This window comes from Pseudarthrobacter polychromogenes (assembly GCF_014644495.1).
Taxonomy (GTDB): Bacteria; Actinomycetota; Actinomycetes; order Actinomycetales; family Micrococcaceae; genus Arthrobacter; species Arthrobacter polychromogenes.
Genome location: NZ_BMKU01000004.1, coordinates 331,584 through 378,947, shown reverse-complemented (window position 1 = coordinate 378,947; position 47,364 = coordinate 331,584). Strand labels below are relative to the sequence as shown.

At 66.4% G+C, this 47,364-nt stretch carries 45 protein-coding genes and 3 tRNA genes (1 of these 48 cut by a window edge); 16 read left to right on the top strand and 32 right to left on the bottom strand.

The window, feature by feature from the left end; translation table 11 throughout:
• Positions 1 to 72: 72 nt before the first annotated feature.
• The 5 genes from IEX43_RS09325 to IEX43_RS09305 all read right to left on the bottom strand — a co-directional run bounded on the left by IEX43_RS09325 (position 73) and on the right by IEX43_RS09305 (position 4,732).
• Positions 73 to 1,125 carry a LacI family DNA-binding transcriptional regulator gene (locus IEX43_RS09325; RefSeq protein WP_188810385.1) on the bottom strand — a complete coding sequence of 351 codons (1,053 nt, stop codon included), beginning with the start codon at positions 1,123 to 1,125 and terminating at the stop codon, positions 73 to 75.
• Between the two features lie 140 nt (positions 1,126 to 1,265).
• Positions 1,266 to 1,514 (bottom strand): hypothetical protein, encoded by a 249-nt coding sequence (locus IEX43_RS09320; RefSeq protein ID WP_174179442.1) that lies wholly within the window; start codon positions 1,512 to 1,514, stop codon positions 1,266 to 1,268.
• Positions 1,511 to 2,407, bottom strand: coding sequence for a carbohydrate ABC transporter permease (locus IEX43_RS09315; protein WP_104188119.1), 897 nt, complete (start codon positions 2,405 to 2,407; stop codon positions 1,511 to 1,513). Before IEX43_RS09315 ends, IEX43_RS09320 begins: the two co-directional genes overlap by 4 nt.
• Positions 2,404 to 3,441: a carbohydrate ABC transporter permease gene (locus IEX43_RS09310; protein WP_188810383.1), complete on the bottom strand. Its 1,038-nt coding sequence runs from the start codon at positions 3,439 to 3,441 to the stop codon at positions 2,404 to 2,406. The genes IEX43_RS09315 and IEX43_RS09310 overlap by 4 nt, the downstream gene beginning before the upstream one ends.
• 7 nt (positions 3,442 to 3,448) lie before the next feature.
• Positions 3,449 to 4,732 carry an ABC transporter substrate-binding protein gene (locus tag IEX43_RS09305; RefSeq protein ID WP_188731964.1) on the bottom strand — a complete coding sequence of 428 codons (1,284 nt, stop codon included), beginning with the start codon at positions 4,730 to 4,732 and terminating at the stop codon, positions 3,449 to 3,451.
• Positions 4,733 to 4,845: 113 nt separating this feature from the next.
• Here IEX43_RS09305 and IEX43_RS09300 point away from each other — a divergent pair, with 113 nt between their 5' ends.
• Positions 4,846 to 6,675, top strand: coding sequence for a glycoside hydrolase family 13 protein (locus IEX43_RS09300; RefSeq protein ID WP_188810443.1), 1,830 nt, complete (start codon positions 4,846 to 4,848; stop codon positions 6,673 to 6,675).
• 7 nt (positions 6,676 to 6,682) lie between these two features.
• Here the strand turns inward: IEX43_RS09300 and IEX43_RS09295 are convergent, their stop codons facing one another.
• The 10 genes from IEX43_RS09295 to IEX43_RS09250 all read right to left on the bottom strand — a co-directional run bounded on the left by IEX43_RS09295 (position 6,683) and on the right by IEX43_RS09250 (position 13,616).
• Positions 6,683 to 7,294, bottom strand: a complete 612-nt coding sequence (locus tag IEX43_RS09295; RefSeq protein ID WP_188810381.1) for a hypothetical protein — start codon at positions 7,292 to 7,294, stop codon at positions 6,683 to 6,685.
• Positions 7,291 to 7,899 carry a DUF6286 domain-containing protein gene (locus IEX43_RS09290; RefSeq protein ID WP_188810379.1) on the bottom strand — a complete coding sequence of 203 codons (609 nt, stop codon included), beginning with the start codon at positions 7,897 to 7,899 and terminating at the stop codon, positions 7,291 to 7,293. Before IEX43_RS09290 ends, IEX43_RS09295 begins: the two co-directional genes overlap by 4 nt.
• Positions 7,896 to 8,276 (bottom strand): hypothetical protein, encoded by a 381-nt coding sequence (locus IEX43_RS09285; protein ID WP_188810377.1) that lies wholly within the window; start codon positions 8,274 to 8,276, stop codon positions 7,896 to 7,898. Before IEX43_RS09285 ends, IEX43_RS09290 begins: the two co-directional genes overlap by 4 nt.
• Positions 8,273 to 8,464, bottom strand: coding sequence for a hypothetical protein (locus tag IEX43_RS09280; protein ID WP_066273523.1), 192 nt, complete (start codon positions 8,462 to 8,464; stop codon positions 8,273 to 8,275). The genes IEX43_RS09285 and IEX43_RS09280 overlap by 4 nt, the downstream gene beginning before the upstream one ends.
• Positions 8,461 to 8,934 (bottom strand): Asp23/Gls24 family envelope stress response protein, encoded by a 474-nt coding sequence (locus IEX43_RS09275; protein ID WP_188810375.1) that lies wholly within the window; start codon positions 8,932 to 8,934, stop codon positions 8,461 to 8,463. Before IEX43_RS09275 ends, IEX43_RS09280 begins: the two co-directional genes overlap by 4 nt.
• A 124-nt stretch (positions 8,935 to 9,058) precedes the next feature.
• On the bottom strand, positions 9,059 to 10,654 hold the full coding sequence (locus IEX43_RS09270) for a glycoside hydrolase family 68 protein (RefSeq protein WP_188731976.1): 1,596 nt from the start codon (positions 10,652 to 10,654) through the stop codon (positions 9,059 to 9,061).
• Between the two features lie 462 nt (positions 10,655 to 11,116).
• On the bottom strand, positions 11,117 to 12,979 hold the full coding sequence (locus IEX43_RS09265; protein WP_188810373.1) for a BCCT family transporter: 1,863 nt from the start codon (positions 12,977 to 12,979) through the stop codon (positions 11,117 to 11,119).
• Between the two features lie 275 nt (positions 12,980 to 13,254).
• Positions 13,255 to 13,330, bottom strand: a tRNA-Phe gene (locus tag IEX43_RS09260).
• Between the two features lie 48 nt (positions 13,331 to 13,378).
• Positions 13,379 to 13,452: transfer RNA gene (locus IEX43_RS09255), tRNA-Asp, on the bottom strand.
• Positions 13,453 to 13,543: 91 nt separating this feature from the next.
• A tRNA-Glu gene (locus tag IEX43_RS09250) sits at positions 13,544 to 13,616 on the bottom strand.
• Between the two features lie 165 nt (positions 13,617 to 13,781).
• Here IEX43_RS09250 and IEX43_RS09245 point away from each other — a divergent pair.
• The 4 genes from IEX43_RS09245 (at position 13,782) to IEX43_RS09230 (ending at position 17,264) form a co-directional block, all read left to right on the top strand.
• On the top strand, positions 13,782 to 14,825 hold the full coding sequence (locus IEX43_RS09245) for a PHP domain-containing protein (protein ID WP_188810371.1): 1,044 nt from the start codon (positions 13,782 to 13,784) through the stop codon (positions 14,823 to 14,825).
• Positions 14,826 to 14,911: 86 nt separating this feature from the next.
• A complete protein-coding gene (locus IEX43_RS09240) occupies positions 14,912 to 15,895 on the top strand; it encodes a DMT family transporter (RefSeq protein ID WP_188810368.1) in 984 nt (327 codons plus the stop codon).
• Positions 15,896 to 15,904: 9 nt separating this feature from the next.
• Positions 15,905 to 16,333 (top strand): metallopeptidase family protein, encoded by a 429-nt coding sequence (locus tag IEX43_RS09235; RefSeq protein WP_188810366.1) that lies wholly within the window; start codon positions 15,905 to 15,907, stop codon positions 16,331 to 16,333.
• A gap of 10 nt (positions 16,334 to 16,343) precedes the next feature.
• The gene (locus tag IEX43_RS09230) at positions 16,344 to 17,264 is read left to right on the top strand and encodes a cation diffusion facilitator family transporter (protein ID WP_188810364.1); all 921 of its coding nucleotides are present in this window, start codon (positions 16,344 to 16,346) and stop codon (positions 17,262 to 17,264) included.
• Between the two features lie 33 nt (positions 17,265 to 17,297).
• Here the strand turns inward: IEX43_RS09230 and IEX43_RS09225 are convergent, their stop codons facing one another.
• From IEX43_RS09225 to IEX43_RS09205, 5 genes are all read right to left on the bottom strand, one after another.
• On the bottom strand, positions 17,298 to 18,137 hold the full coding sequence (locus IEX43_RS09225) for an ABC transporter permease (RefSeq protein ID WP_229666387.1): 840 nt from the start codon (positions 18,135 to 18,137) through the stop codon (positions 17,298 to 17,300).
• A gap of 28 nt (positions 18,138 to 18,165) precedes the next feature.
• Positions 18,166 to 19,176: an ABC transporter ATP-binding protein gene (locus IEX43_RS09220; RefSeq protein WP_188810362.1), complete on the bottom strand. Its 1,011-nt coding sequence runs from the start codon at positions 19,174 to 19,176 to the stop codon at positions 18,166 to 18,168.
• Positions 19,173 to 20,411, bottom strand: coding sequence for a LolA-like protein (locus IEX43_RS09215; RefSeq protein ID WP_229666378.1), 1,239 nt, complete (start codon positions 20,409 to 20,411; stop codon positions 19,173 to 19,175). The genes IEX43_RS09220 and IEX43_RS09215 overlap by 4 nt, the downstream gene beginning before the upstream one ends.
• Before the next feature lie 120 nt (positions 20,412 to 20,531).
• Entirely contained in the window at positions 20,532 to 23,309 is a 2,778-nt protein-coding gene (locus tag IEX43_RS09210) for a PEP/pyruvate-binding domain-containing protein (RefSeq protein WP_188810360.1), read from the bottom strand.
• Between the two features lie 27 nt (positions 23,310 to 23,336).
• Entirely contained in the window at positions 23,337 to 24,368 is a 1,032-nt protein-coding gene (locus IEX43_RS09205) for a universal stress protein (RefSeq protein WP_188810358.1), read from the bottom strand.
• 423 nt (positions 24,369 to 24,791) lie between these two features.
• On the opposite strand from IEX43_RS09205, the gene IEX43_RS09200 reads away from it, so the two are divergent.
• Positions 24,792 to 25,433 (top strand): FAD-dependent monooxygenase, encoded by a 642-nt coding sequence (locus tag IEX43_RS09200; RefSeq protein WP_188810439.1) that lies wholly within the window; start codon positions 24,792 to 24,794, stop codon positions 25,431 to 25,433.
• Positions 25,434 to 25,476: 43 nt separating this feature from the next.
• Here the strand turns inward: IEX43_RS09200 and IEX43_RS09195 are convergent, their stop codons facing one another.
• Positions 25,477 to 26,124, bottom strand: coding sequence for a copper resistance CopC family protein (locus IEX43_RS09195; RefSeq protein ID WP_188810356.1), 648 nt, complete (start codon positions 26,122 to 26,124; stop codon positions 25,477 to 25,479).
• A 112-nt stretch (positions 26,125 to 26,236) separates the two neighbouring features.
• On the opposite strand from IEX43_RS09195, the gene IEX43_RS09190 reads away from it, so the two are divergent.
• Positions 26,237 to 27,676 carry an NCS2 family permease gene (locus IEX43_RS09190; protein ID WP_188810354.1) on the top strand — a complete coding sequence of 480 codons (1,440 nt, stop codon included), beginning with the start codon at positions 26,237 to 26,239 and terminating at the stop codon, positions 27,674 to 27,676.
• Between the two features lie 51 nt (positions 27,677 to 27,727).
• On the opposite strand, the gene IEX43_RS09185 is transcribed toward IEX43_RS09190, so the two are convergent.
• The gene (locus IEX43_RS09185) at positions 27,728 to 29,032 is read right to left on the bottom strand and encodes a cation:proton antiporter (RefSeq protein WP_188810352.1); all 1,305 of its coding nucleotides are present in this window, start codon (positions 29,030 to 29,032) and stop codon (positions 27,728 to 27,730) included.
• A 180-nt stretch (positions 29,033 to 29,212) separates the two neighbouring features.
• On the opposite strand from IEX43_RS09185, the gene hutG reads away from it, so the two are divergent.
• Positions 29,213 to 30,217, top strand: coding sequence for a formimidoylglutamase (hutG, locus tag IEX43_RS09180; protein ID WP_188810350.1), 1,005 nt, complete (start codon positions 29,213 to 29,215; stop codon positions 30,215 to 30,217).
• 51 nt (positions 30,218 to 30,268) lie between these two features.
• Here hutG and IEX43_RS09175 read toward each other — a convergent pair whose 3' ends face one another.
• The 3 genes from IEX43_RS09175 to IEX43_RS09165 form a co-directional block, all read right to left on the bottom strand.
• Positions 30,269 to 30,937, bottom strand: a complete 669-nt coding sequence (locus IEX43_RS09175) for a response regulator (protein WP_188732005.1) — start codon at positions 30,935 to 30,937, stop codon at positions 30,269 to 30,271.
• Positions 30,934 to 32,511 (bottom strand): sensor histidine kinase, encoded by a 1,578-nt coding sequence (locus IEX43_RS09170; RefSeq protein ID WP_188810437.1) that lies wholly within the window; start codon positions 32,509 to 32,511, stop codon positions 30,934 to 30,936. Before IEX43_RS09170 ends, IEX43_RS09175 begins: the two co-directional genes overlap by 4 nt.
• Before the next feature lie 141 nt (positions 32,512 to 32,652).
• Positions 32,653 to 32,916, bottom strand: a complete 264-nt coding sequence (locus tag IEX43_RS09165) for a hypothetical protein (RefSeq protein WP_188810348.1) — start codon at positions 32,914 to 32,916, stop codon at positions 32,653 to 32,655.
• Between the two features lie 207 nt (positions 32,917 to 33,123).
• On the opposite strand from IEX43_RS09165, the gene IEX43_RS09160 reads away from it, so the two are divergent.
• Genes IEX43_RS09160 through IEX43_RS09145 form a run of 4 tightly spaced genes read left to right on the top strand, consistent with a single transcriptional unit; the run spans position 33,124 to position 36,714 of the window.
• Positions 33,124 to 34,134, top strand: a complete 1,011-nt coding sequence (locus IEX43_RS09160) for a Bug family tripartite tricarboxylate transporter substrate binding protein (RefSeq protein WP_188732009.1) — start codon at positions 33,124 to 33,126, stop codon at positions 34,132 to 34,134.
• Positions 34,131 to 34,643, top strand: coding sequence for a tripartite tricarboxylate transporter TctB family protein (locus IEX43_RS09155; protein ID WP_188732010.1), 513 nt, complete (start codon positions 34,131 to 34,133; stop codon positions 34,641 to 34,643). The genes IEX43_RS09160 and IEX43_RS09155 overlap by 4 nt, the downstream gene beginning before the upstream one ends.
• Positions 34,643 to 36,325 carry a tripartite tricarboxylate transporter permease gene (locus IEX43_RS09150; protein WP_188810346.1) on the top strand — a complete coding sequence of 561 codons (1,683 nt, stop codon included), beginning with the start codon at positions 34,643 to 34,645 and terminating at the stop codon, positions 36,323 to 36,325. Before IEX43_RS09155 ends, IEX43_RS09150 begins: the two co-directional genes overlap by 1 nt.
• Complete coding sequence (locus tag IEX43_RS09145; RefSeq protein ID WP_188810344.1) at positions 36,322 to 36,714, top strand: universal stress protein; 393 nt, start codon at positions 36,322 to 36,324, stop codon at positions 36,712 to 36,714. The genes IEX43_RS09150 and IEX43_RS09145 overlap by 4 nt, the downstream gene beginning before the upstream one ends.
• Here IEX43_RS09145 and IEX43_RS09140 read toward each other — a convergent pair.
• Positions 36,711 to 37,574, bottom strand: a complete 864-nt coding sequence (locus IEX43_RS09140; protein WP_188810342.1) for a fumarylacetoacetate hydrolase family protein — start codon at positions 37,572 to 37,574, stop codon at positions 36,711 to 36,713. The genes IEX43_RS09145 and IEX43_RS09140 overlap by 4 nt on opposite strands.
• A gap of 212 nt (positions 37,575 to 37,786) precedes the next feature.
• On the opposite strand from IEX43_RS09140, the gene IEX43_RS09135 reads away from it, so the two are divergent.
• A complete protein-coding gene (locus IEX43_RS09135; RefSeq protein WP_188810340.1) occupies positions 37,787 to 38,047 on the top strand; it encodes a hypothetical protein in 261 nt (86 codons plus the stop codon).
• A gap of 96 nt (positions 38,048 to 38,143) precedes the next feature.
• Here IEX43_RS09135 and IEX43_RS09130 read toward each other — a convergent pair whose 3' ends face one another.
• The 4 genes from IEX43_RS09130 to IEX43_RS09115 form a co-directional block, all read right to left on the bottom strand.
• Positions 38,144 to 38,380 (bottom strand): hypothetical protein, encoded by a 237-nt coding sequence (locus IEX43_RS09130; protein WP_104188045.1) that lies wholly within the window; start codon positions 38,378 to 38,380, stop codon positions 38,144 to 38,146.
• A 162-nt stretch (positions 38,381 to 38,542) separates the two neighbouring features.
• A complete protein-coding gene (gene hutH / locus IEX43_RS09125) occupies positions 38,543 to 40,135 on the bottom strand; it encodes a histidine ammonia-lyase (RefSeq protein ID WP_188810338.1) in 1,593 nt (530 codons plus the stop codon).
• Positions 40,136 to 40,230: 95 nt separating this feature from the next.
• Entirely contained in the window at positions 40,231 to 41,940 is a 1,710-nt protein-coding gene (gene hutU / locus IEX43_RS09120; RefSeq protein WP_188810336.1) for a urocanate hydratase, read from the bottom strand.
• A gap of 120 nt (positions 41,941 to 42,060) precedes the next feature.
• Positions 42,061 to 42,849 (bottom strand): IclR family transcriptional regulator, encoded by a 789-nt coding sequence (locus tag IEX43_RS09115; RefSeq protein ID WP_188810435.1) that lies wholly within the window; start codon positions 42,847 to 42,849, stop codon positions 42,061 to 42,063.
• Between the two features lie 307 nt (positions 42,850 to 43,156).
• Between IEX43_RS09115 and IEX43_RS09110 the strand changes: the two genes are divergently transcribed.
• The 3 genes from IEX43_RS09110 (at position 43,157) to IEX43_RS09100 (ending at position 45,407) form a co-directional block, all read left to right on the top strand.
• Complete coding sequence (locus tag IEX43_RS09110; RefSeq protein ID WP_188810334.1) at positions 43,157 to 44,641, top strand: DUF1538 domain-containing protein; 1,485 nt, start codon at positions 43,157 to 43,159, stop codon at positions 44,639 to 44,641.
• Positions 44,638 to 44,784: a hypothetical protein gene (locus tag IEX43_RS20240; protein ID WP_229666377.1), complete on the top strand. Its 147-nt coding sequence runs from the start codon at positions 44,638 to 44,640 to the stop codon at positions 44,782 to 44,784. Before IEX43_RS09110 ends, IEX43_RS20240 begins: the two co-directional genes overlap by 4 nt.
• Positions 44,785 to 45,017: 233 nt before the next feature.
• Positions 45,018 to 45,407, top strand: coding sequence for a CBS domain-containing protein (locus IEX43_RS09100; protein WP_188810332.1), 390 nt, complete (start codon positions 45,018 to 45,020; stop codon positions 45,405 to 45,407).
• Positions 45,408 to 45,494: 87 nt separating this feature from the next.
• On the opposite strand, the gene IEX43_RS09095 is transcribed toward IEX43_RS09100, so the two are convergent.
• Complete coding sequence (locus tag IEX43_RS09095) at positions 45,495 to 46,466, bottom strand: NAD(P)-dependent alcohol dehydrogenase (protein ID WP_188810330.1); 972 nt, start codon at positions 46,464 to 46,466, stop codon at positions 45,495 to 45,497.
• A gap of 168 nt (positions 46,467 to 46,634) precedes the next feature.
• Positions 46,635 to 47,364, bottom strand: the 3' portion of a protein-coding gene (locus IEX43_RS09090; protein ID WP_188810328.1) for an SDR family oxidoreductase. It continues 134 nt past the right edge of the window; the window shows 730 of its 864 coding nt (coding positions 135–864); the start codon falls outside the window, past its right edge; it ends in the stop codon at positions 46,635 to 46,637.

The following is a 47,364-nucleotide window of genomic DNA, read 5'->3' as shown; positions in this document are numbered from 1 at the left end:
GGTCCTCACCTTTGGCTCAACGACTCCAGCGAGTCATCACATTCACCGAACCAACGTCCCTGGGCAGTACAGCTAGGACTGTGGCGGCGCCGTCGTCCTTCTGACAATCAGTTCGTGGGGCGCGACGGCGGACTGGACCGATCCAACCTGCCCGTCCAGTTCATCAAGGAGCATCTTGGTAGCCAGCTCGGCCTGCTCGTCGGGCCGCTGGCCCACCGTTGTCAGGCCCACGGCCTCAGCGAAATCATGGTTGTCGATTCCCACGACGGACAGGTCTTCCGGCACCCGGACCCCGAGGCGGGAAGCTTCGAAGATCACGCCCATGGCCATCTCATCCGAGGCACAGAAGATGGCGGTGGGTTTGGTCCCCGGTTTGGACCAGAGCCGGCGGAAAGCGGCCTGGCCGCTGCGGACCGTGAAGTCGCCCCATTCATCCCATTCAGGCCGGGTGGGAAGCCCGGCCGCCGTCATCACGTCCTTGAACGCCAGGATGCGGACGCGGGGGACGTCGAAGTTCAGGTCCGTCTCGTCGTCGCCGTGCAGCAGTGCAATATCCCGGTGGCCCAGGTCGATCAGGTGGCGGACGGCGGTGGAGGCTGCCGCGTAGTCGTCTATCCCGATGTAGGCGCATTCCTCGACGTGGCCGCCCACCACCACCAGGGGTATGTCGATTTTCTGCAGATGCTCGAGTTCCTCATGGGTCAGCGCCATACACAGGACCAGCAGCGCATCGATCTGTTTGTAGACCATGGTCTTGCTGAAGAGCCGTTCCCGGTTGCTGCCGTGCCCGCCCAGGTTGAACAGGGACAGGTTGTAGTTGCGGGCGTGCAGCTCCCGGTCCGCGCCTTCGATGGCCTTGGAAAAGAACCACCGGCTTACAAAAGGCGCCAGCACCCCGATGGTCTTGGTCCGGCCTGTGGCAAGGCCCGAGGCCGAGCTGGAGGCCACATAGCCCAGGTCTCCAGCCACTTCGAGGATCTTTTGCCGCGTTGCCGGTGACACCCGGGGCAGTCCCCGTACCGCCCGGGACACGGTGGCGGTGGACACGCCCGCGGCTGCCGCCACGTCTTCAATGCTGACCCCGCTGTGGCCGCCCCGTTGAGACCTTTCACTTGTGCGTGCCACGGTGTCCCCTCATATACTCCCTGCAGGCATGCGCCCTGCTTCTGTGCGATGCCCCCTGCAATGGTATTTCGGGCGCCGGCTTGCATCGCAGTGTTACCTGCCGACCGGAGGTAACACTCCCGGCCGTACTGCCGGGAGTGCTACCTCCGGTCGGGCAGGCGGCGCCGGAGCCGCACCATGCCGTACAGCGCCAGCAGCGTTGCCAGCAGGCCCAATGCCCAGCCGAGTGCAGGTTGGGCCGTCACCTCCATCCAGAGGGTGACCACGAACAGGACCAGGGCCCAGAAGCCGAGGAACCCAATAATGATGTCAAAATCCTCGCCGGACCTGGCCCGACGGCGGTCGCTTCCCGCCCCCGTGGGGCGGGAGCGGGAAGCGTCACCCGTCACTTGACCGCACCCGCCGTAAGGCCGGCCACGATCTTGCGCTGGAAGACGAGCACCAGGATCACCAGCGGAATGGTGACAATAGTGCCCGCGGCCATGATGGCCGTGTAGGGGATCTGGTTCGGCTGGGCACCGGCGAAGCTGGCGATGGCAACCGTGACCGGCTGCGTGGCGTCATTCGACAGCTGGCTGGCGATCAGGAACTCGTTCCATGAGGAAATGAACGCCAGGATCGCCGTGGTGAAGATCGCCGGAGCTGCCAGGGGCATGATCACTTTCCGGAAGGCCTGGCCCTGCGTGCAGCCGTCAACACGGGCTGATTCCTCCAGCTCCCACGGCATTTCGCGGAAGAAGGACGTCAGTGTGTAGACGGTCAGCGGCAGGACGAAGGAGATGTTCGGGATGATCAGCGCCTGGTACGTTCCCATCCAGCCGATGTTGGTGAACAGCTGGAACAGCGGGGTGATCAGGGCAACGCCGGGGAACATGGAGGCGCCCAGGATGAAGCCCAGCACCAGGAACTTGAACCGGAAGTTCAAACGGGCCAGGGCGTACGCAGCAAAGACGCCGATCAGCAGCGAGATGGCCGTGACCGTCACGCCGATGAAGACGCTGTTGATCAGTGCCTGGCCAAACCTGTTGCCGAACGAGGTGTCGAAGGCAGTGGCGAAGTTGTCCAGGGTCACGTGGGTGGGCAGCAGCGAGGTGTCGTAGGTGAAGCCCACCTCGCGGAACGCCGTCACCACCATCCAGTAAGCCGGTGCAAGGCACCAGATCAGGATGACGACGGCGCTGATGTAGGTGCGTGCCTGCGCCCATTTCTCCCGGTTCTGGGCGGCCTTGCGGCCCTTGTCCTGCCGTGCCCGCAGTTCCGTGGAGGCAGTTGTGGTTGTCATTTCTTCCCCTTACCGGTGGCTCCGCTTTGCTCCACGACGTTCGCACCAAGGAACCGCACGAAGATGAATGCGACCAGGAAGATGATGATGAACGTAATGGTGGACAAGGCGGCCGCTGAGTTGAACCCTTGCCTGATCTGGTTGATCACCAGGATGGACAGCGTGGTGGTGTTGTTGGCACCGCCGGTGAGGATGTACGGAAGGTCGAACATGCGCAGGGCGTCCAGGGTACGGAACAGGATTGCCACCATCAGCGCCGGCTTCACCAGCGGAAGCGTGATGAGCCGGAAGCGCTGCCAGGCAGTAGCACCATCCACCTTGGCAGCCTCGTAAACGTCCGCCGGAATCATCTGCAGGCCCGCAAGGATCAGCAGCGCCATGAACGGCGTGGTCTTCCAGGTGTCCGCGATGATCACGGCCCACTTGGCCGGCCACTCGCTGCCGGTCCACAGGATGGAGGCGTTGAACAGCTTGTTGGCGATGCCCTCGAAGGCGAAGATGAAGAGCCACAGCTGGGCGGTGACGGCGGTGGGGATGGCCCACGGAACCAGCACTGCTGCACGGACGAGTCCGCGGCCCTTGAAGGTCCGTGCCATGATCATGGCCATCCAGAAGCCAAGGATTGTTTCAAAGGTGACGGTGATGACCGTGAAAAGGAAGGTTGTTCCGGTGGCTGACCAGAACTGGCCGCCCAGCGTGCCGGGCGGGCACGCGACGGTGCCGCCGCCGGGGGCAGCACACTGCTGGCCAAGCCAGTTCACGTAGTTCTGGATGCCGGCGGGACCGCCGGCGGTGAAGAGCCCGGTTGCCGGATCAAGCCCGGCGTCCTTCTGGAACGACATGACGATGGCGCTGATGATCGGGTAAACGATCACAATGCCCAGCGCAATGACGGTCGGTGCAAGAAGCCATGTAGCCCACTTGCCCTGGCTGAGGATCTTGTTGTCTTCCCCTACACCCTTGGGTCCGTGGTGGACCGGGGTCCCGCCCGACGCCGGCCCTTTTACCGGCGTCGGGCCTAATTCGGTTGCCATGATGGAGCTACGATCCTGCGCCGGCGGACTCGATGGACTTCTGCATATCGGCCAGGGCCTGTTCAGCAGACTTCTCACCCTTCAGTGCAGCGTAGGAGTTCTCCTGGATGGCCTGGGTGACCGCCGGGTAGAACGGGCTGACGGGGCGCGGCACAGCGTTCTCGATGGAGGTCTTCAGGACCGGCAGGTACGGAAGCTTGGCAACGAGTTCCTGGTCTTCGTAGAGGTCACCAAGGACAGGAGCCAGCGAACCCTGGGTGGCGAAGAACTTCTGCTGCTCTTCCTCGATGAGGAACTTGACGAAGTCAAGGGCCGTGGCCTTGTTCTTGGAGTAGACGCTGATGGCGGCATTGTGTCCGCCGAGTGAAGACGCACCCGGGCCATCCTTGCCCGGAAGTGCGGCCATGCCCAGAACATCCTTCACCTGGGAGGAGCCTTCAGTGGTGGCCAGGTTGTAGACGTAAGGCCAGTTGCGCAGGAAGAGCAGCTTGCCCTCCTGGAACGCACGGCGGCTTTCCTCTTCCTGGTAGGTGATGGCCTCAGCCGGGATGTTCCCGTTCTTGAAGGCGTCAACCAGGTTGTTTAGGCCTTCCTCGGCCTCAGGGGTGGTCAGGTTGGGCTTGCCGTCCTCGCCGAGCACGGAGCCGCCCGCCGAGTTGATGGCCTCAGAAGCGTTAACCGTCAGGCCTTCATACTGCTTGAACTGGCCGGCGTAGCAGCCGATGTTGTTTTCCTTGGCGATGGAGCACATGCCCATCATCTCGTCCCAGGTCTTGGGAGCTTCAGGAACAAGGTCCTTGCGGTAGTAGAGGATGCCGCCGTCGGATGAAACGGGCGCGGTGTACAGCTTGTCCTGGTAGGAGCCTGCCTCGATGGTGGGCTCAAGCATGCCGTCCGTCTCGATGGCCATGTTGCCTTCGAGCGGCTGCAGCCATCCGCGGGCAGCGAATTCGGCAGTCCAGACAACGTCAACACTGACAACGTCGTAGTTTTCGTTCTTGGCCTGGAAGTTCTGGACCAGGTCATCGTGCTGCTGGTCCGCCTGGTCAGTCTGCTCCTTGAACGTCACCTGCTCATCCGGGTGCGCAGCATTCCACTTGTCCAGGAGGGGACGGACCACGTTGCTGTTGTCCTTGCCCTGGACATATGTGATGGGGCCGCGGCCCTCGAGGTTGGCTTCCGCGTCGCTGCCGCCTCCCGTGGTTCCGCCACCTCCCCCGCCGCAGGCGGTGAGGGTCAGAGCCAGGACGCCGGCGGTGGCAGCCGGAAGTAGGAATCTAGGGGTTTTCATTAGCTTGAAGCTCCTCGCTGAGTGACAAGTAAGTCGACAGTGCGGTTGTTTGGTGAGGTTGTTGTGGTGACCATCACACTAGTAAGGTTGCTGTCGGCAATGCAAGCGTTTACATCAAAAAGTTATCTGAGAGGAACCTAACGTCCAAGCCGAGCGTTCCTGCCTCTGACCAAACCGGGGAATGGTGGGCCGGCGCCGTCGTCTACCAGATCTATCCCCGATCCTTTGCCGACGGCAATGGCGACGGCATGGGGGACCTGCGCGGGGTCCTGGACCGCTTGCCCTACCTGGAACGGCTGGGCGTGGATGCCATCTGGCTTTCCCCGTTCTACAAGTCCCCCCAGGCCGACGGCGGCTACGACGTGGCTGATTACCGGCAGGTGGATCCCCTTTTTGGTTCACTAAAGGACTTCGACGCCATGTTGCTGGAAGCTCACCGGCGCGGACTGAAGGTCATCGTGGACCTTGTCCCCAACCACACCTCGGACGAGCACGCCTGGTTCCGGGCAGCACTCAGCACCCCGCCCGGGTCCCCCGAACGGGACCGTTACATGTTCCGCCCGGGAAAGGACGAGGTGCCGGGTTCCGGTGACGGCAACCGGCCACCCAACAACTGGAAGTCAATTTTCGGCGGAGCCGCTTGGACCCGGCTCACCGAGGCGGACGGTTCCGCAGGAGAGTGGTACCTGCATCTCTTCGACACCAAGCAGCCGGACCTGAACTGGGAGAACCAGGAGGTACGGGAGGAAATGCGCTCTGTCCTCCGCTTCTGGCTGGACCGCGGTGTTGACGGTTTCCGTGTGGACGTAGCCCACGGGATGGTCAAGGAGGAGGGCCTTCCGGACTGGGAAGGGGTGGCCGCCATGGTGGAAGGCACCTCTGAGGTCCGACGGGAACCGGCACCTCCCGGCGATGCCCCAGGCGCCCACACTGATGCCGAGGAACCCCACCGCGCGGTATCCCCGGTGTATCCGCCCTCGCCCTTCTTCGACCAGGACGGCGTGCACGACATCTACCGGGACTGGCACCGCGTCCTGTCCGAGTACGGCAGCGACCGGATGATGGTGGCCGAGGCCTGGGTTGAACCGGCCGAACGGCTGGCGCTCTACGTCCGGCCGGATGAGATGCAGCAGGCCTTCAACTTCGATTTCCTGATGGCCGGCTGGGACGCCGAGCGCATGGCAGAGGCGATCGACGCATCGCTCAAGGCGGCCCAAGCCGTGGGTGCCCCCTGCACCTGGGTGCTGAGCAACCACGACACCGTCCGCCATTCCACCCGCTTCGGGCTCACGGACCCCACCACGTTCCCCAAGGGCATCGCCGGGGACGATGAGCAGCCGGACACGGCCCTGGGGCTTGCCCGCGCCCGCGCGGCGACCATGGTTGAGCTGGCGCTGCCCGGCTCCGCCTACCTGTACCAGGGCGAGGAACTGGGACTCCCCGAGCACACCACGCTTCCGGACGAGGCGCGGCAGGACCCCACGTTCTTCCGTACCCAGGGCGCAGAAACCGGACGTGACGGCTGCCGGGTACCGCTTCCGTGGGCTGCGGACAAGCCCGGTTACGGCTTCGCGGATTCATTCCCGGGCGAACCGGCGTCCCCCTGGCTTCCCCAGCCTGCCGAATTTGGGCCACTTGCCGCCAACCAGCAGGATGCCGAGGAAGGGTCCACCCTGGAGCTGTACCGCGCAGCACTCGCCTTCCGGACCGCCCGGCGCCTCGGCACCGGCTCCCTGGCCTGGGCCGAGGTCCACGCACCGGAAAGCGGCCTGCTGGCCTTCCACAACCGTGATGTCCTGATCCTCGCCAACATGGGTTTCGCGTCCGCGCCCATCCCCGACGGCTGGGCCGTGGCGCTCTCCAGCGGACCGGAGCCTGCCGCGGAGTGGGAGCTGCTGCAGGAGGTTCCCGTGGACTGCGCCGTGTACCTGACCCGGAACTAGAAGACGGTCAGCGGACGCGCTCTGCCCTGCGGAAGCGCGTCCGCGCTCCGGCTCCGATATGGATCAGCACGGGAATGTTCTTTCCCACCGCCTGTTCCAGGGCTGATACCAGCACCGACACCTCGTCGGCGAGCAAGTGCGGCGCCACGCCCTGCCGCGGAAGGAGCCGGACCTTCAGCGCGGGCATGCCTTTGACGTCGTAGGTGGTCACCGTGGCGCCGGCGAGGTCGGGACGGTGCGCGAGCGCATGCTTCAGCGCCTGCTCCGCCACTCCCCCGCCGATCCGCACGTCACCCGGGACCTCACCGGGATCATACTCGACGGCCAGCACATCGGCCCGCCCTTTGCCCTGCTGGGCAACCCAGGCCACCATGAGGCCAATCAGCACCAGCAGGGCCAGCGCCACCAGGATCCACAGCCAGCTCTCGGGCCGCCCCGGAAACCGGGTGGCATTGAACGCCGCGTTGATTCCGCTCCATGCGTCCGCGGACCAGGCCCGCCACCAGGAGGCCACGGCGGGAACGGCGGCCAGCAACATCAGCAGGCAGCCAACTCCAAGCAGCAGAAGTCCCAGTGCCGCGACCAGGATCCGGTTGAGGAGGGTGGGGGTACTGTTCATGCGCCGATCACTCCGGATGTCGCCACGTTCACGCGCACCTCGGGCGAGGGATCCAACGCCATGGCGTCCACTTCGCTGCGGACTGCCGCGAGGACAGAATCCTGGTTTACAGGCACACCCGAGGTGGGACGGACATTCACCACTACCTGCCGCCGGGAGACCACCACCATGACCTGTTCCGGCGTGACGTTCGCAGCAAGCCGGGCGCGCCGGGCCAGCGAGGAAGCGATGACTTCATCGTCCACCACAACGGCCGGGCCCGCGGCATCCCGGCCAGCACCCATACGGTGGCGGGCGCGGCGTCCAGGCAGAACCCCATTGAGGAGGAACACCAGGCCGGCCATTGCCAGTACCGCGCCGATGGCGCCCAGCAACAACGGAGGGATTCCCGCGGGCAGCGCAACCAGGCGCTCCGCGGCCACCTGCGGTTCAATCAGCCAGGCCGGTTGCCCTACTGCGTGGACGCCCGCTTCGAGGAGCCCATAGGCTGCCAGCACAATGACCAGGACTGCCGCTGCGGTGGCCACCGCAGCACGCGTTGACCGGGTTTCACGGCGCAGGATCCGGTCCATATCCGGGCTTTGGCCTTCACCATCGCGGCTCATTGCACCCGCCCCCCTTCACTGATCTTTGCCCCCGTAATCCTGATGTCCACCCGGCTCAGCCCGGAACCGCTGAGCTCCGCCACCGCCGCCAGGATGCCGGCCTTTGCCCTCACGGTCCGGTCCCACATGGAACCACCGGTCTTGTCAACGCGCGAGGGATCCTGGACCACCGCACTCAGCGGCGGCATGCTGATAGGTGCGACGAGGGACAGCGCCAGCAGGCCGTCGTCGTCCGTCCAGTCAGCGCGCACGTCGTCCGGCTCCACCCCGAGGAATTGGGCTGCTGCGGCCTTGGCGAGGCTTGTCAGGGCCTGGGTACTGATGCGGTTGTGGCCGCTCAGCTGTTGGCCCCGGACCGCCGGGGCTGTGGAGCTCATGAGGACGAGCGCCGGCCGATGATGGCGTCCAGGACCCCGCGAAGGTCCAGTTTCCCTTCGGCGGCCCTGCCCAGGAGTGCCCCGATGGCCATAAAGAGGAGGGAAACCAGGAAGCCCCATAACCCGAACTGCAGGGACATGAAGGCGACGAAGGCGCCCATTGCTGCGCCGGCCACGGTGAGGTTCACAGCAGCGCCTCCCTTCCGGCCGTGCCGGAAACGTCAGTCGGTCCGGAAACGGCGGGTTTGACCGGAGGCGGAATGTAGACGTCGGTGACTTCCACGTTGACCTCGATCACCTGCAGCCCCACGAGCTCCTCGACCGCCCGGTAGACGGCGGCACGCACGGCGTTGGCCAACGAGTGGAGCGGTGTCCCGTAACTCGCAACCAGGCTGATGTCCACGGCAACCTGGGTTTCACCGACTTCGGCCCGCACACCGGCGGCATGGTCGGAACTGCCGACGGCGTCGCGGATGGCACCGAGCGCGCGTGACGGGACAGAGCCCAGGGAATAGACACCGGGAACGGAGCGGGCTGCTATGCCCGCCACCTTGGCGACGGCTGTCTCGGAAATAACGGTTCGGCCGGGGCCGGGTACGGGAACCGGCGCGGCACGCTGTTGTAGCCCCTGGCTGGGTTGTGGGTTCTGGTATTCCATCAGGCACTCCCCCTTCTGTTGATCCCCACCCTATCCCCGGCGGTGCCTTAACGGCAGCAGGCAGGGGCGCCCTGATCCGGACGTCCCTGCCTGTACCTAAACTGCATTTAGGGAGCAGTCGGTTTTACTTGTAGTGGCCCTCGCCGCCAACGCGGAGGTTGGTGGGCAGGTAGCCGAATGGGCCAAGGCCGTCCTGACCGAAGCTGCGGTCCACCTGCGAGATGCCGTCCCGGAAGTTGATCTTCACGGTGGGTGACAGCGAGCCGCCGCGTACGCCGTTCACGTTGTCGATGAACGACTGCACCAGCCCGCCGGGCTGCACGTAGTGGGAGTACGCCTGGAACTGGCGGCCGTTCTGGTTCGGAGTGGGTGCCTCCGGGGACTCCGACGGCAGGTTCAGGTCCGTGGGCGAGCCCAGGGCCAGGCCGCTGTTGTTCATCGGCTGGTAGTCCGAGCGGACGCCGTCGCCGACGAAGCCGTAGACGCCGTCCGGGCCGCGCATGCCTGCGGCGTAGGTGAACTGGTGGCTGATGGTGAACAGGTAGTACTTGTTCTTGCCGCCCTCATTCTGGATGAAGATCTGCGGACGCTCGGTCTGGTCGTTCACGCAGTTGGCGGAGAGGATCGGCGGCAGGAAGGACCACTTGGTCAGGTCCTTGTTGTCCGCCACTGCCAGGCCGACGTTCGCTGTCTGGTAGTAGGCTCCGCTGCTGTTGACCTCGTCAACGGACTCGGCATTGGCATCGCCGGGGCGGTACCCGAGGTCTTCGGGCTTGCACTCGTACTCGCCGCGCGTGCCGCCGGTGTTGCCTTCGAAGACCATGAAGGTCTTGCCGGGGTGGGCCGGGTCGGCAAAGGTGTAGGGGTCGCGGAAGGCGAAGCCCGGGTTCTGTTCCTTGGTCTGGTACATCTCTCCATCAGGCTCAAGCAGGTTGGTGTGCTTGAACCCGTCGAAGGTGACGCCATTCTCGTCCGCATGGATCTTGCCCAGGGCCTTGGCGATGGACGCATCCGGGGCGATGCCGCCGCCGCCTGCGTTCCGTTCGGCGATGTCGTAGAACGTGGTGGCCGTGTAGAACACGTTCACCTGGTTGCCCTGCATCAGGCGGGTGGAGCCGGACCATTCGGTGTTGCCGATGGAGGCGCCGTCGGCGAAGACGTGGCCGCCGTAGTTCCACTTGTCCTTGGCCGGATCCGCGTTGGTCTTGCGGAAGAAGTAGCCGATGCGCGCGTTCCAGTGGCGCTGGTCGAAGCCGTAGCCGGCGTGCCGGTCTGCCACGAGCGAGAAGATGACGTCCCAGCCCTTGTAGCTGATCTGGTTCGCGTTTTCGTCGGTGAGGGACCAGGTGTCCCAGACCCACACGTCCTCGTTCATGGTGGGGAAATCCTCCGGGATTTCCGGCATGGTGACGTCCGGGCTCATGGAGTTCTCACCGGGGGCAACAGTGGGGTCGCTCTGCGCCATGATCTGCTTGGCGTCGGCGCGGGTCCACTTGGAGGTGAAGTCCGACGCCGGGTCGAAAGCTTCCTGCGTGTGTTCCGTGGGGAGGGGGAATCCGGGGGTGGGGGCCGGCATCTGCTCGGCGGCCGGCGGATCTGCCGGCTCGTTGGCCTGCGCCGAGGGAACGGCCAGGAAGGCCGAGGCAGCCACGGCGGTGGCCAGTGCTGCGGCGGCGGGGCGCCACCGCAGCATCCGGGGTGATTGGGGGTGCTTGTGCATTGTTGCTCTTCTCGCGGAGTTATGACTGTTCGTGGAAGACGGGCGGATGCCCATGCCCTTCGAACTCCGGCGGCCCCCGGCGACACGGCAGGCGTCATCGGGGACGCCGTTGTATCAAGGGGGAACGGGGTTGGGTGGTCCCCGTAGAAGAGGCCCGGATGGTGGTGCTTTCCTGGCCGTGTTTCCACCGTAGACAGGCTCCAAGGGAGAGATCAAACCAGGTTTCATCGCCCGATTCCGGGCAATGGCCACTTTTGCGCAAGCGCTTACACCTAACCCCTAACGCGCGCGTGCCACAACCTTCAGCCAAGATCAAATGTTGCCTTTTGGCCGCGCAAAGGTGAGAAATGCCACCCCTTGGCCGGGACCGTTTTGTGGTCCGGGCACGGAAAAGGGAGGCACCTGCCCGGGCTGGGCAGGTGCCTCCCTCAGAAGCCGAAAACCGCGCGTCGGGCGGCCGGACTACGCCTTGGGTGTTCGCGCAGCCGTGGCGTCTGCAGCCTCGCCCGCGGCCAGGCGTTCGGTCAGATGGGCCTCCACGGCTTCGCTGACCTGGTCCTGGACCTGATCCGCCAAGTGCTCCTGGTAGTGCTCCTGGACGGAGTCGTGGATCTGTTCCGCGACGTGCTCCTGGTAGTGCTCCTGGACCGAGTCATGCATGGAGTCCTGGACCTGCTCCGTGACATGGGCGGCCATCTGGTCGCGGGCCAGCTTACGTTGTGCGCGCATCAGGGTCTCATGCTCCCGATGAAAGGCCTTGGCCGTGGAGATACACATCAGGATGATGACCACGCTGAAGGGCACCGCGGTGAGGATGGCCGCGGTTTGGATCGCCTGCAGTCCATTGGCCAGGAGCAGGGCGATGGCAACAGCGGCGGCGGCCAGTGCCCAGAAGATGCGCAGCCAGTTCCTGGGTTCCACGTCTCCGCCGGTGGAGATCATACCCATGACCAGGGCACCGGAGTCTGCCGACGTGATGAAGAAGATGGCTATCAGGAGAATCGCGCCGGCGGTGAGGACAACCCCGCCGGGCAGGCTGCCGAGCAGGTTGAACAGGGCGCCCTCGGTATCCACGGTGCCGTCGTCGCCGATGAGCCCGCCGCTGCCGAACAGCTCGCGGTGGATGGCAGCGCCGCCCAGGACGGAGAACCACAGGAAGCCCATGGCGGTGGGTACCAGGAGCACGCCGGCGACGAACTGCCGGACGGTGCGGCCCTTGGAAATACGGGCGATGAAGATACCGACGAACGGCGCCCAGGAGATCCACCAGCCCCAGTAGAAGGTGGTCCAGGCGGCCTGCCATGCCTCTCCCTCTGCGCCTGAAAATGCCAGCGTGTTGAAGGTAAGGCCTACAACGTTCTGGAGGTAGTGCCCGATCGACTGCACGAACTCACGCAGCAGGAACAGCGTGGGCCCGGTAAACAGCACCACCAGCATCAGCAGCGCGGCCAGGACCAGGTTGGTGTTGGAGAGCCACTTCATGCCCTTGCCCACACCGGACACCACCGAGATGATGGTCAGCGTGATGATGCAGAGGATCAACCCGATCTGCGTCATGGTGGTGGCCTGGATGATGTTGGCCTGTTCAAGGCCTGCGGAGATCTGCAGGACGCCAAGGCCCAGGGAGGTGGCAACACCGAACAGCGTGCCTACCAAGGCCACGACGTCGATCAGGTTGCCCCACCCGCCGGAAACGCGCTTGCGCCCCAGGAGCGGCTCAAGCGTCCAGCGGATAGAGATGGGGCGGTTCCTGCGGTGGACTGCGTAGGCAATCGATACGCCCACCACAACGTAGATGGCCCAGGCATGGAGGCCCCAGTGGAGGTAGGTCTGCGTCATCGCCTGCTGGGCGAGCACCAGGGGGGATCCTTCAACACCGGGCCGGGGTGCGGCAAAATGGTTCAGCGGCTCTGCCACACCGAAGAAGACAAGTCCGATGCCCATGCCGGCCGCGAAGAGCAGGGCGAACCAGGACATGACGGAGAACTCCGGCTCATCCTCGTCCTTGCCCAGTTTGATGTCGCCATAGTGGCTAAGGCCAATCCAGAGGGAAAACGCCACGAAGAGCGCAACGGCGGCAACGTAATACCAGCCGAACCAGTTGATGACGTTGCCTTGGATGGTGGTGAAGATCTCTGTGGCAGCAGCAGGGAAAATCGTCGCGAAGAGGACAAAAACAATGATGGTTCCGGCTGCGGGCCAGAAGACCCATCTGGCGAGTTGCTGACCGCCGGTTCCGGGCGGCCGATCCGCCGCTTTCTTATGGGCGGGCGGTGTTTCCCCCGGTGGTTGGCTGATGGTCCTGGTGCCAGGTGTGGCGGACATTCCCAGTTTCTCCTTATGCGCTGTGCGCGCTCAGACTGCGTTGTGCAGGTTCGTCTCGTGTACGTTCGTCTGTTCGTGTGTGTTCTCTTATGCCGCTGCCGCGTGTCCACGGCTGTGCAGCCAGCAATTTTACGGAACCCGAAAAGCGGCGGGGCGGGAAATTGGCCGGCCCCGGGGGTATTGATGCCGGATCGAGACGTGCTCCATGCGGGCCCATTAACTGTAGGCCCAGGAAATAAGAAAAGCACCAGTTCCGAAGAACTGATGCTTCCCAGTGGTGGCTCCGACCGGCGTCGATCCGGTGACCTTTCGATTTTCAGTCGAACGCTCTACCAACTGAGCTACAGAGCCTAGGTGACTAGTCACCATGACGGCCGGAATCTCTTCCAACAATCAGAGCGACCCTGACGGGACTTGAACCCGCGACCTCCGCCGTGACAGGGCGGCGCGCTAACCAACTGCGCTACAGGGCCTTGCGTTTCTTGCTTCCGCAGTATCTCTACCGCTTTTTTCAAGGCTTCCAGCCTACCAGACATTTTCTGCCTGTTTGACCAGTTCCTTGCGTACCCCCAACGGGATTCGAACCCGTGCCGCCGCCGTGAAAGGGCGGTGTCCTAGGCCGCTAGACGATGGGGGCCAGAACCCGTTCGGAACAAAATAAAAGGCGTCAAGCGGGGCTTTCCGTCTTTGTCCTTTGCGTTTCTCCGAACTGGACTCTAAAACTATAGGGCCTAGGCAGGAATTATCCAAAATCGGCCAAAAACACCGCCACGGAGCGGGCGGGACGGGTGAAGATGGACGGATGGATGCCGTAGCAGCACTCAATGAGATCGCCTTCTGGCTGGAGCGCGGACGCGCTGCCACTTTCAAGGTCCAGGCATTCCGCAAGGCAGCGGCGGCCATCAGCCCGCTGCCGCCGGAGGAAGTGGCCGCCCGTGCCGAAAACGGCCGGCTGAAATCCATGAAGGGCATCGGTGACCGGACCTACCAGGTGATCCGCCAGTCGGTGGAAGGCCAGGTTCCCGAGTACCTGGCGGATCTCCGGGAGAAGGGGGCCAAGCCGCTGGCGTCCGGAGGGGCCGAGCTCCGGGAGATGCTGCGGGGAGACCTGCACAGCCACAGTGACTGGTCCGACGGCGGCTCCCCCATTGAGCTGATGGTGGCTGCCGCCGGGGTACTGGGAAGGGAATACCTCGCACTGACAGACCACTCCCCCAACCTCACCATTGCGAACGGGCTTTCCGCCGAACGCCTGCTCCGGCAGCTGGACGTGGTGGAGTCGATCAATGCCGGCCCCGTTCCAGGTGACGGCGGCCAGCCGGGCAGGCCGGTCCGGCTGCTGGCAGGCATCGAGGTGGACATCCTGGAATCGGGGGAACTGGACCAGGACCCGGAACTGCTTGACCGCCTGGACATTGTGGTTGCCAGCGTCCATTCAAAGCTGCGCGCGGACAGCAGGACCATGACCCGCCGCATGCTCGGCGGCATCCAAGACCCGCACACCAACGTCCTGGGCCACTGCACCGGGCGCCTGGTGGAGGGCTCCCGCGGCACGAGGCCGCCGTCGGACTTCGATGCCAAGGAGGTGTTCGCCGCCTGCGCCGAACACAACGTGGCGGTGGAGATCAATTCCCGGCCGGAACGCCAGGACCCGCCCGATGCGCTGATCCAGCTCGCCCTCGACGCCGGCTGCCTGTTCTCGATCGACAGCGACGCCCATGCACCCGGCCAGCTCGACTTCCTGCAGTACGGCGCCGAGCGCGCGGAGAAGAACGGCGTTCCCGCCGACCGGATCATCACCACCTGGCCCCTGGAACGCCTGCTGGAATGGGCGGCGCTGCAATAGCCCCCAGGCCGACTTTGGCAGGAAGTTGCGCAGACGTGGCCGATTTCCGCCAGTCAGCTGCCCCTGCGCCCGGATAGATTTGCTGCATGCCTTCAACCAGCCCCGCCAACCGGACTGCCCCCGCACCTCCCCGCACCGCCGCACCCCCGGTCAGGGCCCTCGGCGTGGCAGCGATGGTGGTCACCGTGGTCCTCTGGGCGTCCGCCTTCGTGGGGATCCGGGCGATCGGCCCCCACTTCTCCCCAGGCTCCCTGACGCTCGGCAGGCTGGCGATTGCCGCCGTCGTGCTCTCCCTGCTGGTCCTGCCGCAGCTGCTGAGGACCCGGCTCCTGCCGAGGGGCCGGGAATGGTGGCCGATCCTGGCCTACGGGGTGATGTGGTTCGGCGGGTACAACGTGGCGCTGAACGCCGCCGAGCACGTGCTTGATGCGGGCACCAGCGCCCTGCTGATCAACGTGAACCCCATCCTGGTGGCCATCATGGCCGGCATCTTCCTCAAGGAGGGCTTCCCGCGGTGGCTCATCATCGGAAGCCTGGTTGCGTTCGCCGGTGTGGCGCTGATCGCCTTCGGATCAGCCCAGCCTTCCGCGCCCGGGGAAGGGGCGACGACGGACGTGGCAGGCGTGCTCCTGTGCCTCCTTGCCGCCGTGCTCGCCGCCGTCAGCGTCATCATCCAGAAGCCTGTGCTGCGGAAATTTCCGGCCGCGCAGGCCACCTGGTTCGGGATCCTGGTGGGTGCGCTCTGCTGCCTGCCCTTTGCAGGCCAGCTGGTCAGCGAAGTGCAGGCGGCACCGCCGCAGGCAACATGGGGGCTCGTCTATCTGGGGATCTTCCCCACTGCCATTGCCTTCACCACCTGGGCGTACGCGCTCTCGCTGGTGGACGCCGGAAAGCTGGCCGCCACCACCTACCTGGTTCCCGGGACCACCATCCTGATTTCCTGGGTCCTGCTGGGCGAGGTTCCTGCCTTGCTGGGCCTGGTGGGCGGCCTGGTCTGCCTGGTGGGCGTGGCGCTGACCCGGCGGAGGAGCCGGAATCCGCGGGGAGCCGGGGCGGCCGGTTCCCGCTAGAGTCGGAGTATGCCAGCCAGCCTGCCGCCGGGCCTGCCCACCGCCCCTGGGGGCCCCAGCGAACCGCTCCGCTTCACCATGTCCGAGGACGACTTCGAGGCCGCTGTCCAGGACGCCTTGGACAGCATCCCGGACAAGCTGGCCCGCGCCATGGACAACGTTGCGGTGTTCATTGAGGACGACTATGCCCCGAAGCCCGGGGAGGACCCGGACACCGTCCTGCTGGGACTCTATGAGGGCGTCCCCCTGACCGAGCGGGACTCCTGGTGGGACGCCGGGTCCCTGCCGGACAGGATCACGATCTTCAGGGAGCCCATCCTGGACATCTGCGCGTCCCGGGAGGACGTCATCCACGAAGTGGCCGTTACCGTCGTGCATGAGATCGCCCACCACTTCGGAATTGATGACGACCGGCTGCACGAGCTCGGCTGGGGCTAGCCTTATAGGCATGGGACACGACCACAGCCACACCCACGGCATCACAGCAACAGGGCGGCACCGGAAACGGCTTATTGCCGTACTTGCCATCACGCTGTCCGTGGTCCTGGTCCAGGTTGCCGGCGCAGTCGTCTCGGGCTCGCTGTCCCTGCTTGCCGATGCCGGCCACATGCTCTCAGACGCAGCGGGCGTAACAATCGCCCTGCTGGCTGCGTGGATTGCAGGGCGGCCTGCCAGCGACCAAAGGACTTACGGGTACCAGCGGGCGGAGGTACTGGCTGCGCTGGCAAATGCCCTGATCCTGATCGTGATCTCCGTGGTCATCTTCAGCGAGGCGATCCGCCGGATCGGTGCGGCGCCGGACGTGCAGACGGACATCATGCTGTTCGCCGCCGTCCTGGGCGCCGCCGCAAACGTGGCGTCCCTGGTGATCCTGCGCGGAGCGCACCGGGAGAGCCTCAACGTGCGGGGCGCCTACCTGGAGGTCCTGGGCGACCTTCTGGGTTCCTTCGCCGTGATCGCCGCGGCCGTGGTGATCATGGCGACCGGGTTCCAGGCGGCGGACACCATCGCGTCCGTCGTGATCGCCCTGATGATCCTGCCCCGGGCCTGGAGCCTGCTCCGCGACGTGGTGGATGTGCTGCTGGAGGCCAGTCCCAAGGGCGTGGAAGTGCAGATGATCCGCGAGCATATCCTGTCCGTGGAGGGCGTTACTGACGTGCACGACATCCACATCTGGACCATCACCTCCGGCGTCCCGGTCTTCTCGGCGCACGTGGTGGTGGAGGACGGGGTGCTCAACGCCCGCGGCGCCGACCAGTTGCTGGACAAGCTGATCACCTGCCTGGGCTCGCACTTCGATACCGACCATTGCACGTTCCAGCTGGAGCCCGCCAGCCATTCAGAACACGAGGCGCACCAGCACGCCTGAGGACGCGTGCCGGCCGGGATTCCTGGCCCCGGCTTAGCTCAAGACGTCCTTGGTGACGAACCGGCCGTAGGCGAGTGCGCCGAACACGGCCACGTATCCGGCCTGCAGCAGCGCATTGCTGGCGAACGAGTCCCACAGCACGGGCTGGCGGAGCAGGTCCCCGAAGCCCAGCCAGTAATGGCTGAACAGCCACGGGTGCAGCCACTCGAGCTGCGGCAGCTGGTCGAGGACCTGGGATACCACCGAGAGCACCACTGTGGCTGCCATGGCGCCCACCGGAACCACGGTCAGCGTGGACAGGAACAGGCCTATGGCGGACAGCCCGGCCAGGGAAACGGCCAGGTACGCCGAGATCAGGAGGAGCCGGAGCACGGCCTCCGGCGGCTCGATGACATCCCCGGACAGCAAGGTCACGGGGCCCACGGGGAAAAGGGCGGCACCGATGGCGGCTCCGGCGAGGGCAACTGTGAGGGGTGCAGCGAGGCAGAACGCCAGGGCTCCGGCATATTTCACCAGCAGCAGCCGGACCCGGCCCGCCGGCGCAACCAGCAGGTACCGCAGCGTTCCCAGGTTGGCCTCGCCCGCGATGGTGTCCCCCGCCACCACACCCACTGTCAGCGGCAGGAACAGGGGGACGGACACCAGCATTGCCGTGAACGCGACGAACAGGCCGTTCTGCGTGATCCGGTCCAGGAAGGCCGGGCCGCGCCCGGGAGGAACCGCCGAAGAGACCCTCACGGCCACGGCAATCAGCACCGGAATGGCGGCCAGCGCGAGCAGCAGGGCCCAGGTTCGGCGCCGCCGGAACAGGACCGCGATTTCGGACAGCAGGAGGGACATGCCGGCTCCCCGCGGTCCCGCCACGGCCGACATGCCCTCCGCCTTCGACTTCTCCTTCGCACTACTGGGCAACGTCGAACCCCTCCCCCGTCAGTTCAACAAACCGGTCCTCGAGGCTCTCCCGTTCCACCGCGAAACCGCGCACGCGGACCCCTGCCTTGACGAGCTCCGCAACAATGTCCTCCGGGGCGGGACGCCCCGCCCCGGCCTCCGGCGGGAATCCCGGCGTTGCCAGGGCAGCCAGCACCACGTCCCCATCCGGCTGGCCCGCCCCTGTTTCCGGGGACAGCCCCAGCGTTGCCAGGACCGACGACGCCGGACCCGCGTCCGGGGTCACCAGGCGCAGGCGCGAGCTCCCGGACCGGCGCAGTTCGGCCAGCGGGCCCTGCGCCACGAGGCGGCCGGCGCTCATGACGGCCGCGTGCGTGCAGATCTGTTCAACTTCGGCGAGCAGGTGGCTGGAGACGAAAACGGTGGTCCCGTCTGCTGCCAGGGACCGGACCAGGTTCCGAACTTCCCGGGTGCCCTGCGGGTCCAGTCCGTTCGTGGGTTCATCCAGCACCAGCAGTTCGCGGGGGGACAGGAGGGCGTTGGCGATGCCCAGCCGTTGCTTCATGCCGAGCGAGTACGCGTGGACCCGCTTGCCGGCGGCGTGGCCAAGCCCTACCCGTTCCAGGGCCAGGCCCACCCGTTCCCGGCGGGTGGCCGGATCCGCGTGCCGGCCGGCGGCGTCCAGCCGGTGGAGGTTCGCGGTCCCCGAAAGGAACGGATAAAAGGCGGGCCCCTCCACCAGCGCCCCCACCCGTGGCAGGACATCCTGGAAGCTGCCGGGCATCTCCTTTCCCAACAGCCTGACGGTCCCTTCGGACGCCGCGGCGAGGCCCAGCAGCATCCGGATGGTGGTGGTCTTTCCCGAGCCGTTGGGGCCCAGGAAGCCAAACACCGCGCCTGACGGCACCGCGAGATCCAGGCTGTCCACGGCCACCTGCTCCCCGAAGCGCTTGGTCAGGCCCAGCGTCTCGATGGTCAGGCCGTACGTCCGCCGTCCCGGAACCCCTGCGGGTCCCGTCACGGGGCGGAGGACGTGGCTTGCAGCCTGTCAGCCGGGACCATGCCCGCAAAGACGCGGCCGTCGTCGGTCAGCAGGACGTTGAAGAGTGCGCTGGAGAGCAGCCGCCCGCCAGGAACGACGACGGCTGCCTGGCTGAGCAGCGGATTCTGCGCCAGCGCGGTGCCGAGCTTTGCACCGGCTCCGCTTTCCGCCGGCAGTTCCACAACCGTTTCCCAGCCGGTCCCGGCCAGGTAGGAGCCGGCCTTGTCCTTGATGCCGGCCGCAAGCTGCTCCGGATCGGTGTGCGCTCCCGGGTAACCGGGCACCCCTGGGCCGGTGGACGGGTGCGCAGGATGCTGGAACTGCAGCTCTTCAACCGTGCTGCCCGGCGGTGGCACGAAGTTGAACAGGGCGGCATCCGGTGCGTCCAGCGAAAGGCTGGTGAAGCCCGTCCTGAAGGCAGGCTCTCCTGCCCCGCGTGCCGTAACCTCCACGGAAAGCGGCATGCCGGTTTCTCCATCCACGGCGATGGCGATCATCCCCACCAGCGTGCCGCCGGTGCGCGGCTCGAGGACCAGGTTATAGGCGGCGCGCCCGGCAACCTGGACGTCCGGGCCAACAGACACAGCCGTTGTGCTGTCTGCTTTAGCGAGGAACTTCGCCGCGAGATCCTGGGGCGTCGGCGGGACCATGCTGCCTTCAGGAGTGGCGCTTTCCGGGCTGGTGCCAGGCAATGCCGGGTCTTCCAGCGGGAGGTCGCGGGCATGGGCCGGCAGCGTCAGGTGCGCTGTTGAGTTGTCCTTGGACGAGTAGAACCACACATCGTTGTCCCGCCGGATGATGTTCCGCTCGGCGAACCGGTCCACCACCTGGATACGGACTTTGGCCTTGCCGTCCATGAAGACCCTCGCCGTATGCTCACCGGTGAGCATCTCGATCGCGGAGGCGGCGGGGTCATCCGACGCGGCACCCGAACTTGGGCCCGTTGCAGGCAGTTCCGGCAACCCGAGCTCGGAGGCCTGTTCAATCGTGCCCGAGAAGGTGTGCGCGTTGTGGCCGGCGAGCAGGGCAAGTACGTCGGCCGGGGTCTTGTCCGCCAGGGCGTCGCCGGCGCGTGCCGGGATGGATCCCACCAGCACTCCGGCAGCGATCACCGCAGGTGCAGCCACGGCGGGAACCCACCGCAACCACGCGCGGTTCCGGCGCTGTTTTGCGGCCCTGGTGGTGAGGGGGTCGCCCATATTCCGGTGGTTCATTGTCCGGCCGTCTCCTTGATGGGAGTCCATAGCTCAAGGGTACGCCTCGGCACGGCTCCCCACACCTGCCTGCGGGGCAGTGGGGGGGCAGTGCCGGGGCAGGGCGGGGAACCCGCGGGCCTATTCGGGCACGATCGTTCCAGCGCCGCCGTCGACCGTTATTCTTTGTCCCGTGGCAAGCCGGACGGTGGCCTCCGGCACCCCCACCACGGCCGGAATGCCGTACTCCCGGGCAACTACGGCGCCATGCGAGTTGGGCCCGCCCATCTCCATCACCAGGCCCCCGGCGGTCAGGAACAACGGCGTCCACCCCGGATCGGTGGACGGAGCCACCAGGATCTCGCCGGGTTCGAGGTGGGCACCTACGGGGTCCAGGATGACGCGGGCCCGGGCGGTGACGGATCCCGCTGAGGCCGGGCTGCCGGACAATGTGGCGCTGCCCGCCGCACCACGTGCGGCGGCGTACAGTACCTCGGGTTCGGTGCCGTCCGAGAGCAGGGCCCTGGGGATGTGGCGCCTGCCCAGCTCGCTGGCGTAAGCGGCCCGCCGGTCCACCACGAGTTCACGCAGATTCCGGGGCCCTTGTGCCTCCGGGCCCTGGAGCGCCTGCCGGGCCTCCCCGAAATCGAGGAAGAAGATGTCCTCCGGACTGTCCAGCCTGCCATCGGCCGCAAGCCCGGCTCCCACCAGGGCCACCTGCTTCCGCACTTCCGCCAGCCCCAGGACAAGCTGGTATTTGGGCATTTCCCGCAGCCCGGCGAACAGCCTGGCCCGCCGGAGGGCAGCGCCCACCAGCAGTGCGCGGGCCCGGCCCCGGCGGCGCGCCCCGGCAACCAGCTGCTGCACGGCTGCCTCGGCCTCGGCCTGGGCCCGGCTGAACTGGACGTCCGGTGCCATGGCGGGATCCGTGAGGCGCAGGTAGTTGGCCAGGACGCCCAGGATGTGGGTGGGATCGTCGGACCACCGGGGCATGCCCACATCGATTTCGGCCACGGCCCGCTGCCCGTAGCGTTCGAGGAACCGCACCAGGCCTGCGTGCAGGACAGGGGGCAGGGTGCCGGCTTTGAATTCCGCTGCGAGCGCGGATGGTTCCTGCGACTCCAGGGCCGTCCGTGAGTCCCTATCGTCCTTTGCTGCCGAGGCGAGCCGCCACAGCTCGAGGTCCATCTCGGTTGTCACGTTGTGCGGCAGCCCGCGGAGCACTTTTTCCAGGTCCTGCCGGCGGTCCTGTCCTCCGAGCAGCCTTCCCGCCAGCCACAGCATGGCGAATCCCACCGCCGGCAGGGGCAAAACTGCGGGCACGATCGCAAAGAGCCTGCCTCCCAGGAGCCGCTCCGCGTGGTCAAGCCGTTCAAGGGGACCTGCTCCTGCCCCAAGCTCCAGGACTTCGGCGTAGCGCCGGGTGAAGGAGTCCAGGCGGCGGAGCGCCGCCCTGGGCCGGAACAGTCCCCGGAGCGCTGTCTCCGGCACGCGGGCCCGCGCCGCTGCCGGCAGGACGTGGCGCAGGAATCCGAACGGTGTCCTGCGGGTCACCGAAAACTCCGGGTCGTCGAAAACCTGCCTGACCACCATGGCGGACCTTGCCTCCATGATGTCGAAGACCCGGGGAAGGATGCGGCGGCCCACGCTGCTCCGGACCGGCGTGGTGAGGTCGACGTAGATGCGCTGGGCTGCCTCCGCGTAGGGCGGCGGGCCCTGCCGTGGATCGGGAACGGGAAACCCGGCGGCCAACGCCACCGAGGAAGCAATGAGCCGCAGTGACGCCAGCCCCATGGGTGTGAGCGGGCGGGTGAGGCCCTGGGCCAGGCTGAAGCACATGTACAGCCTGGGGCCGACGCCTGCTGACCGGCTCTGCGGTATGGGGTAAAGCGTGGTGATGGGCCTGGACTGCGTCAGCCAGAGGGCACCGCCGGCGTCGATGGCCCATTCGGTATCCTGCGGCGAGCCGAAGTGCCGCTCAGCCTGCAGGCCCAGGGCCGCGAGCCCAACGGCCTGTTCATCCGTGAGGCTGGAGGAGTCCGCCCGTCCGGGGACCTCCCGGGACTCCGTTCCACCACCAGCAAGGGGCCGGACCACAACGCGCTTGTCACCAAGCTTTCGCTCAACGACCCGGGCTTTGTCCGTGTCCACCACGAAGTGATCCGGATTGACGGCGCCGGAAACCACAGCCTCGCCGAGTCCGGGGGCGGCATCTATGACCGCCTCGCGGCGCCTGCCGGTCAGGGGATTCGCCGTGAACATCACCCCTGCCGCCTCGGCGTCCACCATCCGCTGGACCACGACGGCGAGGGCCACCTGGTCCGGCGCAATCCCCAGCGCTGCCCGGTAGGCCACTGCGCGGTCTGTCCAGAGGGAGGCCCAGCAGTTGCGGACGGCGTCCAGGACGGCCTTGATGCCCGCCACGTTCAGGTACGTGTCCTGCTGGCCCGCGAAGCTCGCGGACGGAAGGTCTTCGGCGGTGGCCGAGGACCTCACGGCCACGGGGGTCATTCCGCCCATTGCCGCATACGCCTGCTCCACGGCAGCTGCGGTCCGCGGTGGAACCGGGAGGGCGCGGATGGCCTCCCGTACGTTCCCGGCCACCGTGGCGAGCTGGGCGGACCTGCCTGGATCGGAAGGATGCAGTGCGGCCTGGAGACGGGCGAGCTCCGCAAGCACACCGTCCTGGACAGTCCGTACAGCCTCCCGGTAGGCCACCGTGGTCAGGCAGAACCCGTCAGGCACGGGCAGTCCCGCTGCCATCAGCCCACCGAGGTTGGCGGCCTTGCCTCCCACGAGCGGAAGCATGCTGCCATCGACCTGGCTGAGGCGCATGACCAGGGCGGGGGCGGCGTTCCCGTCCGGGTGGCGGGACTCCCGCCTGCCGTTTCCTGGGCTTTCCGGGCGGTCATCTGCCATCGTGGCACTCCCCTGCGGCGGGTCCGGTCAGGCTGTCCCGAGCACCGGCCCAAACCGGGCGCGGTCCGCCAGGCGGGGGTCCTCACGGTCCGGAACCACCATGACGGGGCCCTTGGCGTGGTGGAGCACCCCGTCCGAGGTTGAGCCAAGGAGCATCCCGGTGAACCCGCCACGGCCGCGGGTACCCACCACCACAAGTTCCACGTGGCGGCTGGCGTCCACCAGGACGTCCACCGGAGAGCCGTCCCTCAGCTCGGATTCAGTGGGCAGATTCGGGAAGTGGCTCCGCAGCCACGCCATTCCGGCGTCCAGGGTCACCTGGATGTCGTCGAACAGCGCCTTGCGGTCCATGGGGGCCGGAACCCACGCCAGGGAACCGCTGTACTGCGGCACCGCGCAGACCACGCGCAGGGTGGCGCCGAGCCGCTCAGCCTGGGCTGCCGCCTCCAGCACAGCCACCCGTGCCTGCTCCGACCCGTCCACGCCCACCACCACCAGGTTCTCCACGCGCTGGTGGCCGGCCTTGGCCTGCTCCGCCTTGATGTGCCGGTCCTCGGTTGTCTCGCCAAGCCGGTCGGAACAGACCAGCGGCACCGTCACCGTGGGGCATTTCGCATGGGCCGGGAGTGCACTGCTCACCGAACCGAGGAGCCTGCCCACAAAGCCTCCGCGGCCGCGGGTACCGAACACCAGGAGCTCAGCGGTTTCGGACATCTCCAGCAGGACGCCGGAGGCATCGCCGTTCTCCACTGACGCGGTGGCATCGACGTCGTAGGTGGCCACCTTCTCCAGGGCCTGCTTGACGATCGCCTCCGCGCCTTCACGAATAACGGAGTCGTCCACGGTGGCGTATCCGCCGTCCAGGCCGGAAGCCGCGAAGATCGGGACGGAGTAGGCGGTGACGATGTGCAGCGGACGACGCCGGCGCTGGGCCTCGCGTGCCGCCCACACCAGTGCGCACTGGCCGTGGTCCGAACCGTCCACGCCGACGACGATCCCCTCGGGGGCGGCAGGAGTGCCGCCGTCCTGCGGGTCCCGATGCAACTCTTGTGCGCCCATGGGGCCGCCTCCTCGCGATACTGCCTGATGTTGCGGCTATTCTGCCAGAAGCCAGCCGATCCCCGTGCACCCGAACCCCCGCCTGAGCTGGGAAGAAAGGCCCGCTTCCGCTTCCCACTATTCTCCGCGGGCCCTGCCATAGCAAGCCTCTTCGGACCGGGAAACGGCGGTTATCCACAGGTGGCGGGCGATCTCCGGGAAAGCGCCTTCACCCGGACGAAATTGTTTCGGGATTGGGCTATCCCTGGCCGCGAATCTTCTGTAGTCTTCAGGACATTGTTGGTCCGGGACGCCTACTGCCTTACTCGGTCAGAGCTGCCCGGCAACGCACTGCGGCCGGGCTTTGGGGGTAACGGGACGCGAGCGGGCGAGGACGCCCGCACCTGCCGAAACTTTCGAAGGAGGGAAACAGTAGTGTCAAGCATGCCTGGGAATGCCGGGACCGAACAGACCACCACTGTGATCATTGGCACCGGCCTGTCCGGCCTCGCCGTGGCTGCAGAGCTGTGCCGCCGCGGCGTGGACTCGATAGTGGTTGACGGACTGGACCTCCTTGGCGCCGCACAGCCGGCCAACACAGCTTCCCTTCAACGGTGCGACGCGGCGGACTCCGTGAACCTTCGCGAACGCAACGAGATCCTGCGGCACCTGCGGAACTACGCTGCCAGCCACGACGTCGACGTGCGCAACACCACCCGCGCCGTCCAGCTGACCATGGTGAACGGCGGGTCGCCGCTTGCTTCAGCCCCGCAGTGGGAGGTGCATACGCCCACGGGAATCCTGGTGGCGGACCACATTGTCCTGACCCGTTGCGCCCACAGCCAGCTCCGGCGCATGATCAATGACTTTGGCATGGCGGTTGGCCGGAACCTCACCGCAGCCATGCGGGCCATCGGCATCTACCTGGTGGGCGTTGGGGAGCTCATCACGCCCTCCCCCAAGGAAGTCCTGCGGCAGGCCAAGACGGTGGGCCACGCGATCTCCGCCAGGGTGCACCCGGACACTGTGGCCTACCCGGCCACCGGGAGCTTTGCGGCCCTGACCTGCCAGGCCCTGACCCGCTAAAGCCGCCCGGCGCCCCTGCCCGCGACGGGCCCCCCACCCGCCATCATTCGTCGTCCGTCCCTGCTGTGAGCCGGCGCCGGGCCAGGATGGCAAGTGTGGCCAGCAGCCCCACCGCGACGAGGGCAAAGATGACGATGCTCCACTGGAACGGCTCCCCTGAGCCCACCTGCTCAGGCTCGCCCGTAGTCCCCGGCTCGGCCGTCCCCATGGCGGGGGCAGCACTTGCCCCGGCGCCGGCGGCCGGGACTGTACCCGCCGCCGTCGGACTTCCTCCCGCCGATGGACTTGTTGCCGGTGCGGCGCCCTGCCCGGCAGAGGCGGCCGTAAAGGCGAACGTCCCCTCGATGGGATGCGAATCCGAGCTGACGACCCGCCAGGCCACGGTGTACTCCCCCGCCGGGCCTCCGGCCCTCAGCTTCTGGGATGCCACGTTGTCCACGATGTCCACCGGCCCCTCCGCCCACTCGCTACCGGAGGAATCCTTGACGGAGAACGCGGCGCCAATGCCCAGCGGCTTGTTGTTGAAAGCCACCGAGACCTGTTCGGGCGGCGCCGGCAACGACGCGCCGGCCGCCGGGGTGCTGGATTCGGCGGCATCATGGGCCGCTGCGGGCCCGGCGAGGCCCAGCACACCGGCGGCGAAAACGAGGAGCACGAGCCCCAGGGTCAGGATCTGGCGGATGGGACGCATGCGGCGGCGGCTCCTTGTGTGTTGGCTTCCTTACAGACTAGGCGAAAATGCCTGCCGTCCTGCCGCCGCCACCATAGGATGCAGGTATCCCCACAGACTCCCCGGAGGACTAATGCTTAAGCAAGGCTCTGCCCTGGACCGGTACTTCAAGATCACCGAGCGCGGTTCCAACCTTTCCCGCGAGATCCGAGGCGGCTTCGCCACGTTCTTTGCCATGAGCTACATCGTGGTGCTGAACCCGCTGATCCTCTCGGGCCCTGACTCCAGCGGCACCACGCTGGGGTTCACCGCCGTAGCCGCCGTCACGGCTTTCGTGGCGGGCATCCTGACCATCCTTATGGGCGCCTGGGCAAAGCACCCCTTCGCGCTTGCCACGGGCCTGGGCGTCAATGCGTTCGTGGCCGTCACCGTGGCCACCAATCCGGGGCTGACCTGGCCGGACATGATGGGCCTGGTGGTGCTCTCCGGCGTCACCATGCTGATCCTTGTCCTCACCGGGTTCCGTACCGCCGTCTTCAAGGCCGTCCCGGACGGACTCAAGACGGCCATCGTGGTGGGCATCGGCCTGTTCATCGCGCTGATCGGGCTGGTCAACGCGGGCTTCGTCCGCCGCATCCCAGACGTCGCCGGCACCACCGTGCCCGTTGGCCTTGGCTACGACGGCAAGCTCCTCGGCTGGCCCACCGCGGTGTTCATCTTTGGCCTGATCCTGACCATCGCGCTGGTGGTGCGCAAGGTCAAGGGCGCCATCCTGATCGGCATCATCACCTCCACCCTCATCTCGGTGCTCCTGGAGATGACCCTGCACATCGGACCGAGCTTCGACGGCGAGACCTCCAACCCGCAGGGCTGGTCCCTGGTGGCGCCCACTTTCACCGGCTGGGCCGCCCCGGACCTGTCCCTGATCGGCAAGGCAAACCCGTTCGGCGCCTTCGAGCACCTGGGCTTCGTTGCCGCTACCCTGCTCGCCTTCGTCATCCTCCTCAGCATCTTCTTCGATGCCATGGGGACCATGGTGGGCCTGGCCAACGAGGCCGGGACAGTTGACGAACACGGCAACATCCCGGACGTCGACCGCGTGCTCCAGGTGGACGCCCTCGGCGCGATCGTGGGCGGCGGGGCTTCGGTTTCCTCCAACCAGATCTACGTGGAAGCCGGCGCCGGAATCGGCGAAGGTGCGCGCACAGGCGTGGCCTCGATCGTCACCGGGCTGCTGTTCCTGGTGGCCATGTTCTTCACCCCGCTCATCAACCTGGTGCCCTTCGAAGCGGTTGCCCCCGCCCTGGTGGTGGTGGGCTTCATGATGGTGTCCCAGGTGGGCAGGATCGACTGGCAGGACTGGGGCATTGCCATCCCCGCGTTCCTGACCTTCACCCTGATGCCGTTCACGTACTCCATCGCCAACGGACTGGGCGCCGGCTTCATCGCCTTTGTCCTGATCCGCACTGTCCAGGGCAGGGTCAAGGAGATCCACCCGCTCATGTGGGCCGTGGCCGGCGCGTTCCTGCTCTTCTTCGCGGTGGGTCCCATCGAGGCGGCACTGGGCATGTAGCCCCCGGCCCGGAAGCAAGGCCCGGCGGGCACGGAACCACGGCCTGGTGCCCTACACGGGAGTGTTGGGCGCCAGGCCTTCGTCACCGGTCAACGCCCGGGCCTTCTTTTCCCGGAGCTTGTCCAGCCGGTTCATGAGCGGCGAGGTGGTGGCGCCATGGATCACGATGGACAATGCCACCACCAGCCCCACGAAAGACCACAGCCACTCCGCCTGGCCGGCGAACTCGCCCTTGCCCAGCGCATAGGAGAGGTAATAAAGCGAGCCGATCCCCCGGATCCCGAAGAACGAGAGGGCGATCCGCTCGCGCGGTCCGGTTTTGCCGCCGAGCAGACCGAGCCAGCCTGCCAGTGGCCGGACCAGCAGCAGGAAGGCCAGCGCCACCAGCACCTCGACCCAGCCGATCTCCGCAAGCAGCCCGCGGGCAATCGCGCCGCCCAGCAGGACCAGGATCACCACGGTCAGGAGCCGCTCCAGCTGCTCCACGTAGGAGTGCAGCACCCGGTGGTAGCCGTGCGTGTGCTCGGCGGAACGGATGGTCACCGCGCAGACAAACACGGCAATGAAGCCGTAGCCCTCGATCATCTCGGTGGCGCCGTAGGCGAGGAAGGTTGCGGCCAGCGCCACGAAGCCTTCCGAGTGGTTGGACAGCCGGAGGCTTTCAGCGCCGGCAGAGAAAAACAGCCGTGCCAGGAGCTTGCCGGTGAGGAACCCCAGCAGCACTCCGATGGCCAGCCGCCACAGGACGTCCACCGCAAACCATTCGGGGAACCAGGCCAGCGGGGATGAGCCCACGATGCTGATGGCGATGGCGAGGTAGACGAAGGGAAACGCCAGCCCGTCGTTGAGGCCGGCCTCGGAGGTGAGGCCGAAGCGGACCTCATCTTCTTTGTCCGCGCCCTCCTCCTCGTCCGCGGGCTCACCCACCTGCACTTCGGAGGCCAGGACCGGGTCCGTGGGCGCCAGGGCGGAGGCCACCAGCAGGGCAGCGCCGAGGCCGAGGCCCAGGAACCACAGGCCCAACAGGGTCAGGGCGATGATGCACAACGGCATGGCGATTCCCAGGAGCCGCCAGGTGGTGGCCCAGCGCTTGCGGCCCACGGGGCGGTCCAGGGCAAGCCCGGCGCCCATCAGCGAGATGATGACGCAGATCTCCGTCAGGTGCACAACGAAGTCGCTGTGCACCATGGGGTCCGGGTCCGGAAGCGTGGGAATCAGGGCGAAAGCCCCCATGCCTGCTCCCAGGAAGACCATGGGCATGGAGAACGGCATGTTGCGCAGGAGTTTAGGGAGGACTGCTGCGGTAAACACGGCCGCGCCTGCGGCAGCAAAGAGGATGCTGGGGGCTTCAAACACGGGGCTGTTCTCCGGCCTTGCTATGGTGCGCCGTCCGGCGCAAAAGGTGATGGGGTCCCCGGGGGAAGGGATTGCTCCACAATAGCCCCTGCTGCCCGCAGGCGCCGACGGTCTTGGATTCCAGACATGGCGACGGCGGCGCTGCTGGTTTTCGGCGTCGCCATGCGGTGAGCTTGGAGCATGGCCCCCCTGATACCTGACGTTGACCTCCCGCCCCAGCCCTGGGAAGGGAGGCTCGACGGCGATGACGCCGCCCACCGCCGCTGGTGGCAGGCAGTTACTGCGTACGAGGGCGGAACAGCAGGCACCCGCGCTGAAGGCACTCCGGGCGCTCAGGGCACCGCGGGTAATGCGGGTGGGGATGATGCCAGGCCCGCCACCCTCCTGGGCTTCGCCAGCGACGAGGGCGTGCGCCGGAACAAGGGCCGCACCGGCGCGGCGGCCGCACCGGCGGCCATCCGCAAGGTCCTGGGGCCCCTGGCGTTCCATCTGGACCGGACCGTGTACGACGCCGGGGACGTCGTGGTGTCAGGCGGTGACCTTGAGGCCGGCCAGGAACGCGCCGGCCGTGCAGTCAAGGAACTGCTCGACGCCGGTCAAGTGACCGCAGTGCTGGGCGGCGGCCACGAAACCGCATTCGCGAGCTACCTGGGGGTTGCCGCCTCTGCGGCGGTCCGGAGCGGGAAAAGGCTGGGCGTCCTGAACCTTGACGCCCATTTCGACCTGCGGGACGAGCCGCTGGCAACGTCCGGGACGCCGTTCCTGCAGATGGCCCGCGCGGAAGCGGCCGCAGGGCGCGACTTCCGCTACGCCGTCGTCGGAATTTCCGAGCCCAACAACACGCGCGCACTCTTCGACACTGCGCGGACGCTGGGCGTTCACTACCTGCTGGACGAGGACTGCGAGGCGGAACGCGTCCGCACCTTCGTGGCAAAATTCCTTGACGGGATCGACGTGCTCTACCTGACCATCGACCTTGACGTGCTACCGGCCGCGGTGGCGCCGGGGGTGAGTGCCCCGGCCGCGTACGGCGTGCCCCTCCCGGTCATCGCCGCCGTGTGCCGGCAGGTGGCCTGGAGCGGGAAGCTGCTGCACCTGGACATCGCCGAACTGAACCCGGCGCTTGACGTGGACAGCCGGACTGCGCGCGTTGCCGCGCGGCTGCTGGACACGCTGCTGCGCTGATCCGGCAGGCTCCCGGCGGGCTTCGGACTGCGCTGCCTGCCCGTGAACGCGCTACTGGCCCTTGAGGACGTAGCGCCGCTCCGGACGCCCCACCCCGTACTTGAGCCTCACGTCCAGGGTTCCTTCGTCGTGCAGGTACTCAAGGTACCGCCGCGCGCTGACCCGGGACGTTCCCAGCTGCTCGGCTACCTCGGCCGCGGAAAGATCGCCGTCGGCGGCATTCAGGGTGGCCTCCACGAGCTTCAGGGTCTCGATGCTGCAGCCTTTGGGAAGCGGACGCTCGGTCCGGTCCAGGCCGAACACCCGGTTGACGTCCGACTGCTCGGCCACGTCCTTGGCTGAATCCAGCCCCTGGTATGCACTCCGGTAGTGCTCCAGGCGTTCCTGCAGGTCCGACTGCGAAAACGGCTTGATCAGGTAGTGCACAATCCCGCCGCGGAGGGCCTTGCGCACGGTCTCCACTTCCCGGGCGGCACTGATCACCAGCACGTCCAGCTCCGGGGCGACGTCCCGCAGCCGCTGCATGAGGTCCAGCCCGTTGATGTCCGGAAGGTGGATGTCCAGCAGCACCAGGTCAGGCCGCAGCCGTTCCGTCTCAATCACGGCCTGCGCTCCGGTGTGGGCCACGCCCACCACAGCGAAGCCGGGCGTCCGCTGGATGAACCCGGCGTGGACCTTGGCCACCATGAAGTCGTCGTCGACGATCAGCACCTTGATCATGGCTGCGTTGCACCTCTCTTGAATCGTGCGGTGAAGACTGCTCCGTTGTCATTGGCCACGGTGAGGTCCCCGCCGGAACGCCGGCAGACCACCCGGGAAAGCGCCAGACCGAAGCCGCGGCCGTCCGCCGGGCCGGCCTCCTTGGTGGAGAACCCCTGGCGGAAGATGTCCTCCACGGCCTCGTCCGGGACGCCCGGGCCGGTGTCCCGGACCGTAACGGTGACATGGTCCGTGCCGTCCTCCACAAGCACCCGGACGGCAGCCCCGGCAAGCCCCGTGACGGCGTCGAACGCGTTATCCACCAGGTTCCCCACAACGGTGGTGAGGTCCCGGGACAAATCGTCGCTGACCTGGCGCAGGGCGGATACGGGGTCAAGCTGCAGTGCCACGCCGCGCTCGGTGGCAAGGCTGGACTTGGCAATCAGCAGTGCGGCGAGCGCGGGATCCTGGATACGGCTGGTCACTTCATCATTGAGCCTGGTCCGGTCCACCGTGGCGCCGTTGACGAACTGGACCACGGAATCGTACTCGCCGATCTGGATCAGGCCGGAAATGACGTGCAGCTGGTTGGCGAACTCGTGGGCCTGCGCGCGCAGCGTGTCCGTGGCGGTCCGGGTGGCCCCCAGCTCACGCTCCAGGGAGGACAGCTCTGTCCGGTCCCTCAGGGTTGTCACCGAGCCAATGTTGCGGCCGCGGGAGCGGATGGGAACACGGTTCAGCACCACCAGCCGTTCCCCCACCAGCACCAGCTGGTCCGGGTCCGGCTGGTCGCGGGTCAGGACCACCTTGAGGGCCGGGTCCACAGGAAGGGACGCGAGTTTCCTGCCCACGCAGTCCGGCGGCAGCCCCAGCAGTTCCCGGGCACTGTCGTTCGCTACCGTGACTCGCTCGTGGGGGTCCAGCCCCACCACGCCTTCCTTCAGGCCGTGCAGCATAGCCTCACGGTTTTCCACCAGCCCGGTGATCTCGCTTGGCTCCATTCCCAGGGTCTGGCGTTTGACCCTGCGGGACAACAGCAGGGACCCGGCCACGCCCAGGACACTGGCCACGCCCAGGTAGGTCAGGAGGTTGGGGACGGCGTCGCCCAGCCGTTCAAGGGTGGACGGGTAGTTGCGGCTGATGGCTGCGATGCCGATCATCTTTCCCGAATCGTCGAGCACCGGGACATGGGCGGAGAGGACGGTGGTTCCGCCTTCGTCCAGCACCCCGGTCCAGGCCCGGCCTTCCATCACCCTGCTGGGGCCGAGTTCCAGGGTCTTGCCGAGCAGGCCCGGATCGGAAGCGGCAACCACCGTCCGGTCCACTTTTGCGAGTGCAACGTGCGACGATCCCGAAACGGTCCGGACGGACTCGGCCACCGCGGGAAGCGCTGAACCAACGCGCGGCTCTGCCTCCGGCAGCAAGGCACGTACTGCCGGGTTGTTACCGAGCGCCTCAGCGGCGGAGAGCGCCCTCCTGCCCTCGGTACGTTCGAAGGCGGCAGCGGACTGGGCAAGGGAAATGGCCACCACGGCCACGAGTACTGCCAGGACGATCAGCAACTGGAGCACAAGGTACTGCCCGGCGAGGGACATTCCTCTTCGTCGCGTCACTGCGTGGATTCCTTTAGTGGTGGTTCAGGTGCCTGGGCGCAGGCACGCGGAGCGCAGGCACCCAAGGGCGCACCGCCCGCCCCCTCCCGGCGTACCGGAACTATACCGCAGCCAAGCGGCCAGTCAGCGGGGACCGCCGTCGTTCCCTTCCCCGCTGGTCCTCCGTGCGGTGCCGGCGGACGGATTCCGGCCGGCGCGGTGCAGCAGCACCAGCCGGGTTGCGTGGAACGCGATGAGCCCGGCCCCGGCCAGGATGTACAGCGCCTCCAACCAGCCCGCCCGTCCATCGACAACCCTTACGACTGCCGGCACCAGCGCCAGCAGGACCACCGCCATGCCGATCCATGCCGCCGGTTTGGTTCCGTAACGCCCGCTTCGCTCCGCCATATCCGTCCCCCATCCTGTAAGCAGCTTCCAGCCTAAAGGGCGACGCGAACCGGGGCGTGGTGGGGTGCCGGAAACGTGAACGCAATGAACTTAACTTTCTCTGCGTACACAAGAGTGATCGCCGTCACTGCCGGGCCTAGCATCGAAGCACAGATCAGGTCCGCTGATCATCCTGTAGAGAATTGCATTACTGAGAAGAGGAACACCATGCGCCAGATCCGCGCATTGCGAGTCGCCGCCGTCGCCGCCGGCATCGCCCTGATGGCCACCGGTTGCGGGGCCACCGGCAGCAGCTCCACCGGCCCGGAAAGCTCCGGCGCCGCAGCCGGCCCGGTGACCGGCCTCCAGATCATGGTCCCCAACACCCCGGGCGGCGGATACGACACCACAGCCCGCGTTGCGGCAAAGGTTCTCGATGACGAGAAGGTTGCCACCAACACCGAGGTCTTCAACCTTGCGGGCGCCGGCGGCACTGTTGGCCTGGCGCGCATTGTCAACGAAAAGGGCAATGGCGACCTCACCATGCTCATGGGCTTGGGCGTCGTGGGAGCCAGCTACACCAACAAGTCCGAGTCCAAACTGACGGACACCACCCCACTGGCCCGGCTCATCGAAGAGCCCGGCGCAATCATGGTCAACAAAGACTCGCCCTACAAGACCATCGATGACCTGGTCACCGCGTGGAAGGCAGACCCGGGTTCCATCGCTGTAGGCGGCGGCTCTTCGCCCGGCGGCCCGGACCACCTGCTCCCGATGCAGCTTGCAGGAGCCGTAGGAATTGACGCCACCAAGGTGAACTTTGTGTCGTACGACGGCGGTGGAGACCTCCTCCCGGCCATCCTCGGCAACAAGGTGGGCTTTGCCGCATCCGGCGCCGGAGAGTACTTGCAGCAGATCGAATCGGGCGACGTCCGTGTCCTGGCAACCAGCGGTGAAGAGCGCCTGGAAGGTGTGGACGCACCCACGCTGAAGGAATCCAACATCGACCTGGTGTTCACCAACTGGCGCGGCATCGTGGCTCCTCCCGGAATCAGCGACGAGGACAAAGCCAAGCTGATCGCCACCCTTGAGAAGATGCACGGCACTGACGCCTGGAAGGAAGCCCTGGTCAAGAACAGCTGGACTGACGCCTTCATCACCGGCGACGAGTTCGAAACCTTCCTGACCGAGCAGGACACCCGGGTGGCGGACGTGCTCACGAAGCTTGGCCTGGCGTGAGCTCCTCACCAACTTTGACTTCCAGGCTCAAAGGCCGCTCCGAGCTGGGGGTCGCCCTCCTGCTCGGAGCGGCGGGCGTCCTCGTCCTGGTGGATGCCATCGCCCTGGTAACCCCGTATTCGCAGTCAGACCCGGTGGGACCCAAGACGCTGCCGTACATCGTCTCCGGCCTGCTCCTGGTATGCGCCGTCCTGCTCGCCATCAATGTGCTTCGTGGCGGACAGGGCGAAGCCGAAGGCGGTGAGGACGTGGATCTCTCGCATCCCGCCGACTGGAAGACCATCCTGCCGCTGGTGGGAGCCTTCGTGGCCAACATCCTGCTGATCGATTGGGCCGGGTGGGTCGTCTCCGGGACCGTCCTGTTTTGGGGCAGCGCCTGGGCCCTGGGCAGCCGGCATTATGTCCGTGACGGCCTCATTTCCGTGGGACTCGCAGTGCTCACTTTTTACGGTTTCTACCTTGGCCTCGGCATCCCGCTGCCCGCCGGTCTCCTGGAAGGGATTCTCTGATGGATGTCTTTTCCTCCCTCATGGACGGTTTCGCCACCGCCCTCACCCCCATGAATCTCCTCTACGCCGTCATCGGCGTGATCCTGGGTTCCGCCGTCGGCGTGCTCCCGGGCCTTGGCCCGGCCATGACCATTGCCCTGCTGCTCCCGGTCACCTATGTCCTGGAACCCACCAGCGCCTTCATCATGTTCGCCGGCATCTACTACGGCGGCATGTACGGCGGCTCCACTACCTCGATCCTGCTGAATACACCCGGTGAATCGTCCTCGGTGGTGACGGCGATCGAAGGCAACAAGATGGCCAAAGCGGGGCGGGCGGCACAGGCCCTTGCGACGGCGGCCATCGGTTCATTCGTCGCCGGCACCATCGGCACCGCGCTCCTGGCCGTCTTCGCACCAATCGTGGTGGAATTCGCCGTCAGCCTGGGCTCGCCAAGCTACTTCGCCATCATGGTCCTCGCGCTTGTGGCAGTGACCGCCGTCCTTGGATCATCCCGCCTCAGGGGCTTTGCCTCGCTGGGCCTCGGGCTGGCGATCGGCCTGGTGGGCATGGACTCCGTCACAGGCCAGCGCCGCCTCACCTTCGGCCAGCCCCTGCTGGCCGATGGCCTGGACATCGTGGTGGTGGCAGTGGCCATCTTTGCCGTGGGCGAAGCTTTGTGGGTTGCCGCGCACATGCGCCGCACTCCTTTGCATGTCATCCCGGTCGGCCGCCCGTGGATGGGCAAACAGGACTGGAAGCGGTCCTGGAAGCCGTGGCTCCGCGGAACGGCGTTCGGTTTCCCCTTTGGCGCACTGCCGGCCGGTGGAGCCGAGATCCCCACGTTCCTCTCCTACGTCACGGAGAAGCGGCTTAGCAAGCATCCCGAGGAATTCGGCAAGGGTGCCATTGAAGGTGTTGCCGGCCCGGAAGCCGCCAATAACGCGGCCGCTGCCGGCACCATGACCCCCCTGCTGGCACTGGGGTTGCCCACCAACGCCACGGCTGCCGTGATGCTCGCAGCGTTCGTCCAGTTCGGCATCCAACCGGGGCCCCTGCTGTTCGCCAACGAGGGACCCCTGGTGTGGGCCTTGATTGCGAGCCTCTTCATCGGCAACTTCCTGCTCCTGCTCATCAACCTGCCCCTGGCACCGATGTGGGCGAAGATCCTCCAGCTTCCTCGGCCGTACCTCTACGCAGGCATTTTGTTCTTCGCCACACTGGGTGCCTACTCGGTGAACCTGCAGGCGTTCGACCTGGTCCTCCTGCTGGTGCTGGGCGCATTGGGATTCATGATGCGCCGCTTCGGACTCCCGGTACTGCCGCTTATCCTGGGCGTCATCCTTGGGCCGCGGATCGAAGGACAGCTTCGCAAGAGCCTCCAGCTGAGTGCGGGCGACCCCGCCGGCCTCCTGGGCGAGCCCATCGCCGTCAGCATCTACATCATCCTGGCGCTCATCCTGGCGTGGCCGCTGATCTTCAAGCTGGTCCGGCGCAACCGCCCGGCTGCGGCCGGACCGGTGCCGGCCACGGAAGCGGCTCCGGCAGCCCCATCAGGCAGCTCCGTGCACGCAGACCTGCCCGTTCACCCGGACGGTGCAGCCCACACGGGCAGCAGCATCCACTCACAGAGCTCCGGAAAGCCGGACAGCAATGTCCAATCAGACGGCAGCGCACACCCAGACAAGAAGGAGACGCCATGACCATCGTGGTGGGATACGTCCCGACCCCCGAGGGCGAAGCAGCCCTGACCCAGGCCATCCACGAAGCCCGGAAGAGCAACACCAGACTGTTGGTCATCAACTCGTCCAAGGGGGACGCGCTGGTGGACAACCGCTACGCCCAGGAGCAGGAGATCCAGAGCATTGAGGACCGCCTGGCCACCCAGGGCATCGACCACGTGATCAAGCAGCCGGTCCGTGGCCACGATGCCGCCGCGGAGGTGTTGGATGCCGCGGAGGAGCACAACGCTGAACTGATTGTGATCGGCCTGCGCCGGCGGACACCGGTGGGCAAGCTCATCATGGGCAGCGTTTCCCAGCGCATCCTGCTGGAAGCCGACTGCCCGGTCCTCGCCGTGAAGGCAGGCTAGCCGGATTCTCCAGCACGGAACAGCTCCTGGCGTTGGCGCCCCAGCCCCACGACCTCTACCTCCACCACGTCACCCGGCTGGAGGTAGGGGAAGCGGCCGCTGAGCGCCACGCCTTCCGGCGTTCCCGTCAGGATTACGTCCCCGGGCTCCAGGCGCATGTACTGGCTGCAGTGGTGGACAAGGGTTGCGGCATCGAAGATGAGCTCTGAGGTGGTGGAATCCTGCCGCGGCTCCCCGTTGACCCAGCTCCGCAGCGGCAGGTTCCCGCCGTCGATCTCGCCTGCCGGCACCAGCCATGGGCCGAGGGGCGTGGAGCCGGGGAGGGATTTGCCTTTGGTCCACTGGCCGGCCGCCCCGGGGAGCTGGTACTCACGCTCGGAGAGGTCATTGGCGGTGACATAGCCTGCGATGCAGTCCTCCGCCTGGCTGAGGGAGTCGAGGTAACTGGCTTCCCTGCCGATGACGATACCCAGCTCCACCTCCCAGTCGTACCTGCTGGAGTTCGGTGGAACGGGTGCGGGATCGAACGGCCCCGAGACGGTGTTGCCCGGCTTAAGGAAAACCACCGGAATTTCCGGGGGCGCGGAACCTGACTCGGCAGCATGCGCGGCGTAATTCATCCCGATTCCCACCACCGAGCCGGGCCTGGCAACCGGGGGGCCAACCCTGAGCGTCTCCGCTCCTTCCAGTTCCGGCAGGGACCCGGCTTCCAGCGCGTGCCGGATTCTGTCCACTCCTCCGGATGCCAGGAACGCACCGTCCACGTCCTGCGTCAGCGGCAGGAGGCTGTAGCACCGGCCGGACGGCACCATAACGGCCGGTTGCTCCTTGCCCTTTTCACCCAGGCGCATGATTTTCATCCAGATCTCCTTCGAGCTGACGTTGCACGTTTGTACCCATCGTTGCTGATGCGCTGACGCGCCGCCAACGCGCCCTATTGTGACTGGTGGCGCACTTGCCCTGCCATTTTCGGGTGGGCGTTCGACACTCCAAACAGCAGTCATCTGACATTTGCCGGGATTAGCAGGTAAGATAGAACGGCCCTCAGGCATGAAACACAGAAAGTTCACACATGACTACAGCAACCATGGAACGCGTCCCCGCCGCTTCCTCCCCCACCGACGCGCCGGCCGTCCGGTCGATCGACCTGGAGTTCTCCACCGCGAGCGACGTCCACACGGGCCTGGAAGAAGCAGTTGCCGAACTCATCGGGGTTGCGGCCCAGGACGCGGCCTGCGGCATCCTGGTGACCAGGCTGCACCCCGGCCGCTACACCGTAGCCCTGGACGAATCGGTCCCCTTCGGCGAGACATACGAGGCCATCGCCGCCTGACAGCCTGCGACGGACGCCCCTTTCGCGCATAGACAAAAGTCCCCGCCGCTGCATACGCAATGGCGGGGACTTTTCTGTCGGCGGTTGCCGACGTTGTCAGGCCCGGCGGACCTGTACGCCGTCGGACTTCAAAAAGAGCTGCTTTTCGGACGGACCAGCCGGCACAAGCCACAGAACATTTCCGCTCTGGGACACCTCTTCCACCTCACCGGTGGCTACCACATGCGCCTGCTTGATGATCTCGACGCGCTCCCCGGCCTGGAGTCCCCTCCAGTCCGAAATAACGGCGGAATGGGCATTGCGCCTCGACAGGACTGCCCCACGTGCTTTCATTTGAACTTCTACCCCTTTGTATATGTTCCGCGCCACAGCCTCTTTGATGTGACTTTTACTACACCTTCAGTTCTACTACACTCCGCGTCCGCCCGATGTCTGTGTTGCTGGAAATTTCAGCAGGTGGACGCTTTGTGCCGATGGACTGAAGATTGTTCGCTTTTATGCCAGTGGACCCACGGCAGATTCGACTGCCCGGCGCACCTCCCCTGCTGCGACCAGGTTGTCCGCCGCCTCCAGCTCCGGGGAAAGGTAACGGTCCGTCCCCGGCCCGTCCACCACGCTCCGCAGTGCACGGACGACGGCGGCGCCCGCCGGTCCCGGGGTCAGCACACCACCGGAGAGCTGGGTGCGGATGTCCACTGCCCGGGCTGACGTCACCAGCTCGATCGCCAGGACGCGCCGCAGGTTCTCCACTGCCTTCCGGAGTTTGCGGGCTGCGTGCCAGCCCATGGAGACGTGGTCTTCCTGCATGGCCGAACTCGGGATGGAGTCCACCGATGCAGGCACCGCGAGCCGTTTGTTGTCCGAGACCAGCCCGGCCTGGGTGTACTGGGCGATCATGAGCCCGGAATCGACGCCGGGGTCGGCTGCGAGGAAGGCAGGAAGGCCGTGGGACCGCGCGGGGTCCAGCATCCTGTCCGTCCGCCGCTCAGCAATGGAGCTGAGGTCCGCGACGGCGATGGCCAGGAAGTCCAGGACGTACGCCACAGGGGCGCCGTGGAAGTTGCCATTGGAGCTGACCCGCCCGTCGGGCAGCACCACCGGGTTGTCGATGGCCGCGGCCAGTTCGCGGGACGCCACCAGGTCCGCGTGGTCCAGCGTGTCCCTCACCGCACCGGTGACCTGAGGGGCGCAGCGGAGCGAATAGGCGTCCTGCACGCGGGAATCGCCGACTTTGTGGGAAGCGACGATCGGTGAACCGGAGAGTACGCGCAGCATGTTGTCAGCGCTGGCGGCCTGCCCCGGGTGGGGGCGCAGTGCGGCGTGCAGCTCCGGCAGGAACACCTGGTCGGTGCCCAGCAGCGCCTCGACGCTCATCGCCGCGGTGATGTCCGCCGTCGTCAGCAGCTGACGAAGGTCCGCGATGGCCATAAGCAGCATGCCCAGCATGCCCTCGGTGCCGTTGACCAGGGCAAGGCCCTCCTTCTCGGCGAGGATGACCGGCTCGATGCCGTGCGCGGCAAGGAGTTCCGCGACGGCGGGACGGCCGGCGGTGCCGTAAAGCTGGCCGTCCGGCCCGGCGGCTTCACCCTCGCCCATCAGGACCAGGGCGCAGTGCGACAGGGGCGCCAGGTCGCCGGAACAGCCCAGCGACCCGAACTCGCGGACCACAGGGGTGATGCCGGCATTGAGGACGTCCACCATGGTTTGCAGGACCACGGGACGGACGCCGGTGCGGCCGGAGGCCAGGGTCTTGGCACGCAGGAACATGATGCCGCGGACCACTTCACGCTCCACGGCCGGACCCATGCCGGCGGCGTGGCTGCGGATCAGGCTCTTTTGCAGCTGCGTGCGCAGTTCGTTGGGAATGTGCCGGTTTGCAAGGGCGCCGAAACCGGTGGAGATTCCGTATGCCGGGGTGTCGCTGGCGGCGAGGTCGTCAATATGGGCCCGGACCTTGGCAACGGTTGCGAGGGCTTCCGGGGAAAGGGTGACCTTCGCGTTGTGGCGCGCGACGGCGACGACGTCCTCCGGTGTGACACCGCTGATGCCGAGGGTGACGGTCAGCGGTTCGTGGGTAATCGTAGTCATGGTGTTCCTGCTTCTGTGGATCGATTGCTCCGTAACTGTCGTTTTCGGGGCTCTAAACGACACTTACGGAGCAATCGATGTGGATTTGGGGCTGGTCAGTGGGCTTCGGACGCTGTCTCTTGCATCGGGATGCGGACGCCGCGTTCCCTGGCGACCTCGAGTGCGCGGTCGTAGCCGGCGTCTGCGTGGCGGATGACGCCCATGCCGGGGTCGTTGGTGAGGAGGCGCTCGAGTTTCTGGGCGGCGAGGTCGGTGCCGTCCGCGACGGAGACCTGGCCGGCGTGGATGGAGCGGCCGATGCCGACGCCGCCGCCGTGGTGCAGCGACACCCAGGTGGCGCCCGAGGCGGTGTTCAGCAGGGCGTTGAGCATGGGCCAGTCGGCAATCGCGTCAGAACCGTCCTGCATTGCCTCGGTTTCGCGGTATGGGGAGGCGACGGAGCCTGAGTCCAGGTGGTCGCGGCCGATCACGATGGGGGCCTTGACCTTGCCGTCCTTGACGAGCTGGTTGAACAGCAGTCCGGCCTTGGCCCGTTCGCCGTAGCCGAGCCAGCAGATCCGTGCCGGCAGGCCCTCGAACTCGACCCGCTCCTGGGCGGCGTCGATCCACCGGTGCAGGTGCTTGTTCTCCGGGAACAGTTCCTTGATGGCCTCGTCGGTGACGCGGATGTCCTCAGGGTCACCGGAGAGGGCCACCCAGCGGAACGGGCCCAGTCCCTCGCAGAACAGGGGGCGGATGTAGGCCGGGACGAATCCGGGGAACTCGAAGGCCCGGGTGTAGCCGCCCTTGCGCGCCTCGTCGCGGATGGAGTTGCCGTAGTCGAAAACCTCGGCGCCGGCGTCCTGGAATTCCACCATGGCCTGGACGTGCCGGGCCATGGACGCCTGGGCCTTCTTGGTGAAGCCTTCCGGGTCCGCCTCGGCTTCCCGGTGCCATTCCTCCACCGAGATGCCCTCAGGCAGGTAGGACAGCGGATCGTGCGCGGAGGTCTGGTCCGTGACGATGTCCACGGTCAGTTCTCCGGCCCGGTGGCGGCGGAGGATTTCGGGGAACACCTCGGCGGCATTGCCCACGTAGCCCACGGACCAGCCACGCCGCTCCTCCTTGGCTTTGAGGACCTTGGCGATGGCGGCGTCCAGGTCCGTTTCCACCTCGTCCAGGTAGCGCTTGCCGGCGCGGCGGCGCAGGCGGGTCTCGTCGACGTCGACAATCAGGCACGCGCCCTCGTTCAAGGTGACGGCGAGCGGCTGGGCGCCGCCCATGCCGCCGCAGCCGCCGGTGAGGGTCAGGGTGCCGGCAAGGGTGCCGTTCTCGTCCCCGGTGAGCTTGCGGGCGATCGCGGCGAAGGTCTCGAACGTGCCCTGCAGGATCCCCTGGGTGCCGATGTAGATCCAGGAGCCGGCGGTCATCTGGCCGTACATCATCAGGCCCTCGGCCTCGAGCCGGCGGAATTCGGGCCAGTTGGCCCAGTCCCCCACGAGGTTGGAATTGGCCAGAAGCACCCGTGGCGCCCATTCGTTCGTGCGGAACACGCCCACCGGCTTGCCGGACTGGACCAGGAGGGTTTCGTCCTTCTCCATGGTTTCCAGGGTGCGGGTGATCGCGTCAAAAGCGGCCCAGGACCGGACAGCGCGGCCCGTGCCGCCATACACCACCAGGTCATCCGGGCGCTCGGCGACCTCGGGGTCCAGGTTGTTCATGAGCATGCGCAACGGCGCTTCCGTCTGCCAGGACTTGGCGGTGAGCTCGGTGCCGCGGGCTGCTTTGACCGGGCGGGCACCGGTGGTGAAATCGGCGGGTGCCATGGTGGCTCCTTCATGTAGTGGTTTTGCTGGAAGTTCTGTATCTACTAAAGCCCGTCCGCAACGGCAGAAACAGGGCCTTCGGAACGGCGCTGTCCGGGATACCGGACGGGCCGGACGGGCCTACCTGGCGGGGCGGCCGTGGAGACGTACCGAGAGCTCATCGGCCACTTTCTGGACCCGCGCGGCGAGCGCCGGCCATTGCTCTGCCGGCAGTTTGTCCTCGAGGAAAGTGACGGCGACGGCCGCCGTCGGCCATCCCAGGTGATCCGTCACGGCGGCGGCGATGGAGCCAAAGCCTGGCGTGACCTCGCCGTGTTCGGTGGCATAACCGCGCTGCCTTACCTGGTCCAGGTGGGAGGACAGCGCCGAGTACTTCATGATGGCGCCCGCCACCTCGTGCCGGGCAGTAAAAGCAGCAGCGTTCGGATAGAGCGCACGGACCTGGGACTTGGGCAGGGCCGCAAGGATGGCACGCCCGCTGGCGGTGAGGTGGCTGGGGAGCCGGACGCCGACGTCGGTCACCAGGGACGGGCGGTTTTTGGCGCGCTCCTCAACGATGTACAGCACGTCGCGCCCATGCAGGACCGCCAAGTGTGCGCTCTCGCCCAGCGCATCCACGAGGGAGGCCAGCAAAGGGCGGCCCAGTCGGGAGAGCGGCTCCTGCCTGGAGTAGGCGGAGCTGAGCTCGAACGCGCTGATGCCGAGCCCGTACCGCTGCTCCTCGTGGAGGTGGAGGACAAATCCGTTGGCTTCCATCACCCCCAGCAGGTGGTAGACGCTGGAGCGCGGCAGGCCCAGGGTGGAAGCGATTTGCGACGCCGCCATGGGGCCTCGCCGGGACGCCAGCAGTTTGAGGATGCGCAGGGTGTTTTCGGCAGCGGGGACTTTGGATGTCCCCTTCGACGCCATCTGGATTGCACCACCGGTTTCATGCCTGGCTTCAGTGTCCAACACCGCATTCCCTCCATCGCTGCTTTGCGGGCTTCGGATTCGTGTCCGGTATCCCGTACTTAACCATGCGCCCTGGACGGTGCTTTAGACGCTGCCAAAGCATGCCCAGCGTCTGGAATCCCAGACATACTGCGTGGACGGAATCCCGGTCCGGCCCGAGCACCGGCCGGGTGCCAGGCTGCGCTGTGGGGTGGACACTGTTTTGCCCTCCCGGCACACTGAAATACCGAGGCACTGAAAGGAACATCACCGGGAGAGGAACCCGATGGAGCACCTCAGCCGATTCAGCAATGAATTCCTCAAGGCGCTCAAAAACCTGCTGCCCATCGTGGCGGTAGTTTTCATGTTTCAGCTGCTGGTGTTCCGTTCGGTGCCCGATGATCCCTTGAGCCTGGTGGCAGGGCTCCTGATCGTGGCCGGGGGAATTGCCCTGTTCCTGCACGGCCTGGACCTCAGCATTTTTCCAGTGGGCAAGAACCTTGCAAATCAATTCGTAAGGCGCGGCGCATTGGTGTTGCTGCTGCCTTTTGGATTTGCTGTTGGTTTTGCCGCCTCCGTTGCGGAGCCGGCGGTAATCGCCGTCGCCGAGCAGGCCCAGCTCGTCAGCGGAGGTCGGATCAACGGGCTGGTGCTGCGCTTTGTCATCGCCCTGTCCGTTGGCCTGGTCCTGGTCCTTGGAGTGATGCGTGTTCTGCGCGGCTGGGCCGTGTACAAACTCCTGATTGCCGGTTATGCACTGGTGCTGGGACTGACGTACATCGCCCCGCCCGAGATTGTTGGACTTGCCTACGACTCAGGCGGTGTCACCACCAATATCGTCAGCGTGCCGCTCATCACCGCAATAGGCCTTGGCCTGGCAAATTCAATCCGCGGACGCAGCGTCCTCGCCGACGGTTTCGGCCTCGTTGCACTCTGCGTGATGGTGCCGATGATCGGCGTCCAGCTCTATGGCACCTGGGTTTACTCATTTGGCGGCTCTGGAGCGGCACCCCCCTCGACCGGATCCAGCGAGGACGCCGCTGACTGGGTGGTGGGCATGATCCTGGGCCTGGGGTCGATGCTCCGGGAGGTACTGCCGATCGTGGGCGTCGTCCTGTTCTTCCAGTACGTGGCACTGCGGCGCAGGCTGGCGCACCCGCTGCGTGTCGTCGTCGGCTTCGTTATGGTCCTGGTGGGACTGTACGCATTCGTGGTTGGACTCAAGATCGGTCTCTTTCCCATCGGGAAACTGATGGCTGAGCAGCTCATAGCACAGGGCGCGCCGGCCCTGATCCTGCTCTTCGCCCTGCTGATAGGCTTCGCCACTACTATGGCTGAACCCGCCCTGGTGGCCATCGGTGAACAGGCGCAGGAGGCGTCGCCTGGACGAATCAGCGGCTTCGCCGTGCGGGTCATTGTCGCCCTCGGCGTCGCCGTCGGCATCGCCTGTGGCGTCTATCGGATCCTGATGGGAGGCCCGTTCCACTACTTCATCATGGCCGCCTACGCTGTGGCGATCGTGCTGGTCTTCTTTGCACCGAAGTACATCATCGCCCTGGCCTTCGACCTCGGGGGCGTCACAACCTCGGAGGTCACCGTGCCTTTGGTGACGGCCCTCGGCATTGGGTTGGCAGCGGCTGTAGAGGGAAGGGATGTGTTGATCGACGGTTTCGGCCTGATCGCCTTCGCATCAATCTTCCCTGTCATATCCGTCATGGTGTATGCCATGGTGATGGAGAAGATTCCGCGGCTGAGGAGCGAACCTGCATGAAATTCACCGCCATTGTGGTCATCGCACCGGACGACCTTGAAGACAGGATCATTGAACACGCCCAGGGGCCGGCGCTACGGGGGTCACCATTCTTCCGGGCAAGGGAATTGGTGGTGAAGCCAGGAAGACGTTCTTCGGCCTGACCTTCGAAGGCACCCAGTCCGTGTTGCTGATGGTGGTTGGTTCGCATTTGGGCGCACCAATCCTGAAGGAGCTCCACTCGATCCTGGTGAAGGGAACAGAGTCGCGCGGGCTTGCTTTCGCTGTTCCGATCGAGCATCTGACGGGGATCGATATGAGGCAGGTCGTGAGGTTTGAGGAGCATCTGCGCCGCGAGGGCGCCTGAGCAGGCCCAGCAAATTTGAGGAGGAAGAAATTGCTTATTGTCAATGACGTGATGGTCTCCCAGGTCGTCACCATCTCCCCCTACAGCACGCTGCGTGAAGCCCTGTCCGTGATGAAGGAACGCCAGGTCAAGAGCCTCGTGGTGGACCGGCAGCATGCCCACGACGCCTACGGCATGCTGAGCTACCGGGAACTCCTGGACACCGTGGTCGCCCAGGAAGGAGATGTGGACCTCCTGAACGTCTACGACGCCGCCACCATCCCGGCCATCACCATTCAGAGGGAACTGTCCGTGCGGCAGGCGGCAGCCCTGATGAGCCGATACCACCTCAGCCGGCTTGTAGTGGTGGAAGGCAACCAGCTCGTGGGCCTCCTGGCCATGAACGACATCCTGGCACGGCGCATGGAGGAACTGACCTGACCTTCCCGACCACTTAAGGGGGACGCACGACTCCGTTGCCAGGAACATTTTCCCGTTCGGGGAAAGGGCCCTTCGGCAGCGGGTGGATCAGATCCTGACCACCACTTTCCCGAGGCTCCGGCCCTCCCGGAGATACCTGATGGCGGCCGGTGCTTCCGCAAGCGGGAAGACCTTGTCCAGGGCGGGTTTGACGCTTCCGGCTTCGATCAGGGATGCCAGGGCCTCGAGGTCAAGGTGCGTCTCCCTCGACACCAGGCCTTTGAACTTTTGCCGGGAGAAGAGTGAGAGCAAGGGCGCCGCGAATGACCTTTCGAAGCCGCCGGTCAGTTTTCCGCCACGCTCGCCTCCCACCAGCACCAGGGTGCCCCGCGGGGCGAGGGCGCGTTTGAGGACGGAGAGCGGACGGTTGCCGGCGGTGTCCAGGATGACGTCGTACAGCGCCCCGGCGGCAGCAAAATCCTCCCGTGTGTAGTCGATGACGGCGTCAGCGCCGAGGGACCGGACCAGTTCCACTTTTCCGGTGCTGCAGACTCCCGTCACATCCGCCCCAAAAGCTTTGGCTATCTGCACCGCGAAGGACCCCACTCCCCCGCCCGCCCCGATGACCAGCACTTTCCGGCCCACGGTAACCTGGCCGGCGTCCCTTACAGCCTGCAAGGCCGTCACGCCGGAGATGGGTGCCGCTGCCGCTTCCTCGAAGGACAGGTCCCGGGGTTTCTTGGCCAGACGGCCCTCCTTGGCGCAGACGTATTCCGCAAAAGAACCCTCTGACGTGCCGAAGACCTCGTCACCCGCCTTGAAACGAGTCACGCCGGCTCCCACGGAGTCCACCACACCGGCCACTTCCCGGCCCCGCACAGGCACTTTGGGCTTCTTCAGGCCATAGCCAAAGAGCCGGATTAGATAGGGCTGTCCGGTCATCAGGTGCCACACGCCCTGCTCCACTCCCGCGGCCCGCACGCTGACCAGGACCTCGCCGTCGCCCGCTACGGGCCGGGCGATATCCCGCAGCGCAAGCACGTCCGCGGTCCCATAGACGTCCTGCACGATGGCTTTCATGCTCGATCTCCTTTGGGCCGCCGCTGGCAGCAGGCCCCCAACGTAAGGAAACGCCGACACCAAGTCAAGGGGGGCGGACGACGGCGGGACCGCCTTGTGGACGGACCCCGCCGCTGTCCGTGGTCATCCCGGCCCGCACGCCCAGTGCAAACGCAGGCGGTACGGCCGCTATACGGCGGCTGCAGCAGCCCGCACAGCCTCAGCCAACGAGGTGGCAGGCCGTCCTATCAACCTGCGCAGGTCCCCGCTGCTTACCAGGAGGTCCCCGCGGGCGATGCCCAGGTCGGAGTCCGCCAGGATCTCCGCGAACGGCTCCGGCACTCCGGCCCCGGTCAGCAGGCCGGCGTATTCCTGTGCAGGCAAGTCGTTGTACGTGATGGTCTTGCCGGTGGCCGAGCTGATTTCGGCTGCGAGGTCCGCCATGCTGAAGGCCTCGTCACCGCCCAGTTCGTACACAGTGCCCGCCTGGCCCTCCGCCAAGAGCACGGCAGCAGCGGCATGGGCATAGTCAGCACGCGCGGCGCCGCTGACCTGTCCGTCCCCTGCACTCCCGGCCAGGGCGCCCTGGGCCAGGGTCCCGGGCAGCTGGTCCGTGTAGTTCTCGAGGTACCAGCCATTGCGCAGGAGGACGAAGGGCACCCCCGATTCCCGCAGGATGGCCTCCGTGGCCCGGTGCTCGGCTGCCAGCTTCATCCCCGAGCTGTCGGCGTTGGCGATGCTGGTGTAGGCCAACAGCTCCACACCTTCCGCCTTCGCGGCTTCGATCACGGTGCGGTGCTGCTCCACCCGCTGGCCCACCTCGCTGCCGGAAATGAGGAGCAGCTTCCGGGCGCCCTTCAGTGCCGCGGCCACTGAGGACGCGTCCGCGTAGTCCATTGCTTTGACCTGCACGCCGCGC

Coding starts and splice junctions, on each gene's coding strand:
- IEX43_RS09190 (WP_188810354.1), top strand. CDS start 26,237: ATGCTTAAGCAAGGCTCTGCCCTGGACCGGTACTTCAAGATCACCGAG.
- IEX43_RS20240 (WP_229666377.1), top strand. CDS start 44,638: ATGAAATTCACCGCCATTGTGGTCATCGCACCGGACGACCTTGAAGAC.
- IEX43_RS09205 (WP_188810358.1), bottom strand. CDS start 24,368: ATGGGCGCACAAGAGTTGCATCGGGACCCGCAGGACGGCGGCACTCCT.
- IEX43_RS09215 (WP_229666378.1), bottom strand. CDS start 20,411: ATGAACCACCGGAATATGGGCGACCCCCTCACCACCAGGGCCGCAAAA.
- IEX43_RS09235 (WP_188810366.1), top strand. CDS start 15,905: ATGCCAGCCAGCCTGCCGCCGGGCCTGCCCACCGCCCCTGGGGGCCCC.
- IEX43_RS09095 (WP_188810330.1), bottom strand. CDS start 46,466: ATGAAAGCCATCGTGCAGGACGTCTATGGGACCGCGGACGTGCTTGCG.
- IEX43_RS09225 (WP_229666387.1), bottom strand. CDS start 18,137: ATGTCGGCCGTGGCGGGACCGCGGGGAGCCGGCATGTCCCTCCTGCTG.
- IEX43_RS09170 (WP_188810437.1), bottom strand. CDS start 32,511: ATGTCCCTCGCCGGGCAGTACCTTGTGCTCCAGTTGCTGATCGTCCTG.
- IEX43_RS09130 (WP_104188045.1), bottom strand. CDS start 38,380: ATGAAAGCACGTGGGGCAGTCCTGTCGAGGCGCAATGCCCATTCCGCC.
- IEX43_RS09310 (WP_188810383.1), bottom strand. CDS start 3,441: ATGGCAACCGAATTAGGCCCGACGCCGGTAAAAGGGCCGGCGTCGGGC.
- IEX43_RS09210 (WP_188810360.1), bottom strand. CDS start 23,309: ATGGCAGATGACCGCCCGGAAAGCCCAGGAAACGGCAGGCGGGAGTCC.
- IEX43_RS09160 (WP_188732009.1), top strand. CDS start 33,124: ATGCGCCAGATCCGCGCATTGCGAGTCGCCGCCGTCGCCGCCGGCATC.
- hutG (WP_188810350.1), top strand. CDS start 29,213: ATGGCCCCCCTGATACCTGACGTTGACCTCCCGCCCCAGCCCTGGGAA.
- IEX43_RS09295 (WP_188810381.1), bottom strand. CDS start 7,294: ATGAACAGTACCCCCACCCTCCTCAACCGGATCCTGGTCGCGGCACTG.
- IEX43_RS09175 (WP_188732005.1), bottom strand. CDS start 30,937: ATGATCAAGGTGCTGATCGTCGACGACGACTTCATGGTGGCCAAGGTC.
- IEX43_RS09140 (WP_188810342.1), bottom strand. CDS start 37,574: ATGAAAATCATGCGCCTGGGTGAAAAGGGCAAGGAGCAACCGGCCGTT.
- IEX43_RS09290 (WP_188810379.1), bottom strand. CDS start 7,899: ATGAGCCGCGATGGTGAAGGCCAAAGCCCGGATATGGACCGGATCCTG.
- IEX43_RS09240 (WP_188810368.1), top strand. CDS start 14,912: ATGCCTTCAACCAGCCCCGCCAACCGGACTGCCCCCGCACCTCCCCGC.
- IEX43_RS09110 (WP_188810334.1), top strand. CDS start 43,157: ATGGAGCACCTCAGCCGATTCAGCAATGAATTCCTCAAGGCGCTCAAA.
- IEX43_RS09245 (WP_188810371.1), top strand. CDS start 13,782: ATGGATGCCGTAGCAGCACTCAATGAGATCGCCTTCTGGCTGGAGCGC.
- IEX43_RS09285 (WP_188810377.1), bottom strand. CDS start 8,276: ATGAGCTCCACAGCCCCGGCGGTCCGGGGCCAACAGCTGAGCGGCCAC.
- IEX43_RS09270 (WP_188731976.1), bottom strand. CDS start 10,654: ATGCACAAGCACCCCCAATCACCCCGGATGCTGCGGTGGCGCCCCGCC.
- hutU (WP_188810336.1), bottom strand. CDS start 41,940: ATGGCACCCGCCGATTTCACCACCGGTGCCCGCCCGGTCAAAGCAGCC.
- IEX43_RS09315 (WP_104188119.1), bottom strand. CDS start 2,407: ATGACAACCACAACTGCCTCCACGGAACTGCGGGCACGGCAGGACAAG.
- IEX43_RS09135 (WP_188810340.1), top strand. CDS start 37,787: ATGACTACAGCAACCATGGAACGCGTCCCCGCCGCTTCCTCCCCCACC.
- IEX43_RS09165 (WP_188810348.1), bottom strand. CDS start 32,916: ATGGCGGAGCGAAGCGGGCGTTACGGAACCAAACCGGCGGCATGGATC.
- IEX43_RS09115 (WP_188810435.1), bottom strand. CDS start 42,849: ATGGCGTCGAAGGGGACATCCAAAGTCCCCGCTGCCGAAAACACCCTG.
- IEX43_RS09150 (WP_188810346.1), top strand. CDS start 34,643: ATGGATGTCTTTTCCTCCCTCATGGACGGTTTCGCCACCGCCCTCACC.
- IEX43_RS09305 (WP_188731964.1), bottom strand. CDS start 4,732: ATGAAAACCCCTAGATTCCTACTTCCGGCTGCCACCGCCGGCGTCCTG.
- IEX43_RS09275 (WP_188810375.1), bottom strand. CDS start 8,934: ATGGAATACCAGAACCCACAACCCAGCCAGGGGCTACAACAGCGTGCC.
- hutH (WP_188810338.1), bottom strand. CDS start 40,135: ATGACTACGATTACCCACGAACCGCTGACCGTCACCCTCGGCATCAGC.
- IEX43_RS09265 (WP_188810373.1), bottom strand. CDS start 12,979: ATGTCCGCCACACCTGGCACCAGGACCATCAGCCAACCACCGGGGGAA.
- IEX43_RS09195 (WP_188810356.1), bottom strand. CDS start 26,124: ATGCGTCCCATCCGCCAGATCCTGACCCTGGGGCTCGTGCTCCTCGTT.
- IEX43_RS09145 (WP_188810344.1), top strand. CDS start 36,322: ATGACCATCGTGGTGGGATACGTCCCGACCCCCGAGGGCGAAGCAGCC.
- IEX43_RS09200 (WP_188810439.1), top strand. CDS start 24,792: ATGCCTGGGAATGCCGGGACCGAACAGACCACCACTGTGATCATTGGC.
- IEX43_RS09230 (WP_188810364.1), top strand. CDS start 16,344: ATGGGACACGACCACAGCCACACCCACGGCATCACAGCAACAGGGCGG.